Consider the following 57,671-nt stretch of genomic DNA (forward strand, 5'->3'; position numbering starts at 1 on the left):
ATGGTGTTCAGCGGCTTTCTTTTGCCTACTTTTCTTTGCCGCTGCAAAGAAAAGTAGGTGCCGCCCCGCACAGGGGCGACGCATGAAGTACAGATACCAAATCGCGGACGCCAGCGAAACCAAACCCCGCCGACGCATCAATCCTGCTCGCTAACAGCCTTAATCAAATTATTCCGCAACGCGACAATCCCCTTCTGCATCTTGGCAAACTCATCCGACGTCAACCCACAGGCCTCCGTCAAATCCATACCAAACGCTTTCTCCCGCAGCTTCCGACCAGCCCTGGTCAAACTAACCCGAACTTGCCGCTCATCTTCAGGATCGCGCTGGCGCTCCAGATACCCCATCGCTTCGAGCTTCTTTAGAATCGGCGTCAACGTATTCGACTCGAGGAACAGCTTCTCCCCAAGACTGCTGACCGTCTGATGATCTTCTTCCCACAGCGCAATCACCGTAATGTACTGCGTATAAGTCAGCCCCAATTCCTCGAGAATCGGCTTGTAAGCCTTGCCAAAAGCCAGATTCGCCGAATAAACGGCAAAGCACAGGAAGTCGGCGAGTTTCGGATTCGAGTCTTCTGCCTTGGCGGTGGTCTTCATTTGCGTCCTCGTCAACACGAGACGGATGTCTCTACAGGAACGCATTGTACATCGCGTGCGATTTAATCGCAAAAGCTTGACATGGCGCCAAGGTTTCAGATATGCAGCGTCGGCGCGCTCAATACACGTCCCGCACGTAGCGCCGCTCTTTCGACATCGCGCCGACGTATTCTTCCGCGCGCTCCGCGCTCATCCCGCCATGCTGTGCGACAACGTCTTTCAGCGCAGCGTCGACATCCTTCGCCATCCGGCTCGCGTCGCCGCATACATAGAAGTGCGCGCCCTCTTCGAGCCACGTCCACAGTTGCGCGCCCTGCTCGCGCATCCGGTCCTGCACGTAGACCTTGTCAGCCTGATCCCGCGAGAACGCCAGATCGAGCCGCGTCAGCAAGCCGCTTTGCTGCATGCCTTCGAGTTCGTCGCGATAGTAGAAATCCGTGGCCGCGTGCTGCTCGCCGAAGAACAACCAGTTGCGACCCGTCGCGCCACGCGCGCTGCGCTCGTGCAGGAAGCCGCGGAACGGCGCGACGCCCGTGCCCGGCCCAACCATGATCATCGGCGTGTCGCCGCTGCGCGGCGGACGGAAATGCGCGGACTTCTGCACGACCACCGGCACGCTGACATCGTGCGCGCGATCCGCCAGAAACGTCGACGACACACCTTTGCGGTTGCGTCGTCCGTTGTTGTAGCGCACCGCCGCGACCGTCAGATGCACTTCGCCTGCATGTGCCTTCGGACTCGATGCAATCGAATAGAGGCGCGGCTGCAGACGCTTGAGCACACCGAGCAATTCGTTTGCCGACAGATCGGCGGGAAACTCGTGCAGCACATCGGCAAGTTGCTGGCCCCACAGCCATTGCTTCAGATCAGACTTGCGCTCTTCGGATAGCAGTTTCGCGAGCGCATCGTTGCGGCTGCGCGAAGCGATCAGTTGCAGCGCATCCATGCTCGGCCGCGCGATTTCATAGTGGTGCGTCAAGGCATCGGCGATCCGCATGTCGCCCACACCCGCCACATGCACGGGCGCATCCGCCTTCACACCCGACAGATCGATCAGTTCGTCGATCAGTTCCGGGCAATTCTTCGGCCATACGCCGAGCGCATCGCCGGCTTCGTATTCGAGGCTCGAATCGCCGATTGCAAGCGAGAAGTAGCGCGTGTCCTTCGATCCATTACGGTTCAGACGCAGATTCTCGACCAGCCGCGATTGCGCCGGACTCGCTTTCGATGGCGTCGCGCCCGGCAGCACGGCGGGAATCACGCCTTGCGCGGGCACTTCATACAGCGACGCATCGTCGGCCTTGATCTTCGCAATCACAGCTTCGAGCCACTTGTCGGCGGCCAGTTGAAAATCGGTGTCGCAATCGACCCGCGCATGCATGCGCTTCGCGCCGAGTTCGGAGAAGCGCGCATCGAGCTTGCGCCCATGGCCACAGAACTGGTCGTAGCTCGGATCACCGAACGCCAGCACTGCATACTGCTGATCCGCGAGGCGCGGCGCGCTGTCCGCCTGTAATGCATTCCAGAAGCTCTGACCGTTGTCGGGCGCATCGCCGTCGCCGAATGTGCTCGACATCAGCAGCACGTAGCGATGTTGCGCGAGCGCGGCAATCGGAAAGTCCGCCATACACGACATGCGGATCTCGAAGCCGGACTCCATCAATTGCGTCGCATATTGCTCGGTCAACGCTTCGATGTTGCCCGTTTGCGAGGCCCACAACAGCGCAACCTTCGGCCGTGGATGCGCGATACGCACGGCGGATGCGCCGTCCGTTGCGGGTGTTGTCATCGCGACAGGCATGGCCGGTTGCGGCTCAGCGCGGCTGAACAGTCCCGCCAGTACACCATCGAACCACACACGCGCCTGCGCAGATAGCGGCGCGCTCGCGGGCAACGTGGGCACACCACGCGCCTCACCCTGCGACGAACGCAAGCCGCTCACAAAACCCGCCATATAGAGCCGCGCGGCATCGTCCAGTGTCGGCGCGGGCGTGTCGGTGATGCCGAGCAAGGCGGCAAGAGCGTCGATGCGGGACATATCCAGTTCCTGTGGCTGACGGACGACGGCAGCAGGCATCTCCGTCGCGATTGCATTGGGTGCTTCGGTATCGTGCGGCAGCGTCTCGACCAGTGCCGCTTCCACGCGCGTCAGCGACACCGCGCAGAATTTCAGCTCGGGCTGCTGCGAGATCGCGTCGACGGCATCGCTCGTCACCGCGTTGATGCACAGGTCGTCGCCATACACGTCGTTCCAGTGCATCGGCGCAAAGCAGTTGCCGGGACGCACGCGCTCCGTGACGACGGCGGGCAGCACCGCGCGTCCACGGCGCGAGCGGACTTCGACGCGGTCCTTGTCGCGTACGCCAAGCGACGCCGCATCTTCCGGATGCAACTCGACGAAGGGCGCAGGGTTCAGCTTGTTGAGCATCGGCACCTTGCCCGTCTTCGTCATCGTGTGCCATTGATGTTGCAGACGTCCCGTGTTCAGCACGATGGGAAATTCCGCGCCCGGCATCTCGGCAGGATCGACATGCGGACGCGCAAAGAACATCGCCTTGCCGCTCGTGGTCGGAAATGCGAGCGCAGGGCGCGTGCCGTCGGGCAGCGTCTTCAGCGACTGACTGACGCCGTCGTTGATATAGCGCAGCGGATTGCGATCCGACGCAGCATCGGGCGCACACGGCCATTGCAGTGATGTTTCGCGCAAGCGTGCATGGCTCGCGCCGCGCAGGTCGTAGCCTGTTTTCGGATTCGACATGCGCGTGATTTCGTCGAACACGTCCGCTGCCGATGCATACGTGAACGCGTCCGCAAACCCCATCTCGCACGCAACGCGCGCGATGATCTGCCAGTCGGCGAGCGCGGCGCCTGGCGGCTCGATCGCCTGTTGCATCAGCGTCATGTTGCGCTCGGAGTTGATCATCACGCCTTCCGCCTCGGCCCAGAGCGCGCCTGGCAGCAGCACGTCGGCGTAGCGGTTGGTTTCCGTGTCGAGAAACGCATCCTGCGCGATCACCAGTTCGGCGGCCTGCAAACCGGCAATCACCGTCTGCCGGTTCGCCACGCTTGCCACCGGATTCGTGCAGATGATCCAGCATGCCTTGATGTCGCCCGCTGCCATGCGCGAGAACATATCGATCGTGCCGCCGCCGAGCTTCGTCGTGAGCGTGCCGCGCGGCACTTCCCACAGATCCTCGATGAACGCGCGGTCTTCTTCGACCAGCACCGAGCGCTGGCCCGGCAAGCCCGGACCCATATAGCCCATCTCGCGTCCGCCCATCGCGTTTGGCTGACCTGTCAGCGAAAACGGACCGCTGCCCGGACGACAGATCTTGCCCGTCGCCAGATGCAGATTGCAGATCGCGTTGGTGTTCCACGTGCCGTGCGTGCTCTGGTTCAGGCCCATCGTCCAGCAACTGATCCACTCGGGCGCGTCACCGATCCATTGCGCGGCCTGGCGGATCTCGGCTTCAGGAATACCCGTGATCGCAGCAACTTTCTCGGGCGTGTAATCGTCGAGGAACGCGGGCATCGCGTCCCAGCCGTCCGTGAACTGTGCGATGAATTGCGGGTCCGTGTGCCCGTTTTTGTGCAGCAGATGCAGCAGGCCATTGAGCAGCGCAAGGTCGGTGCCCGGCTTGATCTGCATGAACAGATTGGCTTTGTCGGCCGTCGTATTGCGGCGCGGATCGACGACGATCAGCTTCGCGCCCGCTTTCACGCGATCCATCATGCGCAGAAAAAGGATCGGATGACAGTCGGCCATGTTTGCGCCGATCACGAAGAACAGATTGGCCTTGTCGAAATCCTGATACGAGCCGGGCGGGCCGTCCGCACCCAGCGACAACTTATAGCCGCTACCCGCGCTCGCCATGCACAGCCGCGAATTCGACTCGATGTTATTGGTGCCGACAAAGCCCTTCGCGAGCTTGTTGACGAGGTACTGCGCCTCGATCGACATCTGGCCCGACACGTAGAACGACAGTGCATCGGGACCGTGCTCATCGAGAATCGCGCGCAGACGGCGAGCGGTGTCGGGAATCGCGAGATCGACGGGAACGGGAATGGGATCGGCGTCGCGCGTGCGGCGCTCGAATGCGCTTTCGAGGCGGCCGGACTTACGCAGCGCCACGTGCGCCGATTGCCCCTTCGTGCACAAACGCCCGTAGTTGGTCGGATGATCCTTGTCGCCCGAAATCTTGATGACCTGTCCGTCCTCGACGTGCAGCACCATCCCGCAGCCGACGCCGCAGTAGGGGCAAACCGTCTTGATGTTCTCGCACGTCATCGTCGGGATCTATCCGTCGTTCAGGCCGAAATCCACACACGCCCGTCTTCGACGCGCGCGGCAAACGCGCTGACGGACCTCTCAGGCGCTTCGAGACACTCGCCCGTGCGCAGATCGAAGTGCTGCTTATAGATCGGCGAAGCGACCACGACGCGCTCGCCAAGGCTGCCGATCAAGCCGCGCGACAGCACGGCCGCTTGCGAGTTGGGATCGAAGTTATCGATGGCGAAGACGCCGCCGCGCTCGCCTTCCACGCGAAACACGGCGACCTGCTCGCCGTTGACGAGCGCGCAGACGCCTGTGTTCGGCACGATATCGTCGAGTGCGCAGATGGACGTCCAGGTAGTCGGCAGACGGTCGTTGTTCATGTCGTGCTCCGTTCTATCGATGTGTGAATGAGTGCTTCAATCAAACCGTTTCAGCCGAATCTGCCGTCTGCTCGACCACGACAGGAATGCGAACAGGACGTTGCCGTTCTTCAGGCGTAGCAGGACGAATCTGGCCGCGCGTGGCGACGAAGCTGACGTTGTCGTCGGCGCTGTCGCTGTTGACGAAGTGACGGAAGCGCTTGCGCGTTTCAGGGTCCGTGACGGCCTTCTTCCACTCGCATTCGTAGGTGTCGACCACATGCTGCATTTCCGCTTCGAGTTCAGCGGCAATGCCGAGCTTGTCGTTGATGACGACGTCTCGCAGATACTCGAGGCCACCTTCGAGGCTTTCGCGCCAGACGCTCGTGCGTTGCAGGCGGTCTGCCGTGCGCACGTAGAACATCAGGAAGCGATCGATATAGCGGATCAGCGTCTCGCGATCCAGGTCCGATGCGATCAGTTCGGCATGGCGCGGTTTCATCCCGCCGTTGCCGCACACGTACAGATTCCAGCCCTTATCGGTTGCGATGATGCCGACGTCCTTGCCTTGCGCTTCCGCGCACTCGCGCGTGCAGCCCGACACCGCGAATTTCAGCTTGTGCGGCGAACGCAGGCCCTTGTAGCGGTTTTCGATGTCGATAGCGAGGCCGACGGAATCGTCGACACCATAACGGCACCACGTCGAACCCACGCACGATTTCACCGTGCGCAGCGACTTGCCGTACGCGTGACCCGACTCGAATCCGGCGGCAATCAGCTCTTCCCAGATCGACGGCAACTGCTCGACACGCGCGCCGAACAGATCGACGCGTTGCCCGCCCGTGACCTTCGTATAAAGACCATACTTCTTTGCCACCTGGCCGACGGCGATCAGACCGTCCGGCGTCACCTCGCCGCCCGGCATGCGCGGCACGACGGAGTACGTGCCGTCGCGCTGGATATTCGCGAGGTAGTAGTCGTTCGTGTCCTGCAGGCTCGCGTGTTCCTTCTTCAGCACGAACTCGTTCCAGCACGACGCGAGAATGCCGGCGACAGCGGGCTTGCAGATATCGCAGCCAAGGCCGTGGCCATGTTTGTCGAGCAGCGCACCGAAGGTCTCGATACGTTCGACGCGAACGATGTGATACAACTCCTGGCGCGAGAACGGGAAGTGCTCGCACAGATGATTGTTGACGGCGAGACCCTGCTTCTTCATCTCGGCCTTCATCACCTGCGTGACGAGTGGCACGCAGCCGCCGCATGCCGTCCCTGCTTTCGTCGCGCTCTTCACATCGCCGATCGTCGTCGCGCCAGCGCATACCGATGCGCAGATCGCGCCCTTCGAGATGTTGTTGCACGAACAGATCTGCGCGCCGTCGGGCAACGCATCGACGCCGAGTGCCGGTTTGGCGTTGCCATCGGCTTGCGGCAGGATCAGAAATTCCGGCGATTCCGGCAACTGGATGCGGTTCAGCATCATCTGCAGCAGCGTGCCGTATTCGCTTGCGTCGCCAACCATCACGCCGCCGAGCAGATACTTGCCGCAATCGGACACAACCAGCTTCTTGTAGACCTGCTTGCGCTCGTCGCTGAACTGATACGTGCGGCTGCCTGCCGTCGCGCCGTGCGCATCGCCGAGACTTGCGACGTCCACGCCCATCAGCTTGAGCTTCGTGCTCATGTCCGCGCCTGCGAACGCGGCATCCGCATCGCCTAGCAACTGCTTCGCCGTCACGCGCGCCATGTCATAACCAGGCGCCACGAGACCGAAAATCTGCCCGTTCCACAGCGCGCATTCGCCGATCGCATAGATGTCGGCATCACTCGTGCGGCACTGGTTGTCGATCACGATCCCGCCGCGCGGGCCGACTTCCAGACCGCTCGACCGCGCGATGTCGTCGCGTGGACGGATACCGGCGGAGAACACGATCATGTCGGTGTCGAGATGGCTGCCGTCGGCGAACTGCATGCGGTGCGTGCCATCTTCACCATCGACGATCTCCAGCGTGTTCTTCTGCGTATGCACCGTCACGCCGAGTTCTTCGATCTTGCCGCGCAGCATCTTGCCGCCGCCATCGTCAACCTGTACGGCCATCAGGCGCGGTGCGAATTCGACCACGTGCGTATCGAGGCCGAGATCGCGCAACGCCTTCGCGCATTCGAGACCCAGCAAACCGCCCCCCACGACAACGCCCGTTTTCGAGCGCGCGCCGCACTCCTGCATCGCTTCGAGATCTTCGATGGTGCGATAGACGAAGCAGTCCTTCCGATCCTTGCCGGGCACGGGCGGCACGAATGCATACGCTCCGCTGGCGATCACGAGTTTGTCGTACGACAGTGTTTCACCCGTCGAGGTCGTCACCGTGTGTGCGTCGCGATCGATCGATACGGCTTTCGCATTCAGGCGCAACACCATGTCGTCGCGCTCGAAGAAGCCGGGCGCGACCAGCGAGAGATCGTCTGCCGACTTGCCCGAGAAGAACTCTGACAGATGCACGCGATCGTAGGCGGCGCGCGGCTCCTCGCACAGCACGGTGATATCGAGGCGTGCGGCGCTTTGTTCCGCGAGGCATTCGAGCAGTTTGTGGCCGACCATGCCGTGGCCGATAACGATGACTTTCATGTCGCCGATCCTGTCAGAGAGGGGATGCGTTGATTTAATTCGTTGCGCCGAACGCGGCTTCGCGCGCGCTGTGCTCGGCGGAAAAGCGCACGGCCACCGCGCAGATCGCCGATGCCAGCACGAGGCCGCCAAGCGTCATCAGCGTTTGATGCAGGTCGCCCATGCCTTTCGCGAGAAAGCCTGCCGCCACTGCACCGACATTGCCGCCCGCGCCGACGATGCCCGCCACGCCGCCGAGCGCCTTGCGGTCGATGAACGGCACCAGTGCGTAGGTCGCGCCACACGCCATATGCGTGAAGAGACCGAACACCAGCATCGCGAGCACGGCGAGCGCCGCGTGGCTCGCTTGCGAGAACAGCAACAGGCCCGCGCCTTCGCCGGCGATCAGCACGAACAGCAGCATCGAGCGCGCCGACAGACCGCGATGCTTCGCGCCCCAGTCCGACAGCAGGCCGCCAAGCGGACGCGCAACAATCGCGAGCAGGCCAAAACTGCCCGCAGCGAAACCGGCGTCGCGCAGCGAGAGCTGGAAGTGATCGACGTAGTAGATCGCCGCGACGTTGTGAATGAACACTTCGACGCCGAAGCACGCGGCATAGGTGACGAACAGCATCCACACGCGATAGTTGCGCGACGCCGTGAGCAGGCTCGCCCAGCCGCCTTTCTTGCCGCTATCGATGGTGATGCCGCGTGCACGCAGCGCACTGAAGTTACCTTGCGGGCAGTCTTGCGTGTAACGCCAGTAGAGCGACGCCATCACGGGCATCGCGAGGCCCGGCAGGACCAGCGTGAGCCGCCATGCATCGCCATTGCCTGCGCCGAGCGCGACGATGCCCGCGAGCATCAACGGCACGAAAATCTGCGCGGCGCCTGCGCCCGCGTTGCCCCAACCCGCGCTCGTTGCGTTCGCCGTGCCGACCACGTTCGGCGCGAACATCACCGACGTGTGGTACTGCGTGATCACGAAGCTCGCGCCGACTGCGCCGATGCCGAGCCGGCACAGCAGGAAGGTGGTGTAGTCGTGCGCGAGCGCGGCGCCGAGCACGGGTAGCGCGCCCAGCGTCATCAACGCAACGTAGACCTTGCGCGGACCGAAGCGGTCGCACATCGGTCCGACGATCAGACGCACCAGAATCGTGATGGCGACCGCTGCGATGTTGATGTTGGCCACCTGATCGGCGGTGAGATGAAACTCCTGCTTGATGAGCGGCATCAGCGGCGCGCACGCGAACCACGCGAAAAAGCAGACGAAGAACGCCATCCACGCGAAGTGGAAAGCGCGCATCGCGGGCGTGCGCCAGTTCAGCAGATCGATCGAGGTGGCTTTGTCGGTCATGTTTCCGGGCCTGTAAACGACTACGGCGTCCCGCGAATCGGGTGCGAGACCAGATTCAGGGGACGCCGTTGTCCAAAATTCGTCAGTGCTTGGGGATGCTGCTGTGCGGCTCGTCGTTGAGCCGCTGCGTGATGACTAAGGCAAGGTGTGTGCCATCTGTGTTGCGACGGGCGCAGAGGCTTGTGGGGAGCGGGTTTGCGGGGGTTCTGCCGCTAGCGCGGCGGTATGCGCCGCTGATTCACGATGAGGCTTCGTGGCACTTTACTGGTGCAGCGCAGCACTGTGGGCGCGCGCCCGCCACAGACTAGCTGTCGCTACCGGGCGCGCTGGTTTGAGTCCAGTTCAAAGGTGCTTCGGTCGCGATTTTCAGCCGTCCCAGCAATTCAGGGTGGGCTTTGCCGTGACATAGCAGCGCCATGCCGCCAAGTTTGCGTGCGTCCTCGTCCGTGATCGGGTCGACAGAGTGTTCAGATGCGTCGGGCGGTACGGTCATAACAAGGGCGTTATCGATTGCCCCTTGAACCGCCGAACGCGATACCAGACAAAACTTGATTTGAGCCGTTGTCTCATCATAGAAACTGACGAAAGCCACTTCGTTGTTCATCAATACCCCCGGCAAATCTGATAATTGGAGAACGCGCGCCGCGTGCACTCCGCGAAAGTACGCGGGTCGCGGTACATCGCACCGATCATGTCACACGCCATCATGTCGCGCTCGTATTGGCCAAAACACTCGCTTTCCTGCTCTTCGCTGACTCCGCGCGCTGCTATCGTTAAAACGTCTGCGTCTGTTGCTGTTGACCTGGACTCGACAGGGTGGAAGTCGAACGCCACTGCAGTGGCATCCCACGCAGCGCCGCTGCTGTTTGCGCTTGAGGCTGCCATCTCCGCACGCGCCGCCTTCAACTGCGCTTCCCACGTGGAGGGATCATACGGGCCGCGCAACACCGGTTCGCCGTTTAACGTCAGCAGACCCGGACCAGCCTTTTCAAAAGCCGCCCATTTCCCTCGCCCATATTCTCCAATGCCACTGAAGCCACCCGTACCAGACGAAGGCCATTTTTCAGGCGCCGGATTGGGCCGCATCACGCGCGGCAACGCGCGCCATTCCCTGTTGATGACCGGCACGAGTTGTCCGGAAGTCACCGCGCCAGTCAGCGCCCGCCGGATACCTTCGTTATCAACGGGCAAATGCCAATGCGCGACACTCAGAACTTCGGTCAGGAACGATCGCACCACGTCGAGTTCACGCACGCCAGTCACCGTGTGCAGATCCGAACGAGGCCGAAAATACCGCTCGAAATCGCGCTTGTCCCGTTCCCTTAGCCGACGCGCATCTTCTTCCCTATCGCGGCCTTCCGACCAACCGTTCGACTGCGCTCTCAGCCGGTCGCGCTCTACATCACGGTACTGCGCCGCACGGTACAACGTACATTGCCACCCGTTCTCCAGCGGCACATCGAGCGTATTCCATTGCATAGATATCCGAACCGATGTCGATAGAACAGGCGGATATATCTAGCATGGAGACCCGGCCAATCTGTAAAACTTCGTCGCACCACCGCAAGCCCACTACTGGCGCAACCAACCCTACGTTTCCCGCGCCGCCCTCAATTCCCCCGCAATAAAATCCACAAACGTCCGTATCCGCGCCGACATCTGATGCCGTTGCGAATACACCGCGAAAATATCGGCGCTCGGCGTCTCGTAAGCAGGCAGCACCTGCACCAGACGCCCATCAGCGAGATATTCGTTGATATCCCACTCCGCGCGCATCAGGATGCCGTGCCCTTCGAGCGCCCACTTCACGGCAATCTCGCCATCATTCGTGGTCAGATTGCCGTTGATGCGCACCGACTCCGTCTTGCGTGCCGCGCCGCGTCCCGTCGTCAGCCGCCACACGCCATACGCTTCATCGCCCTGGCGTATGCCGATGCAGTTGTGCCGCACGAGTTCATGCGGCGCGAGCGGCATCCCATACCCGGCCACATACGAAGGCGCCGCGCACAACAGTCGCCGGTTCGGCGCAAGCCGGCGCGCGATCACGCGGCTATCGGGCGGTTCGCCAAACCGGATGCAGACATCGAACGCATCGTCGGTCAGCGGCGGCGGCGTGACGGACAACTGCAACTGCACCGCAACCTGCGGATAGCGATTCACGAACCGCGAAATCGCCGGTGCAACATGACTGCGGCCGAAGCCAAGCGTCGCATTCACCCTCAGCAATCCCTTGGGGCTTTTCTTCGCGCTGCCCAGCAACTCCGACAACGCATCGATTTCATCCAGAATGCGCCGCGCGTGCTCCAGATACACCTCGCCTTCGGGCGTCAGCATCATGCGGCGCGTCGTGCGGTTGACGAGCGGCACGCCCGCGCGCTGCTCCATCTGCGTCAGACGCTTGCTGACGGCGGCGGGCGTCAGCCCGAGTTCGCGCGCCGCCGCGCTCAGGCTGCCGGACGCCGCCAGCGTCGAAAAAAAGCTCAGATCGGTCGGTTGAACGGTGTCGGTCACGGCTCGATTTGTGAACCGAAGTTAAAGATGCTTTGAGTCTAGCACCGGTTACGGCGTTCGCAGTTAGGTAAAGTCGGCTCCATTCCAAACAGATTGAAGGAGCGAGACATGAAGACCTACCGTATTGCGACGATCCCCGGCGACGGCATCGGCAAGGAAGTGGTGCCCGCAGGCAAGGAAGTGCTCGAAGCGCTGGCGCGCACCAGCAACGGCTTCCAGTTCGAATTCGAGAACTTCGACTGGGGCGCCGATTACTACCGCCAGCACGGCGTGATGATGCCCGCCGACGGCCTCGACGCGATCCGCAACAAGGACGCGATCCTGTTCGGCTCGGCAGGCGATCCCGACGTGCCCGATCACGTGACGCTGTGGGGTCTGCGCCTGAAAATCTGCCAGGGCTTCGATCAGTACGCGAACGTGCGGCCGACGCGCATCCTGCCCGGCATCGATGCGCCGCTCAAGCGTTGCACGCCCGAAGATCTGAACTGGGTGATCGTGCGAGAGAATTCCGAAGGCGAATATTCCGGTGTGGGCGGCCGCGTGCACCAGGGCCACCCGATCGAAGCGGCAACGGATGTCTCCATCCTCACGCGCGCCGGCGTCGAACGCATCATGCGCTTCGCGTTCCGTCTCGCGCAGTCGCGCCCTCGCAAATTGCTGACCGTCATCACGAAGAGCAACGCGCAGCGTCACGCCATGGTGATGTGGGACGAAGTCGCGCTGCAGGTTTCGAAGGAATTCCCCGACGTCAAATGGGACAAGGAACTCGTCGATGCATCGACGGCGCGCATGATCAATCGCCCTGCCTCGCTCGACACCATCGTCGCCACCAATCTGCACGCCGACATCCTCAGCGATCTCGCCGCCGCGCTCGCAGGCAGCCTCGGCATTGCGCCGACGGGCAACATCGACCCCGAGCGCCGCTATCCGTCGATGTTCGAACCGATCCACGGTTCTGCCTTCGACATCATGGGTAAAGGACTCGCGAATCCGATCGGCACGTTCTGGTCGGTGGTGATGCTGCTGGAACATCTCGGCGAATTCGACGCCGCGAAGCGCGTGATGAGCGCCATCGAAACCGTCACGGCAGCTGAGTCGCTGCATACGGGCGATCTCGGCGGCAAGGCGACGACAGCGCAAGTGACGGCGGCTGTCTGCGCGCTGGTCGAGAAGGTGGCGGTCGCGGCATAACGCTCCGCAAGTCCTTTGTCTCACGGCAAAGGCGACACCAGCGGGCGCGCGCTCATGCAACGCGCGCCCACACGGCTGCACGCACACAACTACAACTGACCCGCACACGACTGACGGGCAGACGACGCGTGCAGCCTGGATTGTCCGGCACAGCCCGGATCAACCTCCAAGGAGGAGACACATGCAACCGGAACTCGAAACGCGGGTATCGCGCAAGCTCATGTGGCGGATCATTCCGTTCGTGATGCTGCTCTACTTCGTCAGTTTTCTCGATCGCGTCAACGTCGGCTTCGCGGCGATGACGATGAACAAGGCCATCGGCTTGTCGCCGACTGCGTTCGGGCTGGGAGGCGGCCTGTTCTTCATCGGCTACTTCCTGTGCGAAGTGCCGTCCAATCTCATTCTTCATCGCGTCGGCGCAAGAATCTGGATTGCGCGCGTGATGGTGACGTGGGGTATCGTCTCCGCCATCTCCGCATTCGTGGTCGGGCCAACCAGTTTTTATGTGCTGCGCTTCTTGCTGGGCGTGGCGGAAGCGGGCTTCTTCCCCGGCATCATTCTCTATCTGAGCCTGTGGTTTCCGATGAAGCAGCGCGCCGTCGCGGCTGCGTGGTTCATGGCGGCCGCACCGATCTCGACGGCGATTGGTTCGCCGTTGTCGGGCGCGATCATGCAGTTGCCGCCGATGTTCGGACTCGCGGACTGGCAGATGCTGTACATCATCGAAGCCGTGCCTGCCGTACTGCTTGGCTTCGTCGTGCTCAGGTTCCTCACGGACAGCCCGTCGAAGGCTGCCTGGTTGAACGCGGAAGAGCGCGACTGGCTCATCGCGAAACTCAAGTCGGAAGCCGATGCCCGCAAGTCGCATGCAGGCCACACGGCGGGCGCATTGAGTGCGTTGCGCGACCCGCGTGTGCTGGCGCTGGCGCTGATCTACTTCGGCACGTCGGCGGGTCTGTATACGCTTGGGCTGTGGGCGCCGCTCATTATTCGCCAGTTCGGCTTCACCGCGTTCGAAACGGGCTTGCTCAACGGTATTCCGAGCATCCTCGCCGTCGTTGCGATGATTCTGTGGGCGAAGCATTCGGACCGCAGCGAGGAACGCACCTGGCACGTCGTGATTCCGTGTGCGCTTGCATGCGCCGGCTTCATCTTCGCGGGACAGGCCGGTACGGCGCTGTTCGTGGTGCTGGCCCTCGTGGTGGTCAATGTCGGCATCAGCGCAGCCAAGGCACCGTTGTGGGCCATGCCGAGCATGTTCCTCTCGGGAGCCGGCGCAGCCGCAGGCATCGCGATGATCAACTCGCTGGGCAACCTTGGAGGATTCGTCGGGCCGTTCGTGATTGGCTGGCTGAAGAACGTCACGGGTGGCTATGCGGCGGGTCTGTACGTCGTGGCGGCAACGCTTGCCCTGTCGGCTGTCGTGACGCTGCTGCTAAGCCGCAAAGCGGCTCAGCCGGTGGCAACGCAGATGACGCATGATCACTGAGGATCGCTGACACGACAACACCAAGACGGGGGATCATACGGTCCCCCGTCACAAACGCGAATCCCGAACCCGTTTCATCCGTTGCTTGTCTGGCCAGATCAACGGCCCAGTTTTCTGATTTTTGCCTTCCCATCACCGAATGCCTTGCGCGCCGTTCCGGCCGCCTGCTGCAAATCGCCCTTCAGTTGTTGCGTGCGATTGCCCGTCGCCTTGCCGACGACCTCATTGAGCTTACCCTTCATCTGCTGCGCGACACCCTTGACCTGATCGCGGTTCATGTCCGTCTCCCTGTTGATCGGCGCCAGCGCGCCATCGGAGACGTTGATACGCAATTCACGCGCCAGCACGTGTCGCAGCACGCAACAGCACGTCAGCAGCGCCAGACGCACGCATCTTCGTGACAACACGCGGGTAACTTATACCCACGCGTGTCCACTTAGATCCGCGCCTTGCACCGCATCATTCGACACCGGCTTCAACCTGCTGCGCCGCCCAGGTCTGCAGTTCTTCAGCAGAAACGGCTGGCGAATACAGAAAGCCTTGCAATTCATCGCAACCGATACTGCGCAAGGTGTGAGCTTCATCTTCGCTTTCGACGCCTTCCGCCACCACGCGCAAGCCCAGTTCATGTCCAAGCTCGATGATCGCCTTGATCACAGCGAGATCGGCGGGCGCATCGAGCATGTCGCTCACGAACGCACGATCGATCTTCAAACGATCGAGCGGGAAACGGTTCAGATAACTGAGGCTCGAATAGCCGGTGCCGAAATCGTCGAGCGAGAGTTTCACGCCCAGCGCGCGTATCGCGCGTATCGCGTCGAGATAGTTCTCCGCGCTGTCCATCAGCACGGTCTCGGTGATCTCGAGTTCCAGCCGCTGCGGCGCGACACCATGCGTCGTGAGCGCGCGCCGCAACGTATCGACGATATCCGCATCGCGCAACTGGATCGCCGAGAGGTTGATCGACATGCGCAGTTCGCCCATCTCATCATCGCGCCAACGCGCGAGTTGCCGGCATGCTTCATTGATCACCCATGCGCCGATGGGAATGATCAGCCGCGTTTCTTCTGCAATGGGGATGAACTGCGCCGGACTCACCACGCCGAGTTGAGGATGGGTCCAGCGCAACAGCCCTTCGACACTCACCAGCGCTCCCGTTTGCGCATCGAGACACGGCTGATACGCGAGCCGCAATTCGTGCCGCTCGATAGCCGTGCGCAGGCACGCTTCGAGCGCGAGCCGTTGACGCGCGCGCTCGGCCATATCCGGCGAGAAGAACTTGGCGAGATTGCGCCCCGCTGCTTTCGCCTGATACATCGCGGCGTCGGCGTTCTGCATCAGCGTTTCGATGTCCGTGCCGTCGTCGGGATACAGCGCCACGCCCGCGCTGCACGCCACCTGCAAGGTGACGCCGCCAATCGCATGCGGCTCGCGTACCAGCGGCAGCAGACGTTCGTCGATGGTGCGCGCGACATCGGCGGCGCTGCCCACGTCCGTGAGTATCATCGTGAACTCGTCGCCGCCCAGGCGGCTCACGGTATCGCCGCTGCGTACGGCCTGCACGAGTCGCCGCGACACCGAACGCAGCAGGCCATCGCCGATATGATGACCAAGCGAATCATTGATGTCCTTGAAGCGGTCGAGATCGATGAACAGCACGGCGACGCGCTGCTGCGCATGCTTCGCCTGTTCCAGCGCAACACCCAGCCGCCTGGTGAACAGCGCACGGTTCGGCAGTTCCGTCAGCACGTCGTGCTCGGCGAGAAACTCGATGCGCGCTTCGCTCTTCTTGCGGTCGGTGATGTCAATCAGCGTGCAGATGTAGTGCGACACGCTGCCGCGCTTGTCGCGCACCGCGCTGATCATCAGCCACGCCGGATAATCACCGCCCTGACGGCGGCGAATCTGCGCTTCGCCATTCCATGAGCTCGAACGGTCGACCAGTGTGGCGAGCGCCGTGATCATGGCGCCGCCATTCGCGCCCGCCACGATGAACGCAGGCGGCTTGCCGGCGATATCTTCCATGCGATAGCCCGTCGCACGATAGAACGACGCGTTGGCCGTCAGCAGACGCCTTTCCTGATCGAGATTCAGGATCGCCTCCGACGACGCCTCGAACACCTTCGCCCACAGTTCGAGCCGCTGCTCCATCAGCTTGATCTGGTTGATCGGCGTGAAGGCCGTCAGCACCGCGTCGCGGCCCTGGAAATTCAGCCGCCGCGCGGACAGCATCGCCCAGGTCGGCTCGGTGCTGGCCTTCCAGCGCACTTCGAATTCATCGACGGCATCGCGGTCCGACAACTGCTGGAAGAAGCGCGCGCGCACCGCCGAATCGAGGCCGTAGGCCCATGGGTCGGTGGTGCAGCCATTGAGCCAGTACAGCGCGGGCTGGTTCGCGTGCAGCACTTCGTGACCGGGCACGGCTGTCACCATCATCGGCACCGGCGTCGATTCGACCAGCGCATGCTGTGCCGCCGCTGCACGGGCCGTCGCGGCGAGTTCCTTTTGTACGTCGCGCTCGCGATCGAGCTGTTCCAGCATTTCGTTGAAGCCGCGCACCAGCTGGCCGATTTCATCCTGGCTGTGCCAGTCCGCGCGCACGGTGTGATCGCCCGTTCTGCGCACGGTGTCCATCACGCGCGCAAGCTGGCGCAGCGGTCGCGAGATCTGCTGCGCAACGAAGTAGACCATGCACAGAATGCTGCACAACAGAAACAGCGCCGTGCCCAGATGCAGCCACATGCGCGAAAAAAGGCCGCGCACGCGCGCATGCAACAGGCCATCGAGCTGGTCCCCCGTGCTGCGCCACGTGTCGCGCACACTGGCGACCAGCGTTTGCTGTTGCACGTCGACAATCGACAGCAGCGCCGGATCGACCTCGCCATTGCTGTCGATCACGATACGCGCCGCGTGCCGGTACGATTCGACCGCCGTGAGCATGCGCGACATCGCGGGCCCGAGCGCCGAGTCGAGCGCGTGGTTGGCGGCACCCGCTTCCGAGAAGTCGGAACGCAAACCTTGCAGCACGGCATCGAGCTGGCCTTCGAGCACGAGATAACGCGTGCGCAGTTCGTCATGCGAGCGTACCGTGTGCACGCCTTCGTGCAACTGCCGGCCAATGCGGTTCACGGACTCGAGCAATGCCGGATAGCGCAAGATCGACAGCGACATCGCGTAGTAGCTGTCGAGATCGGGATCGAGAATCAGGTTCGACTGGTTGCCGACGCGCGTCACCAGTTCGCGGCAGGCTTCGAGCGCTTCGTTGATCTGCGCAGCCGTGGGCTGCGCTTCGCGGGTCAACACGTCGAGCGCGGCACGCACGCGGGTGTTCAATGCCGCGCTTTCCAGATGGGCGCCGTAGCGCGCCTCCGTGCTGGCAAGGTCCGTCTGCGCGTTTTTCAGGCGCGCCACGGATGGCCGCTGTCCCGCGCCTGCCATCGCGACATCGATCAGCGCATCGCTGACAGTCGCGATGTAGGCGTTGCCCACGATCTCCTTGTTAGAGAAATCGATCGAAATGTACTTCTCGTGAATCAGAATGCCGCTGATATACACCACTGCCGTCAGATCGAGCAGATAGATCAGCAGCAGTTTGCGTCCCACACGCAGACGCGCAAGCAGGCGGAAGAATGGATTGCGCTTCATGGCAGGCGCGCCGCCGCGCACGACATCGAACGAGTCACACCGCACTCCCGGTCAGTAGAAGGAGAAGATCTGGTTTGCGCGCCCTGATGAAGCCGCTCGCCACTACGGCATATCGGCGCGTTGTTTCGCGACTTTAGCGTTTGCTGAATAATCCCCGCGACGGTGCGCCGATGCATTGCGCAGGTGCAGAAAACACGGGCTTTTGCAGCGTTTCGCACCAAGCCATGTCACGCGTCGGGTGGTTTGGCGAAGCAGCAGCGAGCCTACGCAAGACGTGGTCCGAGCATTCGTCGACAGCGGCGCGAAACCGGTTTTGGCGGCATGATATGCATTCAGTCGATATAGCCTCGGCAAGGAGACGCGATGATCGGAACGTCCGACACGGCGCATGGTTTCATCGTCCGCACGATGAACGCCGATGAAGTGAATCTGACGATCGAATGGGCGGCGCGCGAAGGCTGGAATCCGGGCCTGCACGACGCGAACTGCTTTCGCGCTGGGGATCCCGATGGCTTTTTTATCGGCGAATTGCACGGTGAACCGGTCGGTTCGATTTCGGCAGTTGCGTACGACGGGCAATTCGGCTTTATCGGCTTGTATATCGTCAGGCCGGAGTTTCGCGGACAGGGACTCGGCTTGCGCATCTGGCAGCACGGCATCGCGTATCTCGGCCAGCGCAACATCGGACTCGATGGCGTGGTCGCGCAACAGGCGAACTACAGGAAGTCGGGTTTTGAGCTTGCGTACAGGAACATACGCTTTCAGGGCATCGCAGAAGCGGGCGCGACGAATGGGCCGTCGCTAGTCGATGCGCGTAGTGTGCCTTTCGATCGACTCGCCGCATATGACTCGCAGTTCTTCCCCGCGCCGCGTGAAGCGTTTTTGCACGCGTGGTTCAATCAACCAGAAGCCGTTGCGCTCGCAAGCGTCGTGGACGGCCAGCTACGCGGCTATGGCGCGCTGCGCCGCTGCCGTGAGGGGCGCAAGATCGGCCCGCTGTTCGCCGACGACGCACAAACAGCCGAAACACTCTTCACCGCGCTCGCCGCGCATTGCCCCGGCGAAACAGTCGCGCTCGATGTGCCTGAACTCAACAGTGCAGCCGTTGCGCTCGCCGAACGGCATCGATTGACGAGCGTGTTCGAAACGGCGCGCATGTACACGAAGCGCGCGCCGGATATACCGCTCGCGCGGCTTTATGGCGTGACGTCGTTCGAACTGGGCTGACGCATCAATGCTTCGGATCGTAGCGATACACGCCGTGCCCCGTCTTGCGGCCCAGACGTCCCGCTGCCACCAGTTCGCGCAACAGCGGACAGGCGCGATACTTCGAGTCGCCGAAATCCTTCAGGAATACGTCCATCACCGACAGGCACACGTCCAGACCGATCAGGTCCGCGAGCGCGAGCGGCCCGATCGGATGATTCGCGCCGAGACGCATGCCCGCATCGATCTCTTCCGCTGAAGCAATGCCTTCCGCCAGCACGAAGAAGGCTTCATTGATCATCGGCACGAGAATGCGGTTCACCACGAAGCCGGGCGCGTTCTTCACGCTCACCGGCGTTTTGCCGAGACGCCCGGTCAGTTCGCGCACCGCGCTGGCCGTGTCGTCGCTGGTCTGCACGCCGCGAATCACTTCGACCAGCGGCAGCAACGGCACCGGGTTGAAGAAGTGCATGCCGACGAAACGTTCCGGCTTGCCGATCGTCGCGGCCAGCGCCGTGATCGAAATGGATGACGTGTTCGACGCGATGATCGTCTCGCCGCTCACGACCGATTCGATCTGCCGCAAGATGCGGATCTTGAGTTCTGCGTTTTCCGTCGCCGCCTCGACAACGAGATCGACGCCCGCGAGGCGCTGGTAGTCCGTCGACGTTTCGATGCGCGTCAGCGCGGCATCGCGCGCCGCCGCTTCGATCTTGCCCTTCTCGACGAGCTTCGCGAGGCTCGACGTCAGCGTCGCCACGCCCTTTTCGAGCGCCGCGTCCGTCACGTCGATCAGCACGACCTTCAACCCCGCCACAGCCGATACCTGCGCGATGCCATTGCCCATCGTGCCCGCGCCGATGATGCCGATGGTTTCGATCTTCGTTGCCATTGCTGCTCCTTTCTCCTGAATGATGTCGAGTTATCCGGTGCGCTGCAGTGCACCATGAACGATACGATACCTGTTTCTTGTGCCACGCCGTGTGAAATCCGGGTGGCAACCTGTCGCACGGTCCGCACGGCGCGCGGCGGGCGGATATATCATCGGAGACCTGTCATTGAAGGCTCTGCCATGCAGCCCGTCGATCTGAACCCCAAGCGCAAACGCGAGAACCCGCTCGTGTGGATTTTCGAGCCGCTCGAACGCGATCCCGAGTACGCGCGCGAACGGTTTTTCAACTTCCAGGCGGCGTATCTGGATGGGCTGCTGTATCTCGCCGTGGCCACCGGCAAGGAACCATGGAACGGGCTGGCCGTCTGCACGTCGCACGACCGGCAAGCGGGTCTGCTCGATGAGTATCCCGTGCTCGCGCCGCATCCCGTGCTGGGCAAGTGGCTGTATGTGTCGCAGACGCATCCCGAGTTCGAGACGGTTGCGCATGCGATGGTCGAACTCGCGCGCCAACGCGATCCACGCATGGGTGTGCTGCCGGGCAAGCAAAAGCGTTCGCCTGATGTGATCGATATGAAGTCTTCGTCGCGGAAGAAAAAGACCTCTTAGCGCTCGCGGTAACCTGGACGGGCGTTATGCTCGGCGCCTACCTGCTTTGCTGAATTTGCCGCCGAAGGCGTTCGCGGTGACGCAGAAACGGCAGACCGGTAGTTGCGTTTTTGATCGAACGAAAAGGCGCTCTGAGCACCGCCTCGCTTACTTCCACCCTTCCAGCCTCAGCGTCGCGCGCACCAGCCGCTGCTCTTCCTGCTCGATTTCCTGCAAGCTCTCGCGTACGCCATTGATGTGCTCCGCCGCTGCGCGAAACGCCTGCTCGGGTAGCTTCCCCGTCACCGCGTTGTACAGGCGCGCATGCTGCCGGTCGATCCGCTTGCGATGCGGCTGCCGGTGATAAAGATTGTTCACGGACGCAAACACCGAACTCAGCAGCAGTTCCGTCAGCGAGCGCAGCGTGTGCACGAGCACGGGGTTGTGCGACGCCTCGCAGATCGCGAGATGAAACGCGTGATCGAGACGCGCGTGTGTGGCCGGATCGGTTTCAGCATCGTGCGCGGCGAGCATTTCCTCGTAGCGGCGCGTGATCATCATGTAATCGGCGGGTGTGCCGCGCAGTGCAGCCAGACGCGCCGATTCCGCCTCGAGCATGCCGCGCACTTCGAACAGGTCGTAGAGCGTGCGCGGTTGCGAAGCGAGCAGATGCATCAACGGCGATTGCGGCGGCTGCGCTGTGAGATTCGCGACGAATGAACCCTTGCCGTGCGCCGTGTCGATGATGCCCCGCGCGCGCAGCAGCTTCAGCCCCTCGCGCAGTGCCGTTCTGGACACGCCGAGCTTGTCGGTCAGGCGGCGCTCCGATGGCAACGCTTGCCCCGATCTCAGCACGCCGTCGACGATCAGCCTTTCTATACGCTCGGCCACCACATCGGCGATCTTGCGATCGGACTGTTGGGCCGCGCTTTCGGTATCGGAAATCACTGGTATGACCACTTGAATAACGGGTTCTGGATAAGGCCGATAATAGCGCGGATTCCCTTCCTGTGCGGGGTAGAACTGGATTTTCCTCATCTTCTGCCAGCTAAAAAACTGGTACGACCACTTACCTGATCCATCGACATCGCCATACGAAACGGGAACAATCGGCGGCTATACGGATAAGCGATGCGCGCGGCCACATCCGCGCGCCTACGGAGACGCCCCATGAGCTATTCCTACGATGAACGGATCGACGGCCCGCTTCCTTCGCACGATAAGGCCGCGCTGGTAGCCGAGCTACGGCGTCTCGTGCCCTCCCTGCAACTGCTGCACGACAAGGAAGATCTGCGCCCATTCGAATGCGACGGCCTGGCCGCCTATCGCACGACGCCGATGATGGTCGCGCTGCCCGACTCGATCGAACAGATAGAGGCGCTGCTGAAGTTCGCCGCGGCGCGCAAGGTGCCCGTGGTCGCGCGTGGTGCGGGGACGGGTTTGTCGGGCGGCGCGCTGCCGCTCGAACAGGGCATCCTGCTCGTGATGGCGCGCTTCAACCGCATCCTGCACATCGACCCTGAGGCATCGATTGCACGCGTGCAGCCTGGCGTGCGCAATCTCGCGATCTCACAAGCGGCTGCAGTACACGGTCTCTACTATGCGCCCGATCCGTCGTCGCAGATTGCCTGCTCGATTGGCGGCAATGTCGCTGAAAATTCGGGCGGCGTGCATTGCCTGAAATACGGCCTGACCGTGCACAACATCCTGAAGCTCGACGTGCTGACCATCGAAGGCGAACGGCTGACGATCGGCTCCGAAGCGCTCGACTCGCCCGGCTTCGATCTGCTCGCACTGCTCACGGGTTCCGAAGGCATGCTCGGCATCGTCACGGAAATCACGGTGAAACTGCTGACAAAACCGCAAAGCGCCAAGGTGCTGCTCGCGAGCTTCGACGACGTCGAAAAAGCGGGCGCGGCCGTCGCGCAGATCATCGGTGCGGGCGTGATTCCGGGCGGCCTCGAAATGATGGACAACCTCGCCATCCGTGCCGCCGAAGACTTCATCCACGCGGGCTATCCCGTCGATGCCGAAGCGATCCTGCTATGCGAACTCGATGGCGCCGAAGCCGATGTGCAGGAAGATTGCGATCGAGTCGGCGCGTTGCTGCGCGAAGCGGGCGCGACCGAGATCCGCATCGCGAGGGACGAAGCCGAGCGCCAGCGCTTCTGGGCCGGCCGCAAGAACGCGTTCCCCGCCGTGGGCCGCATCTCGCCCGACTACTATTGCATGGACGGCACGATTCCCCGCCGCGAACTCGCACGCGTGTTGCGCGGCATTGCGGATCTGTCGAACGAATATGGCTTGCGCGTGGCCAACGTCTTTCATGCGGGCGACGGCAACATGCATCCGCTGATTCTGTTCGACGCCAACACGCCCGGCGAAACGGAGCGCGCCGAAACACTCGGCGCGAAGATACTCGAACTGTGCGTTGAAGTGGGCGGCAGCATCACCGGCGAGCACGGCGTCGGACGCGAGAAGATCAATCAGATGTGCGTGCAGTTCAGCAGCGAGGAACTCACGCTGTTCCATTCGCTGAAGGCTGCGTTCGATCCCGACGGCCTGCTCAATCCCGGCAAGAGCGTCCCCACGCTGCATCGTTGCGCGGAGCACGGTGTCATGCACATTCATCGCGGCAAGCTGCCGTTTCCCGAACTGGAGCGCTTCTGATGCGACGCGAATTCGATTCGATGGACGACAGCGCGCGTCTCATCGCACAAGTGCAGCACGCAATTGCACAGCACACGCCATTGCGCATTCGCGGCAGCGACAGCAAGCGCAATCTCGGGCGCGAGGTCGAAGGCGAAGAACTCGACACGCGCTCGCATCGCGGCATCGTCGCGTATGACCCGACGGAACTCGTGATCACCGCGCGCGCGGGCACGCCGCTCGCCGAACTGCACACCGCACTCGACGATGCCGGCCAGATGCTGCCCTGCGAGCCGCCGCTGTTCGCCGGCAAGGGCACGCTCGGCGGTGCCGTCGCAAGCGGACTGTCGGGTCCGCGCCGCCCGTGGGCGGGGTCGATGCGCGACTTCGTGCTCGGCTGCCGCGTGATTACCGGCGACGGCGATCATCTGCGTTTTGGTGGGCAGGTGATGAAGAACGTCGCGGGCTATGACATGTCGCGTCTGCTTGCGGGCAGCTTCGGCACGCTTGGCGTCTTGACGGAAGTGTCGTTGAAGGTGCTGCCGAAGCCGCGCGAGCGCCGCACCTTCGCACTCGAACTCGGCTGCGACGATGCAATGCGCGAACTGTCGGCGTGGCGCAAGGCCGCGCTGCCCGTGAGCGGCGCCTGTTATGTCGATGGCCATTTGCATGTGCGGCTCGAAGGCGGGAGTGGATCGGTGAAGTCGGCTGTGGAGCGGATCGGCGGAGAGGAGCTCGACTGCGCGTTCTGGGACACGTTGCGCGATCACCGGCTGCCGTTCTTCGCGGATACACGTCCGCTGTGGCGCCTGTCGTTGCCGAACGCCACGCCGCTACTGCCCTTGCCCGGCGAGACGCTGATCGACTGGGCGGGCGCGCAACGCTGGCTCAAGAGCGATGCAGCGGCGGCCGACATCCGTCAGCTTGCGCACGCGGCAGGCGGTCATGCGACCTGCTTCACGCCGTCGCCCGAACGCGAGCCGTTCCAGCCGCTCGCGGCGCCGCTGCTGCGCTATCAGCAACAACTGAAACGCCGCCTCGACCCGAATGGCGTGCTCAACCCTGGCCGCCTGTACGCCACTATCTGACGCGAGCGCGATCATGCAAACCAATCTCGACTCTCACGCGAAAGCCCTGCCCGATGCCGAGGAAGCGGAAAGCATTCTGCGCTCGTGCGTGCATTGCGGCTTTTGCAATGCGACGTGCCCGACCTATCAGTTGCTCGGCAATGAACTCGACGGGCCGCGCGGGCGCATCTATCTGATCAAGCAATTGCTCGAAGGCGAGCCTGTCACCGGGAAGACGCAGTTGCATCTGGATCGCTGCCTGACGTGCCGCAACTGTGAAACGACGTGTCCGTCGGGGGTGACGTATCACCGTTTGCTCGATATCGGACGCGCAGAACTCGAACGGCGTGTGGAACGGCCAGTTGCCGAGCGACTGACGCGGAAAGGTTTGCGCACGGTGATTCCGCGTCCTGCCGTGTTCAATGCATTGCTCAAGACAGGGCGTGCAGTGCGGCCTTGGTTGCCTTCGGGTGTGCAAAACAAGATTCCGGCGCGTGCTGCTGTACCTGCGAAGGCGCGGCCTGCTGTGCGTCACGCGCGGCGCGTGCTGATGCTCGAAGGTTGTGTGCAGCCGTCGCTGTCGCCGAATACGAATGCGGCGGCGGCACGCGTGCTCGACCGGCTTGGCATTAGCGTGATGCCTGTCAGCGAGGCCGGCTGCTGCGGCGCGACCGACTATCACCTGAATGCGCAAGAGGCAGGACTGGATCGCGCGCGCCGCAATATCGATGCATGGTGGCCTGCTGTCGACGCTGGCGCAGAAGCGATCGTTCAAACGGCGAGCGGTTGTGGCGCGTTCGTCAAGGAATATGGCCATCTGCTGCGGAACGATCCGCTTTATGCGGAGAAGGCCGCGCGGGTGAGTGCGCTGGCGCGGGATCTCGTCGAAGTGCTCTCGAATGAGCCGCTCGATGCGTTGCAGCCCGCCGATGATCCTGTCGCAACGCGCGTCGCGTTTCATTGCCCTTGCACGCTGCAGCATGCGCAAAAGCTTGGCGGGGCCGTTGAAGGTTTGCTGAATAGGCTTGGGTTCGATCTGTCGGCTGTGCCGGATGCGCATCTGTGCTGCGGGTCTGCCGGGACTTATTCGATTACCCAACCGGAACTGGCGATGCGGCTGCGGGACAACAAGATAGCGGCGCTCGAGAGTGGACGGCCCGATGTCATCGCGACCGCTAACGTGGGGTGTCAGATGCATCTCGATGGTGCGGGCAAGACGCGGGTGAGGCACTGGATTGAACTGGTGGAAGATGCCTGCGTCAGTACTCGCCCATAGCGCGAAACCTTCGGGTGCCGGAACTGCGCCACCCGAAACTCAGCTATCCTCGACAGGATCATTGCATTGCCGGCACGAACCGGTCTTCAGCAGCCCTGCAGTGGCGCAGTGAACCCGCGGCGAATCCCGCCGCGACAACAATAACCACAACGGTTCGCAACGGACGCAAGCGCGCCGGACACACCCACCGCCTTTTTTCGGCGCAGCCTGTCCATCAGCATGCGGCCCACGCGTCATTGTGATGGCGGCTCGATGTCATCGTCCGCCTCAACCCTATGACGGAGGCTCACATGCAATACCTGTTGATGATCTACACGGAAGAATCGGGCTGGAACCGGATGACGGACAGCGAGCGGCAGCAAGGCGTCGCTGCGTATCACGCGTACACGGAATAGCTGAAGAATGCCGAAGTGCTGACCGGCGCCAACCGTCTCCAGCACTCGAACACAGCCACCACAGTGCGCCTTCTCGACGGCAAGCCGCAGGTTCTGGACGGACCGTTTTCCGATTCGAAGGAACAGCTCGCGGGCTACTACCTGATCGACGTGTCCAACCTGGACGCGGCGATTGCGTGGGCGTCGCGGTGCCCCGGCGCGGTGCACGGCGTCATGGAAGTGCGCCCTGTCTGGACCGCTCCTTACGATGCGCCGTCCGCGCCATGACGCTCCCCGGCGGCGACCGTGACGCAGACGGCGCCGCGCGCTCGATCGCCGAGGCCGTTGCGCGCCGCAGCTACGGCAAGCTCGTCGCGCTGCTGTCGATGCGCACGCGCGACGTCGCCGCCGCCGAGGATGCACTGGCCGACGCGTTTGCAGCCGCGCTCGCCGACTGGCCGGTGCGTGGTTGTCCCACGAATCCCGAAGCCTGGTTGATGACAGTCGCGCGCCGCCGTGCCCTCGACGGCGCGCGCCATCGCCGCATCGGCGACGAGGTCCCGAACCAGCTTGTGATGCTCGCCGTCGAAATCGACGAGCACGAACCCGGCGCGCTGCCGGACCGGCGGCTGGCGGTGCTGTTCGCCTGCACGCACCCTGCCCTCGATGCCGCGATCCGCACGCCGCTGATGCTGCAGGTGGTGCTCGGTCTCGAAGCGAAGACGATTGCCTCCGCCTTCCTGATGTCGCCCACGGCGATGAGCAAGCGTCTGGTCCGCGCGAAGCACAAGATCCGCGAAGCGGGCATTCCGTTCAGCGTGCCCGAGCGCGACGCGTTGCGGGAGCGGCTCGACGCCGTGCTGGAAGCCGTCTACGCGGCGTACGCGGAGGGCTGGACCGATCCCGTTGGCGGCGATACCGAGCGGCGCGATCTGACGGGCGAAGCGCTGTTCCTTGCGCAACTGCTCGTCGAACTGTTGCCCGAAGAACCGGAAACGCTGGGGCTGCTCGCGCTGATGCTGTATGCACAGTCGCGTTGCGACGCGCGGCGTGACGCGGCGGGCAACTACGTGCCGCTGTCGGCGCAAGATCCCGCGACGTGGAACACATCGATGCTCGACGCCGCCGACGCGCTGCTGCGGCGCGCCAACGCGCTCAACGTAATCGGACGGTTTCAGCTGGAGGCCGCACTGCAGTCGGCGCACGTGCACCGCTGCCGCACGCACTGCCCGAACTGGCATGAGATCGTGCAACTTTATGATGCGTTGTTCGCCATTGCGGCGTCGCCGGTGGTCGCGGTGAACCGGGCGCTCGCGCTGGCCGAACGGGATGGTCCGCAGGCTGCGCTCGACGCGCTCGCTCCCTACGAAAACGATCCGCGACTGAACGATTACCAGCCTTACTGGGCCGCACGCGCCGATCTGCTCGCGCGCGTCGGCGCGACAGCCGAAGCACTCAATGCGTACGGTCTTGCTATCGGCCTGGAACGCGATCCCGCCGTGCGCAGGTTTTTGCAGAAACGGCGCGCAGCCCTGTCAGCGACGTCGTGATCGAAGTCGGGTTAGCCCGATGCAATCAGCCTCGCGCACCGCTCACGTCCCCACGGCCGCGTGTTCGCCACCGAACATCCTATACTGGCTTGGTCTGCCTGTTGTCTGCAATGCGCTCGAGGTCTGTGTTCGCACAACCGTTCGAGCGATATCCGCGCGCTCCGCGACGGAGGACTCACGGCGGTTGTGCCCTCCTCGCATCGAATGTCGCATCGCTGAGCGTCACCTCTTTTGCCCTGTCTGGACGAAAACCATGCTCACAATCGACGACATCCGGGCGATCCCCCTGTTCTCGACGCTCTCCGACAATGAACTGGAGAATCTCGCGCACACGTCTGCGGATCTGCAGTTGTGCGCGGGAGAATTCGCCGTCCATGAAGGTGGAGAGCGGGCGCTGTATGCCGTGCTCGCCGGGAAGATGGAAGTCATCAAGACGTTCGACGGGATCGAGCGCACGCTCGGCTGGCGTCTGCCTGGGACCATCTTCGGCGAAGTGCCGCTGGCGCTGAGTTCGCCGTTTCCGGGTGCTTACCGGGCCGCCGAGCCGTCTCGCGTGATGCGCGTGGACGCCCAACGCTACTACATGCTCGCCGCCGCGTCGCCGGACATCGCGTTGAAAATGGGCGCCCTTGCCCGCGAGCGCATCGGTGGGCTGCAAGGTCTTTCCGCCGAGCCGCCGAAGCCGCGCGTGACACTCGTCGGCAACCGGTGGGATATTGCGTGCACAGCATTGCGCCAGTTTCTCGCCCGCAACCAGATCAGTTCCGACTGGATGACACCCGACGCGCCCGAACTCACTGCACGCTGGCCGGGTGATCGCCCGTCAGAAGACGACTGCCCGGCATTGCGGCTCGCCGACGGAACGGTGCTCCGCCGGCCCGCAACACGCGAACTCGCCGACATGCTCGGCCTGCAGACGCAACCTCGCGTCGCCGCATACGACACATTGATCATCGGCGGCGGACCGGCGGGACTCGCGGCCGCCGTGTATGGCGCGTCGGAAGGTTTGCGCACGATGGTGGTGGAACGCGAGGCGCCCGGCGGGCAAGCGGGCACGTCGTCGCGCATCGAGAATTACCTCGGCTTCCCCAACGGCGTATCAGGCGATGAACTCGCGAGCCGCGCGTTGCAGCAGGCAAGGCGGCTGGGCGCAGAGATTCTGGTGACGCGGTCGGTCGCGCGCATCGATGTGCATGAACGCAACGTGTATCTCGATGGCGACGATGTGATCCACGCGCGCACCATCATTCTTGCGACGGGCGTCACATGGCGGCGGCTCGCCATCGAAGGCTTCGACCGCTTTATCGGCAAAGGTATCTACTATGGCGCGTCACGCAGCGAAGCCAACGCGACGCATGGACTCGATGTCTATCTGATCGGCGGTGGCAACTCGGCGGGCCAGGCGGCTTTGTATTTCGCCAATCATGCGCGCAAGGTCACGCTCATCCTGCGCGGCGACTCGCTGGAAAAGAGCATGTCGCGCTATCTGATCGAGCAGCTTCACAGCAAATTGAACGTGGCCGTGCAGTTGCGATCGGAAGTCGTCGGTGCACACGGCGATACCCATCTGACAGCCATCGATATACGCGATGCTACGAGCGCGACGGTAACCCGGCACGACTGCGGCGGACTGTTTGTGTTCATCGGCGCCGATGCCGAAACGGGCTGGTTGCCGCCGGAAATCGCGCGTGACGAACGCGGCTATGTGCTTACCGGCGACGATGTCGTCAAGGCAGGACAGTGGTCGCATAGCCGGGATCCGTTTCTGCTCGAATCGAGTGTTCCCGGCGTGTTTGCGTGTGGGGATGTGAGGTTGAGTCCCGTCAAGCGCGTAGCGTCGGCTGTCGGCGAAGGCAGCATGGCCATCGCGTTCGCGCATAAGTATTTGCAGTACGACGCCCGCTAGCCGCGCGCGCGGCAAGACAGCATCGGACCGGCGCTATCGCGCCTCGATAGCGCCCGAAGTCATTTACGCGAGCAAGAATAAAACTCGCTGGATTGCCGGCGTGCGACTGCGCTCACGCCACGCCTCACATCTTCCTTTCACTACACCTCGCGAATAAAAAATCGCGACGGCTGTAACCGCCATTCCTCCTGCTGCGAATTAGCTCATGTATCCGCCACGGATACCTACCATCTCAACCACTGGAGAACATCCATGTCCGCAAAGACCACCGTCAGCACCGCCCTGATCGCAGGCGCAGTTGCAAGCCTGCTCGCATCGGTTGCTCATGCTGCACCCCTCACGAAGGCTGAAATGGACGCTGCTGTCGGCGCTCACAAGGAGAAGTGCTACGGCGTCGCGCTGAAGGGGCAAAACGATTGTGCAGCAGGTCCGGGCACGACCTGTCAGGGCACATCGACTGTCGACTTCCAGGGCAACTCGTGGAAGTTCGTCCAGGGCGGCACGTGCACGAGCATCCAGGTGCCGGGCGGTTCGCACGGCTCGCTCGCGCCGACCAAATCCTGATCGCAGGCATCAACACGACGCACGAAACACAGAGGGCGTGTCATGAACGATTCCACCAGAACAGCGGCGGCATACGCAATTGGCCGGCCTCATTGCACGGCGCCGGCCATGGTCGGCACGAGCTTCAAGCACGCGCATCTCGACGCCATTCTCGCCGATGGCCTGAAGGACGGATTCTTCGAAGTCCACGCCGAGAACTACATGGGCGCGGGCGGCCCGCCGCATCGCATGCTGAGCGCGATCCGCGAGTCGTATCCGCTGTCGCTGCACGGTGTATGCATGTCGATTGGCGGGCCGCAGCCGCTCGATCTTCAGCATCTCGCGCGCTTTCGCGATCTCGTGCATCGCTATGAGCCGGCGTTCGTATCGGAGCATCTGGCGTGGTCGACGCATGGCGGTGCATTCTTCAACGACCTGCTGCCCCTGCCGTACACCAGCGACACGCTCGACAGCGTGTGCGCGCACATCGATCAGCTTCAGGATGCAATCCAGCGTCGCATCCTGCTCGAAAACCCATCCACGTATATCGCGTTCACGTCGTCGACGATGAGCGAGCCTGAGTTCATTCGCGCCGTCGCGCAACGCACCGGCTGCGGCTTGCTGCTCGATGTCAACAACGTGTTTGTCTCTGCTGTCAATCACGGCTATTCGGCGCAGGCGTATCTCGCAGCATTTCCGCTCGAACACGTGGGTGAGATTCATCTGGCCGGCCATAGTGAACAAGTCGACGACGAAAACGCGTTACTGCTCATCGACAGCCACGACCGCGCAATCGCCGATTCTGTCTGGGATCTCTACGCACAGGTCATTTCACGCATCGGTCCTGTTCCGACGCTGATCGAATGGGACAGCAATCTGCCTGAATGGTCAGGGTTACGCGCACAGGCGGACAAGGCACGACGCGTTGTCGAAGAAAGCACAGTAGACCTGATCGAGGCTACCGATCATGCAGCTTGAGCGCTCACACTGCGACTATGCTGCGGCGTTTGCGTCGGGTTTGACGAATCCGGCAGTCTCACCACCTTCCGGTATCGTCGCCACGGCAACCACAACCTCCGCGGCAACTAAAGGCGTGATCAGCCGCTACAACGTGTATCGCAACAACGTCACGGTGAGCCTGATCGACGCATTGGCTGCCGTCTATCCCGCCGTTCAGCGCATCACGGGTGTCGAGTTCTTCCGCGCGATGGCGCGCTTCCATATTCGCGCAACGCCGCCTGCGTCGCCGCTGCTGTTCGAGTATGGGCGCGATTTTCCCGCGTTCATCGAAACGTACGAGTACGCGCGCGAGATGCCCTGGCTCGCGGATACCGCACGTATCGAACGCGCGTGGCTCGACGCGTATCACGCGGCAGACGCAGCGCCGCTGCGCCCCGAAGCGCTGGCCGCCATCGATCCCACGTTGCTCGCGCACCTCCGTTTCGCGCCGCATCCCGCGACGCGCATTGTCACGTCGCGCTATCCCGCCGTCGCCATCTTCGCGATGAATCGCTCGAACCAGCCCGTCACGCCGCTCTGTTCGAGCGACGCGGAAGACGCGCTCATCACACGTCCGGAACAGGACGTCGTGGTGTCGCGCCTGCCGCCAGGCGGTGCGGCTTTCCTGATTGCACTCATCGACGGCGCGACGCTCGGCACGGCAGCCGCAGCCGCTTTCGATGCAACCGATTCATTCGATCTGCCCGCCAACCTGGCGGCCATGATGTCAGCCGGGGTGTTTTCCGGCCTTCAATCTGGAGCGTAAAAGGAATGTCGACCCAACCATCACCATCGAAAACCTTCGTCCCCGCCGTGATCGCGGCGCCGATTGCACGCGCGCGCCAACTCGTGGAACGGCTCGCGCAACCGTGGCTCGTGCAACTGGTTTTGCGGATTGCGCTCGCAGTGCCGTTCTGGCGATCGGGCATCCTCAAGTGGCATGGCTTCCTGCAACTCAACGACACGGCCATCGACCTCTTCACCGACGAGTTCAAGCTGCATCTGCCGGGCGGCCCCTATCCGTTTCCCGCCCCTGCCGTCTTCGCGTTTCTTTCCGCCTGCGGCGAGGTCGGATTTCCCGTGCTGCTGGTGCTCGGCTTCGGCACGCGGTTCGCAGCCGTGGGGCTGCTGCTGATGACCTGCATCATCGAATTGACCGTTCCCGATGGCTGGCCCATCCACATCACCTGGGCTGCCATGGCGCTCGCGATTGCCGCATGGGGCCCCGGCCTGATCTCGATCGACTATCTGCTCGGAGACCGGTCGAGCCGCACATGAATACGCGAGACCTCGTCGCCCGGCTCGCACACGACGCGTCGCCCGTCGACCGCAACGCCGTGTCGCGGCGGCTCAACCGTGCGCTGCTGCTCGGTCTCGCGGGCGATACGGCATTGCTGATCGCGCTGTATGGCATCCGATACGACATGCCTCAGCTGATCCTTACGTCGATGTTCTGGGCGCGCCTGGCGTTTCCGCTCGCCACCGTCGCCGCAGCCATGACGCTCGCGGACCGGCTCGGCCGCCCGGGCGCACCGCTCGGGCTGGCGTGGATCGCCGCTGGGTTGCCTGTCGTCACCATGCTGCTCGTGGCGGGCAGCATTCTTCTGGCTACGCCGCCCGGCTATCGGCTGCAACTGATGCTCGGCACGACCTGGCGCACGACGACCGCGAGCGTGATCCTGCTGTCGCTGCCTTCGCTCGCCGTCATGATGCACGCGATGAAAGGTCTCGCGCCGACCCGTCTGCCGCTTGCTGGCGCAGGCGCCGGATTGCTGGCGGGCGCGCAGGGGCTGATCGTGTACTCGTTGTACTGCTCGGAGATGGCCGCGCCGTTCTGGGGTGTGTGGTACGTGCTCGCCGTCGTCGTGACGGCTGCTATTGGCGCTGTTGCCGCGCCGCGTTATATGCGCTGGTGACGAGCCCTCGCAACCGCCGTTATCAACCCGTGTCTTTCTCGCCGAGTTCGATCAACGCATCGAGCGCGCGTTCGAACGCGCCTGTATCGCCCGTCGCAGCCTGCATGATGAGTGCGCCCTGCAAACGCGCGACCCAGTCTTCGGCAAAGGTCCCCGCCCGCCGCGCCGGCATGCCGCTTTCTTCGGCCAGTGACGCAATCGCGCCGATCCACAGATCGAACGCGACACGCAAGCCGTCCAGCGTGTCCGACCTCACCGACGATGTCGCGATCCGGCCCAGAACGCACTGCGTGCGTCCGCCCGAATAAATCTGGTTCAGCAGCGCCACGATCTTCCGGATGCGCACCTTGAGCGGCAAGGCCGATTTCGCCACGCCGGCGATTTCGCTATCGATCACGGCCGTGGCCCGCTCGAGCACGGCCTGCGCCATCTGCAGCTTGCCGTCCGGGAAATGGTGATAGAGGCTGGACTTGCCCAGCCCCGTTGCGCGCGAGACGTCGCTGAGCGAGGCGCCGTCAAATCCCTGCTCCTGAAACACAGCAAACAGGCGATCGACGATCTCGTCTTTCGAAATCGAGGCGGCGGCCATTTCTATCCTCCTACAGTATGAACCGACCGTTCGGTTCAATTCATGTGAAGGCAGTATAACACCCAAATAAAAACTTGACCGAATTCGAATCGTGAACTACTGTACCGATCGTTCGGTACAGTTTGAGTGTGGACGTACCGGCTCATCTCACCCTCTGGAGGTTGTCATGTCTGTAGCGCCCGCTTACCAAACTGTCTCCGTCGCTGACCGTCGCACGGGTTCCGCCCTCAACATCTTCTATCGCGATGCCGGACACAAGGACGCGCCCGCCGTGCTGTTGCTGCATGGCTTCCCGACTTCGAGCCACCAGTATCGTGGGCTGATCAGCCGACTCGCCGACAAGTACCGCGTGGTGGCGCCCGACCTGCCGGGTTTTGGTTTCTCCGACGCGCCCGAAGCCGGCGCCTTCGGCTACACGTTCGATCATCTTGCCGAGGTCATCGAAAACTTTACTGACGCGATCGGCCTGAACCGTTACGCGTTGTATGTGTTCGATTACGGCGCACCCGTGGGTTTCCGCCTCGCTGCGTCGCGCCCCGAACGCGTGAGCGCGCTCATTTCGCAAAACGGCAATGCGTACGAAGAAGGTCTCAGCGACGGCTGGAATCCCATCCGCGCCTACTGGCAAGCGCCGACGGAAGACAACCGCAACAACCTGCGCGCTTTCCTGAAGTCGGAAACGACGCAGTTCCAGTACACGCACGGCGAATCGGATACCGCGCGGATCGCGCCCGAGTCGTACACGCTCGACCAGCATTTCCTCGATCGCGCGGGCAATGCGGACATCCAGCTGGATCTGTTCGGCGACTACAAGTCGAACGTGGCGGCGTATCCGCGTTTTCACGAATACTTCCGCACGCATCGTCCGCCGACGCTGGCCGTGTGGGGCAAGAACGATCCGTTCTTTCTGCCGGCGGGTGCTGAAGCCTTCCGCCGCGATCTGCCCGATGCTGAAGTGCACTTCGTCGACGGGGGTCACTTCCCACTGGAATCGCACCTGGACGAAGTGGCAGGCATCATCCGTTCGTTCCTTGCCAAGACGCTCGATGTCGCGCAAGGGAAGGCGCTGTTCGGTGAATTGACGGAAGCCTCCGCGCCGCCGGCTGCGCAAGAGTTGTTCGAAGTCATGCGTGGCGTGTTCGGATTCGTGCCGACGCTGGGCTATGCGGTTGCGGCGGAACCGTCGGTGCTGGGCGCGTACATCACGATGCTGCAGTCGTTGGGTGCGACTTCGCTCGATCCCATTGCGCAACAAGTGGCACTGGTCTCGGCAAGCCGCGCGAACTCGGCCGATTACGGCATTGCCGTGCACGCGACGTTTGCCGCCAAGCTCGGCGCCTCCGCCGATGTCGTCGAAGCGCTGCGCAACGGTGGTCCGATTGCGGACGCGAAGCTCGAAGCCGTGCGCCGCTTCGCAGCCGCGATCGCAACGAACCGCACGCAGGTATCGGATAGCGACGTCAACGCGCTGAAGGCAGCGGGCTACGATCATCGCGCGATGGTGGCGATTGCACTGGCAGCGTCCGCGAAGACGTTGGTGAACACGATTGCGCACCTGTCGCATGCAGAGATCGATGCGGGTTTTCGCGCGCAGTAATCATCACTGCGTCGGACCCGGCCTGCGCCTGAACGCGCTCGGGTCCGTTCCATGCATCGCGTGAAATGCCTGCGAGAAATTGCTCCGGCTCGAAAAGCCAACCATCCTCGCGACTTCGGCAACCGGAAGCGCTGTCGTCGCCAGCAATTCCGCTGCTTTCCGTAAGCGCACGAGCTTAAGCATGCTCATCGGCGGCTGACCAAATGCTTTCATGAACTGCGCTGCGAAAGCGGAACGGCTCATACCCGCAATATCGGCCAGCCGCTCCACTGACAACGGCGAAGCCGGCCGTTCGAAAATCGCCTCCAGCGCCGCCGCCAGCCGTTTGTCGGCAAAGCCCGCGGCCCAAGGCAGTTCAGTGCCCGCGTGCTCGACCTGCCGACGCATCACCATGATCAGACATTGCTTGAGCAGCGCCTCGACCAGTGCGCGCGAACCGAGCCCTGGCCGCGCGCATTCCGCGAGCAGCAGGACGAACTGATTCTTCAGGCCCGACTGCCCGTCGAATTGCGCGATAAGTGGCCGACGCAGCGCCCTGAATGGATCGCTGGCGTGATTCGTATCGAGTTGCAATTCACCGCATGCCGTGGCGACGCCCGTCACGCCGTACCCTGCCTGCACGGTCGGTATGGTTTCGCGCGCGGGCCAATCGGTGAGACGCGCATGGTTCGTCTCGTTAGCGGGCATCGAACGGCTGCTTTCGATCCGGTAAGCCACACCGGGCGGCAACAGCACGAAGCTGTGCGATGTCAGCGCGATGCGCTCGCCGCCTTGCGTCACCAGTGCGCCCGTGCCTTCCATGCAGTAGTGAAGGCTGGCCGTGGTGCAGGCATCGAAACGCGCACTCCAGCCATCGCGTATATCGCACAGCGTGAAATTCGCCACGCCGATGTCCAGCGCCGCCAGAAAACGTTCGAGGACAGGAAGCTCAAAGATAGCGCCGTTAGCCATGGACGGATTCGCACCAGGTCGAGACCAATTGGAACATGGACCTCTCTACTATAAGCATGCAGGTCATTGATTACTGGAGAATCTCATGTTCGATATGAAGCATCTTAGCCGTCTGAAGAAACTGGACGAAAACGCACCGGAAGCCATGAAAAGTTTCTGGGCCTTCGACAAGGCCGTGTTTGCAGAAGGCGCATTGAGCGCGCAGCAGAAGCAGTTGATCGCCGTCGCCGTCGCGTTGACGACGCAGTGCCCTTACTGCATCGAGTTGCACACCAAGGCGGCGCGCGACGAAGGCGCAAGCGAAGCGCAACTGTCCGAAGCCGCCCTCGTGGCAGCAGCGATTCGTGCAGGCGGCGCCATCACGCACGCTACGCATCTGTTCCGTGGCTAAGCCCGTCTCATAGGAATAGGCAATAAACACAGAGTTTGTGATCTGATTTGCGGGCCCGCGGAAGAATACTATGCATTCGTCCATTTCATTTGCGAGGTTCACATGTCAGGCAACAAGACTTTGCTCATCACCGGCGTCAGCAGCGGATTCGGCCGTGCTCTGGCTGGCGAAGCGCTGGCGTCCGGTCATCGCGTGATCGGCACGGTGCGCAGCGAACAGGCGAAAGCGGAGTTCGAAGCACTGAAACCGGGCAGCGCCATCGCGCGCGTGCTCGACGTCACGGATTTTGAAGCGATCGATCGCGTGGTCGCCGACATCGAAGCGTCGGCGGGACCGATCGATGTGCTCGTCAACAACGCCGGATACGGCCATGAAGGCGTGATGGAAGAATCGCCGCTCGCCGACATGCGCCGGCAATTCGACGTCAATGTGTTCGGCGCCGTCGCGATGATGAAGGCCGTGTTGCCCGCGATGCGCGCACGCCGGCGCGGCCACATTCTCAACATCACGTCGATGGGCGGCTTCATCACGATGCCCGGCATCACGTACTACTGCGGCAGCAAGTTCGCGCTGGAAGGCATCTCGGAAGCGCTCGGCAAGGAAGTGAAGCCGTTCGGCATCCACGTCACCGCCGTCGCGCCTGGCTCGTTTCGCACCGACTGGGCAGGCCGCTCGATGGTCCGCTCGCCGCGCTCCATTCCCGACTACGACGCGCTTTTCGATCCCATCCGGACGGCGCGCGAAGAAAAGAGCGGCAAGCAGCTGGGCGATCCCGTGAAGGCCGCGCGTGCGATGCTGGCCGTGATCGACAGCGATCATCCTCCGGCGCATCTGTTGCTTGGCAGCGATGCCCTCGCGCTCGTGCGTGCGAAGCTGTCGGCCATCGAGGAGGAAATCGGCGCCTGGGAAACGCTGACGACATCGACGGACGGCTGACCTGGCGTGTGAACGCCCGGCTTGCCTGTGCACGGAATCCGAACGCCGATCGATGTCTTGTGTATCGTTACGCACATGACATCGATTGAAGATTGAAAAATGAACCATCCCATGAAGCGTTCGACGATCTGGGCAGCATGGCCGGTGCTGGTGCTCGCGCTCTCAGGCTGTGCCGCAGGCGGTTCAGGCGGCTCAGGCAGCACGACGCATCTGAGCGCCGTACAATGCCGCGACCTGACCGAGCTTCGCAACCACGCGCCCCTCGACCATCAGCGCAACATGAGCGAACTCGCGGCGTTGAGGTCCGCAGGTTATGACCCGTCGCGATGGTATGACCCGTACTATCCGGACGATCTCGAAGCCGCGCAGCGTCAGGTCGATCGGTGGTATCAGGCGGAATGCCAGCAGGCGAACGTGCAGTGAGCGGAAAGCGCATCCCGCACGGTCTTTTTGCAGCCGTGCTCATCGGCGATAATTGCGCGCATCTGACCAACCGGAACCGAACCCGGCCTCCGACTTCCCTACGTCCACGGATGCGCCGGACACCCCGCACAGCATGAGCAAAACCGCAATACAGCAGCGCCGGATCGACGCGATGCTTCACGATGCCGTGACGATGCAGCAAAACGGCGCGCAGGCCGAAGCCGAGGAGATCTATCGCGAGATCCTCGCCTTGCGGCCTCTGCACTTCGACGCGATCCAGTTGCTTGGCGCCCTGTTGCTGCAGACTGGGCGTATCGAAGACGGCATCCCGCTGTTGCAGAAAGCCGTTTCGATCAACGCGAAGCAGGCACCGCTGCATTCGAATCTCGCTTACGCGTATAACGTGCAGCGCCGCTTCAGCGAAGGCCTTGCCAGCGCAAACCGCGCGCTCGCATTGCAAGCCGGTTTTCCTGATGCGTTGAACAATCAGGGCAATGCACTCGCCGGACTCGACAGGCCAGCTGAAGCGCTGGCGAGCTTCGACAAGGCGCTCGCCTCGCAGCCGGGTCTCGCGCAGGCATGGAACAATCGCGCCTGCGTGCTGCGAGATCTCGACCGTCCCGCCGATGCGCTCGCAAGTTGCGATCAGGCTATCGCGCTGCAGTCCCGCTATGCCGACGCATGGAGCAATCGCGCGAATGCGCTGAGCGACATGAACCGTCCAACGGATGCCCAGGCGAGCTATCAGCGCGCGCTCGAACTGGCGCCCGCCTTCGTCGATGCATGGAACAATCTTGGCCTGACCTTCGTCGATATGAAACTGCACGACGAAGCGCTGCGTGCCTATGAAAAGGCGCTCGCGTTGGACCCGAACTCCGCCGAATCTCACTGGAACTACGCGCTATGCCTGCTGCAGACTGGGCGGCTCGACGAGGGCTGGCGCGAATACGAATGGCGTTGGCAACGCCATCGCATCAAGGCCTCTCAACGTGGCTTCACGCAGCCCTTGTGGCTGGGCGACTTCTCACTGGAAGGCAAGACCATTCTGCTGCACGCCGAGCAGGGACTCGGCGACACGCTGCAGTTTTGCCGCTACGCGCCGCTCGTCGCTGCGATGGGTGCGCGCGTGATTCTGGAGGCGCCCAAAGAACTGATGCGGCTGATCGCAACGCTCGACGGCGTTGCCGAACTCGTCGAGCAAGGTCAGGCGTTACCCGATTTCGATTGCCACGCACCGTTGCTCAGTTTGCCGCTCGCGTTCAGGACGGATGTCGCGAAGATCCCTTGCAACGTGCCGTATCTGTTCGCGGATAAAGCGGCCTCGCAGCGCTGGTCGCTGCGTCTCGCGGACGACGGCGCGTCTGCATTGAAAGTCGGGCTTGTGGGGGCTGGCGGAAACCGTCCGCATGTCGCTGAACTGCGGAAGACCGACGCGCGCCGCTCGATGACGCTGGACATGCTCAGTTCGATTCTCGACGTGCCTCAAGTGCGTTTCTACAGCCTGCAGAAAGGACCAGCCGCACAGCAACTGCGTGATGCTGACAAGCTGGCCGCACAGGTCATCGACTACACCGATGAACTCGAAGATTTCGCCGACACTGCTGCGTTAGTAGACAACCTGGATCTCATCATCACAGTCGATACCGCCGTCGCGCATCTCGCTGGCGCGATGAACAAGCCGGTGTGGATCATGAACCGTTTCGATACGTGCTGGCGCTGGCTGCTCGATCGCACCGACAGTCCGTGGTATCCGCGTGCACGACTCTTCAGGCAGCCGGCACTAGGCGACTGGCAGAGCGTTGTGCATGCAGTGCGCGACGCGCTGGCTGCAGGGGATGCGTCTGCCGTTTAAGACCTCGGATCAGACACACCGAGTTATAAATCAATCGGAGTCCATAGGGTGAGACGTGAAGACATTCACGCTCACCCTTTTTATTGCATTTCACACGCACTCCAAACTGTTCTCTTCAGTAGCCTTTCCATATCCCAGGTTTTCCCAACACCCCTTTTTAAAGGCAGATTTACAAGCTCGTTTGTCTCGCACTGCTTGAAAATGCTGTTGTGCAGCAAGCTGCGGGGACATTTAGCGAATCCGCATACGTCAGGGATTTCACCAAGTATTCTCGAATTGTCTGCTGTGCGACGCTATGTCACATGCCCTTCCTAATGGAGACAGGCATGCAAACTGAGAAACAAAAGAAAGCAGCAGTCGGAGCTTTTCTTAATCGGTCGGCTCTGTTCCTGCTGATGTTGCCAGTTGCCTGCTTTTTCTGGGCGCTCCACGCCTACCCTCCTCACGACGCATATTGGCTCGGCTTTGCCGCAGTCGTTTATGTGTGGCCCATAGCCGGGATTCTGTTTGTGATCGCGGCGGGCTTTCATGTCAGCCGCGCGCAACGGCGAATGGAAGCATCCAGCGAGCACCAGCTCCTGCGACGCATTTTTCATCCGTCGCGGTAACACCTGAACGCAATCTCGCCAGCGTCGCGCAGTGTTGCGGCGCAGCGAGACAGGTTGCTCATCGCCTGGTCGATGCTGTGCGTGAAGCGTTCTTTCGCACAGTCGCGATTGCCGATGACAGGTGTGCTTGCGAGTCGCCAGGCTCGACCTTGTGTTGCCCTCTGACCGGCGCAGTGTTATAAAGCCGTGTCGGAAAAGGCAGACTTGGTTTGGTAAGCCCAAGTCCTTTCGGTAACGAAAGCTCTGGTCTTTGGCCTCGCGCATGAGATCCCCACGACGAACATCTGACGCTGCACAAGCGTCCTGACGTTCGTCCGTGTGGCGCTCAACTGAGGAACGCTCCGGTCGAACATCGACAATGGAGCCGTTCATGCACGAGCAACACTCATCTATTTACGACGTCATCATTGCGGGAGCCGGTCCTGTCGGCCTGTTTCTCGCCTGCGAGCTGCGCCTGTCCGGGTTATCCGTGCTGGTGCTGGAGCGCGCCGACCATCCCCACTCTGCGTTCAAACGCCTTCCGTTCGGAATGCGCGGCCTGTCTGCCTCGACGATCGAAGCCCTGGACCGTCGCGGCCTGCTCGACGAACTGGTGTCGGCTGAACGCGCCACCGACGGTACGGCAAAAATCGCAGCCAGCGCGCACTGGATACAACAGCCGCGCCGCGCTGCCGGCCATTTCGCCGGCATTCCGTTCTATCACGACGATGTCGACGTTTCGCAGTGGCCGTACCGCCTGCCAGACTCCGCCGACGTCAGCATGGCAGTCTCCCTGGAAACGCTCGAATCGGTGCTGGCCGAACGGGCCGTCACGATGGGTGCCGAAATACGACGCGGCGTCGGTGTCGACGACATGCACTCGTCCGACCACGATGTCACCGTCCATGCAAATGGCGAGACATTTCGCGGACGCTGGCTGGTCGGCTGCGACGGTGGCCGCAGTGCGGTCCGCAAGGCAGGCGGCTTCAAATTCACCGGCACCGAGCCGGAGTTCACCGGCTATTCCGTTGACGTCGAGATGCGCGATCCCGATGCGTTGCGCCCCGGCCGGCACTACACGGCCACGGGCATGTACACCTACGCGCGACCCGGCACCATCGCGATGGTGGAATTCGACGGCGGCGCCTGTCACCGGATGCAACCGATCACGCAAGACCATGTGCAGGCCGTGCTGCGACGCGTGTCCGGCGTACCCGTCGATCTGACCGCGCTCAAACTCGCGACGACCTGGACGGATCGTGCGTTTCAGGCAACCACTTATCGCAAAGGACGGGTGCTGCTCGCAGGCGACGCTGCGCACATCCATTCGCCGCTTGGCGGTCAGGGACTCAATCTCGGCCTTGGTGACGCGATGAACCTGGGCTGGAAGCTGGCGCTCACGATCCGTGGCAACGCGCCCGACGGTCTGCTCGACAGCTATCAACAGGAGCGGCACGCCGTGGGCGCGAGTGTGCTCGACTGGTCGCGCGCGCAAGTCGCGCTGATGCGGCCTACCCAAAGCACGCGCGCGCTCGAAGCCATCATGCGCGATCTCATCGGGACGCGTGACGGCGCAACCTATTTTGCCGAACGCGTGTGGGGCACATCGCTGCGCTATGCGTGCGTCGGCAGTCATCCACTCGCGGGCCGCAGCATGCCGGATTTCGAACTGCTCGACGGAACGAAAGCGGGTGACCTGCTACGCGCAGGAAAAGCCCTGTTTCTCGACTTCGATGCAAACGCCGCCTTGCAAACACTGACTACCCGATGGCAACGGCAGGTCACGTATATCGCAGGCGATGTCAAAAACCGGCTGGGCGTGAGCGCCGTGCTGGTACGTCCGGACGGGATCGTCGCGTGGGCCAGCGAAGACGCCACCGAGCACGACGAACTGGTTCAAGCCCTCTTGCGCTGGTTTGCCGAACCCGAGCATGTGGACTGCGCGCCTCGCTGACCGTCCTATCGGAGACATCACGCCCAAAACGAAGCGCGCATTTTCCGGCCCTTCATCACCCGGCCTCACCGCTTTGCGCTAATCTGAAGATCATCTGCACCGGACAGCGAGCGCTTCCTATGCCATCGGCCGATCGCGATCCTGACGCTATGTCATCCGTTGAAAATGACTAGGCACGATCCCGCCCGACGTGACGTCGATCCTCCCCGGTTTCGCCACGCGGCGTATTTCGTCGTCATCTCGTGGCTCGATCTGGCTGTGTCGCTCGGCGTGATGGCAATGATCGCGGGCGCGCTGATCTGGGTGGCCTTTCGCGTCATCCAACCCGCGCCGCCCACCTCGCTGACCATCACTGCCGGTCCCGAGCACAGCGGCTTCTGGTACGAGGCGCAAAAGTACAAATCGATTCTCGCGCGCAACGGCGTCACGCTGAATGTGCTGACATCGTCAGGTACGCTGGAAAATCTCGAGCGGCTCGCCGATCCCGCCGTGCACGTCGATCTCGGCTTCGTGCAGTCCGGCCTCACTACCGTAACGCGTGTCGTCTCGTCCGATACGCACCACGCACGCCTGATGTCGCTCGGCAGCGTCACCAACTGGCCGCTGTTCGTGTTCTATCGCGGCCCCGAACTCACGCGGCTATCGGAGCTCAAGGGCAAGCGGCTCGCCATTGGCCGCGAAGGCAGCGGCACGCGGCAGATCGTGCTGCTGCTCCTGAAGGCCAACGGCGTCGAGCCGGATAGCGGTGCGCAGATGCTGCCGCTGGTCGGCGAGGATGCCGTGAACGCATTGCTGTCAGGCGCGGTCGACGCCGCCTTTCTGAACGCGGATTCCGCGCGCCCCGCGCTGATGCAGAAAATGATCCGCACGCCCGACATCCGGCTTCTCAACTTCACGCAGGCGAAAGCCTATATGCGCACTTTTCGGTTCCTGAGTGAATTCGAAGTGCCGATGGGCGCGTTCGATCTTGCCGACAATCTGCCGCCCGAGCCCACGACCACCATCGAAACCACCATGGAGCTGATCGCGCGCGATACGCTGCATCCCGCGTTGTCGGATCTGATCGTCGAAGCCGCCGGCGAGGTGCATGGCGGCGCCAGTCTGTTGCAAGCGGCAGGTGAATTCCCCGCGCCCATCGCCCATGATTTTCCACTCAGCCCGGATGCGGCGCGCTACTACAAATCCGGCAAGAGCTTCGTCTACCGGACCATGCCGTTCTGGCTCGCGAGTCTTGTCGATCGCATGTGGGTACTGGTGGTGCCCATCGTCGTGCTGCTGATACCCGTGCTGCACTATGTGCCGCCGCTGTACGCGTGGCGGGTCAAGTCGCGCTTCTACCGGCGTTATGGCGAACTGATCGCGCTGGAGCGCAGCGTGCTCGATGATCCGTCGGAAGCGAAATACGCCGAATTCACGCGGAAACTGAATGCGATCGAGAAAGGACTCAACAAGCTGAAAATGCCGCTCGCTTACGCCGACAACTACTACGCACTGCGCGAGCACATCACGTATGTGCGTGCGCAGATCGCGGCGCTACGGCAGACCGACGGGTAGTCTTTTCAGAGCGTCAGCGAACCGTCGACACAGGTGACGCAAGCGCCACCGACGCGCACGTTTCCCTTCGCATCCACATTCACTTCGATGCGCCCGTCCCGGCCTACGCAACGGCCCTGGGTCGCGAGATAGCAGCCGCCGTCGGCTGGCAACAATCCACGCTGAAACTGGAATGCAGCGACGCTGCCGTTGCCGCTGCCACACACCGGGTCTTCATTCACACCACACGATGGCGCAAAGGTGCGCACCTCGATTGCCGCATCGCCGCGCTCGTGAGCGCCGAATACGGTCACGCCCGTGACGCCGAGACGGCGCTCGAAGCTCGCCAGGCTCGCGAGATCGGGTTGCAGTTCAAGCCCGGCAGCGGCACTCGTGATCTGCGCGACCACCCAGACAGGTCCGACGTTCACCACGGCAGGCGGCGACTGACGACTCACCTTGCAGCCCAGCACACGTTCGAGTTCTGCCGTATCCGTTTCGTGCAGCGTTTCGATCTTTGCACGCGGAAGATCGAAGGCCAGTTGCCGGTCATCACTCGCTCCCTGCACCGTCAACGCAATCAGACCGGCGCCGCATTGCTGGATCACACGACCATCGGGCCGCGGCGCGATACGTCCCGCCTCCAGCAATGCGTGCGCACTGCCAAGCGTGGGATGTCCCGCGAACGGTAGCTCGCTGCCCGGCGTGAAGATCCGCAAGCGGTAATCGGCCTCGGCAGTTTCAGGCGGAAGAACGAACGTCGTTTCGGACAGGTTGGTCCAGCGCGCGATAGCCTGCATCTCGTCCGAAGACAGCCCCTGCGCGTCGAGTACAACGGCCACGGGATTACCCAGAAGCGGCCGATGGGTGAACACGTCGACTACCTTATACGCTCGCTTCATGCAGCCCTCTATCAAACTGAAAAAAAGAAACACATTGACGTAGTCACTCGCCCGCTGTCGCCACACTGTCGATTTCAGCAGCCGTCAGGCCGTATTTCGCCATGCGTGCGCGATGATCCGCCGAACCGAGATACTTGCGCAACTGCTCGTTCACTGCCTGCAATAGGGCGTGATTGCTCTTGCTGAACGAAAAGGCGCCGACGGGCACCGCTGCCCCTTTGCCCATTTCATGCGTGACGGCTTGCAATGCGCTGTCCGCGCCCGCAACGACACGATTGCCGACTGCCGTTCCGGCGAATGCGTCTATTTTGCCTGCAAGCAGTGCCGCCACGGACTCAGGCTGATCCTTGAACATGACGATCTGGCTATCGTGTACGCCTGCCGCTTTTGCCGATTCGAGTTGAACCTGCCCGTTGATAAACCCGATACGCGCATCGTCTCGCTGGGCGACATCGGCATAGCTCATCAGCGCTTTCGGATTACCGGCATGCACGACAAAACCATCCACCAGCGCCCAGACGGGCACGCTGAACGCAACGTGCGCGGCACGCGCTGGCGTCGCGAAGATCGGCACGTTCATATCCCAGCGACCTTCCTGCACGCCCGGAAGCAGTTCTTCGAACGTAGTGAGACGATGCTCGATGGACGTCACGCCGATGGCACGAAGCACCACATCGGCCAGTTCGATGTCCGAGCCTGTGACGACACCGTCCGCTTGCGTCCAGTAAAACGGCGGTTCTTCGATAAAGGCGATGCTGACTTTCATGGTGTTATCCAATATGTGCAGAAGACGAATGTTCAGCGAGCGCGGACGAAAGCGCATCCAGCGCCGGTCCAAGCCGTGCAGGCGGCAGATAGCCAAAACCCAGTCGAAACACGCGCGCGCTCTCGCCAAACCAGCTTCCGCACGCCAGTTGCAGGTCATGGCCAGGCAACGCATCCCAGAAGCGCGACACGGCGCTATCGTCGAAAGCATCGTGACGCAGACGCACGCAGCACAGTGCACCGGCATCCGGCCGCACCCACTCGACGTGCCCGCGTTCGCGCTCGCACCACGCCGCCAGTTTGTCGAGTGCGCCAGCGAGCAATCGACGCCGGCTCGCAAGCACCTGTTCCCGATTGCGCAACAAGGCAGCGGCGAGCGCCTCGTCGAGCACCGAACCCGAGATGACCGTATTCATCTTCGCGACCGTCAGGCGCGCGCGAAGATCGGCGTCCGCGACCGTGAGCCAGCCGGTGCGCAGCCCCGGCGCGCCGAGTGCTTTCGATACCGATGCACCCGTCACGATACGCGAATCGAGTGAAGCAAAACTTTCACTCGCGATCTGCTCGCCATACGTGGCTTCACGATAGGTCTCGTCGATGAAAAGGATGGCTTCCGGCGCATGCTGCGCCATCAATGCAAGCAGCTTCTCGATCTCGGCGCGTGACGTTTGCACGCCGCCCGGATTTTGCGGCGAGGCAAGGCTGACAAGTTTCGTCTTCGCAGACAGCGCGGCTTCAACGCTCTCCAGATCCAGCCGATATCCGCGCTCGAACGCCAGCTTCACTTCGCGCACGGCAACGCCCGCTCCATGCAGGCAGTCGCGGACGGGCGGAAAACAGGGCGTCACGAGGACAGCTTCATCGCCCGGACGGCAGACTTCGAATGCGAGCAGAAACAGGCCGAGCGCCGTGCCTTGCGTGGTGATGATCGTGTCGGCACCCACATGACACGCCTGCGCGATGACTTCACGAAGCGCGTACGCGCCTGCCGATTTGCCATAACCCAGCTTCAGATCGCGAATGCTATCGATACCCGCCATATCCAGCACCTCGCCAACCGTGAGGTCTTGCGACGTGCTCTCCGCCAGATTGAACGGTAGGTTCACATCCAGCAGCGAAATGATTTCGTTGTAGGGAAAGCGGCCACGCCACGCATCCGGGTGCGCTTCCACGACATCGCTTTGCAGAGCATTCATTGATAGCGCCTGGTATCGACGGGAATCCATGCATCGTAGCGCTCCCGGGCGAACCATAACAGTCACAATTTTCTTCCATATGGACCAGCACAATTTTATCTGGCGATCCGCGCGCGCCGGGTGAATAATCGTGGCAATCCTCCGCTCCCCGCTTCTCATGGATACACAAGCATCGTTCCGCTACGAGCAACTGGCCGAACTCATCATCGGCATGATCGACAATGGCACGCTCGCACCCGGTACGCGCCTGCCGTCGGTGCGTGCCGTGAGCGAGCAGCACAACATCAGCATCTCCACGGCACTTCAGGCTTACCGGCTACTCGAAGATCGTGGCGTGCTCGTCGCGCGTCCACAGTCGGGCTTTTATGTGTCCACGCCGCAGCGTGGCACGCTCGCATTGCCGTCCACCTCGCGCGCGCGATCAAAAGCATCCACCGTGTCGATCAGCGGCGCTGTCGCCATGCTGCTCGACCATGCATCGAACACGGCACTCGTTCCGCTCGGCTGCGCCGTGCCTGACGCAGCGCTGCTGCAATCCAACCGGCTCGACGCCGCGCTTGCGCGTGCCGCACGCCAGCATGGCGCACAGTACAACGTCTATAGCGCCGCGCAAGGCGAAGCCGACCTGCGCCGCGAAATCGCGAAACGTGCGATGCGTATCGGACACGCCCTCTCCCCCGACGACATCCTAATCACCTCGGGTTGCACCGAGGCGATCACGCTCGCGCTCACGTCCGTTGCCACCCGTGGCGATACGATTGCAATCGAATCGCCCACATATGTCGGGTTGCTGCATACGCTCGAAGTGCTTGGGCTGAAGGCTGTCGAACTGCCCACCGATCCCTCGCGCGGCATCGACATCGGTGCGCTGGCCCATCTGCTCGAGACGGAGCGCGTGGCCGCGTGCGTGCTGTCATCGAGTTTCAACAATCCGCTCGGCTCAACCATGGCCGATGCCGACAAGCATGAACTGCTCGCCGTACTCGCACAACATGGCGTGCCGCTGATCGAAGACGATGTGTACGGCGATATCTACTTCGGCCGCGAGCGACCGAAGCCCTTCATCGCGCTCGACGGCGGCGCGAACACGATCTATTGCAGTTCGTTCTCGAAGAGCCTCGCGCCTGGCTACCGGATCGGCTGGATAGTTGCGGGTGCATGGATGCAGCAGGTGAAGGATCGCAAGCTTGCGTTCAGTCTGTGCAGTCCGACGTTGCCGCAAGTCGCGCTCGCCGCATTCCTTGCGAGCGGAAACTACGATGCGCACTTGCGCAGCCTTCGCCGTCAGTTCCAGCAAAACCTGGCGCAGATGACACGCACCATCGAAGCAAGCTTTCCAGCCGAGACCAAAGTGAGCCGGCCCGCCGGCGGCATCTTTCTGTGGATCGAACTGCCCAGACGCTTCGATTCGCGCGAACTGTTCGACAAGGCACTCGATCTCGGCATCTGCTTCGCACCCGGCGATGTCTTCTCCGCGAGCCGCCGCTTTCGCAATTGCCTGCGCCTGAGTGCGGGACACAGCTGGAATGACAGTATCGAAGCAGGCGTGCGTCGACTCGGTCAACTCGCAAAGACAATGCTCGCGCGCTGAGCGCATTCACCTTGATTCGACGACAAGGAAAGTATTGCCTGCAACGTCAAAGCATCAGTCGCTTTTGCGCACCATGTCCAACAGGCGTTCGAAATAATATTCAATACAGCTAAATCAAACTCACGCTGCATCAAAACACGCATTACGACAGAAGTTCATTTCTTATTTGAAATCGGATCTGCAAAGACCTTTGTAAAAAACAAATGGCTTCTCCGGAAAGTCTCTTCATACAATTAATTCAATCGCCGTACGCGTGGTTCAAGACAGCAACGAGCAAATGAATTTCGCAGTCCGGCGACATCCGGAAAGCATTCAGAGACTTCGGAGCAGACATATGGACCGTAGCAACGAAGTGATCGAACAGATCCGCGAAATCAATCTGTCGTACATCATGCTTGCGCAGCGCCTGCTGCGCGAGGATAGAGCGGTCGGCATGTTCCGCATGGGACTGTCTGCGGAAGTGGCCGATATTCTGTCGCGGCTCTCGCTCGCGCAGATCGTCAAGCTGGCCAGTTCCGAGCAGTTGCTATGCTCGTTCCGCTTCAACGATCACGCGCTATTGTCGGCCCTGACGCATACCTCGAAGCACGCCGAGGTATCCGCCACGCACGCCGCCATCCTGCTGGCGGGCCAACCCGCTACGCAGTCCGGCTAACAGCGGGGAACGTCATGTCGAAGAAAAGCCTCACGGAAGACGCGCAGGAAGTGTTTCGCGCCATTGCGCTGATCGAACTGGGCGCGCGCATGCAGGTACTCGAAAGCGAATTGACGCTCTCGCGCGACCGCATGATCCGTCTGTATCGCGAAGTCAAAGGCGCGTCGCCGCCCAAAGGCATGCTGCCTTTTTCCGCCGACTGGTACACGACGTGGCTGGCGAACATTCATGCTTCGTTGTTCTACAACACCTACCGCTTCCTGCGGGACGAAGCGCATTGCTCGCATCTCGACGCACTGACCAAGGGTTATCGGCTCTATCTGGAGCATTGCCATCACAGCCAGTCGGAACCCGTGCTCGACCTGACACGCGCGTGGACACTGGTGCGCTTCTTCGATGCCAACATCCTGCAACTGACGCCTTGCTGCCGTTGCAGCGGCAAGTTCATCGGCCACAAGCATGACCTGCAGCACAACGTCGTGTGCGACGCATGCCAGCCGCCGTCGCGTGCAGGCAAAACGAAGAAGGCAGGCGCCGCGAAGCTTGCCGCGCAACAGCCGCCCGTGGTCGAAGTGCGTCACGCGGCCAACGAGGTCGAGACGACTGAGATCGTGGCGCCCGGCGTATTCGAGGAAGCGGTGCTGGCAGCGTGACGCCGCCTTCAAACGATTACACCGACTGCCGCAACTGCGCGAGGATCGCGGCGGCCGCACGCGCGGCCACGTCGCAACCGCGCACGATATCCGCTTCGGCGGTGTCTTCGATAAAGTCGTGACTGACGCCGCCGATGCTCGGCACGAACAGCATGCACGCCGGGATGTGATGCCCGATCACCTGCGCATCGTGCGACGCGCCGCTCGGCATCGATACCCATTGCCCCGGCGCGACGGCTTCGGCCGCTTGCGCAAGATGCTGCTGCAATGATGCATCCATGACGACAGGTTCCTCTGGACCATCGCACGCGATCAGTTCGACTTGCACGGCATGCTGCGCATTCCACTCATCGGCAAGTGCTGCGAGTGCGCTTTCCATCGCATGCAGACGCCCGGCGTTGCCGTCGCGGAACTGCAGGTACAGGTCGGCTTTGCCCGGCACCACACTGAACGAACCCGGATCGAGATCGATCCGCCCAACGGTCCACACCGTATCCGCGTCTGCAAGTTGCTGAAACGCTGCGTCGATGCGCGTGATAAACGCGACGAGTGCCGCGCCCGCGTCCCGGCGTATCGCCATCGGCGTCGTGCCCGCGTGATTGCGCTGCCCGGTGAAGCGCAACTGAAACTCGCGGATACCGACGATCGTCGTCACCACGCCAATCGCCTTCCCTGCGGCTTCGAGCCTGCCGCCCTGCTCGATGTGCGGTTCGAGATACGCGCGCTGTCGCGCACGATCGAGCATCACGCGCGGCGCATCGGCGAGCCCGGCCTGGGCCAGCGCGTCGCCAAGCGACAGGCCGTCACGGTTGCGCGCCTGCTGCAACGACGCGTCGATGTCATCGCCAACGAAACTGCGGCTGCCAAGAAAGCTCGAAAACGTGCCTTCTTCGTCGATCCACGATGCGACGTCGACGGCGAAGTCGCGCGTCGCCGCGCATTCGGCCAGTGCGTGCGCGATTTCGAGCCCGTAGATCACACCGAGCGCGCCGTCCAGCCATCCACCCGTCGGCTGCGTGTCGGTATGCGAGCCGATCACCAGCGCCGGACCGGCCTGACGCGAGCGTCCGAACACGGTGCCGACACGGTCGATGGTGGCATCGAGTCCCGCCTCCGTCATGCGCGCCGCGCGCCAGCGGCGCGCTTCCAGATCAACGGGTGACAGCGACAGGCGCACCACCCCGCTTCCATGGGCGCCGAAGCTGCGCAGCGTCCTGAGATCGTCGAGCAGGCGAACGGGATTGATGCGTGGAAAGTCGTGCACGCGGATTCTCCAAAACATGAGCGATGATGAAGGCGCGATTTTCGCACCTGGCGAACCAAACCGCGCTGACTCGCGCGACCCGGCGCACCTGCGCAACCGATGCAGCCATGCGGCAAAAACTGCCATCAGCGACTCGCCAATCAGACAGCCGATATAAAACCGTGCTTCGGACGTTTATCGCACGGGATTTCCACGATTCAAACGTTTGCGGTTATTTACCGATTGCCGCTCAAACATCGGCTTGCATTTTCCCGATTAAATCAGGCGCGTCGAATACCTATTTAAAAGTGATTCATTTCTAAATCAGATTCTGCTCGAATGTACCGTCCTGTCTGGCTTTCAGCCGTTTCGTCAAGCGCACTGCACAAATTAAAACCTACCGCTCCTTACACGATTTTATCCCTTAAGAATCTCTTTAATTGTGCCGATAGACCATTTACGCTGTCACCCGCTGAAGGTCAGAAAACGCGTGCTGCTGGAACCCTGAAATTCGCCGGTTTTCATCCGGCAATATTTACACGAGATAATGATGGTTGATTCTCCCGTTCATCGCCAGAACGATCCCGTACTGCTCGGTATTTCCCGAACGGGCGATGTCGTGATGTACGCGACCACCTTTGTCTCCTGTCTGGCGGCGCTCGTGATCGGCGAATACTACGGATCACTCGCGCTCGCGCTGCCTGTCGTTGCCATCGCGCTGGCCGCCGCGTCGATCGCGTTCTTCGCGTTGCGCGGCACGCTCGCATCGCGCGTCATGCTGACGGTCTGCAACGTGTGTCTGGTCGCACTGCATATCCAGCTGGGGCGCGGCACGGTGGAGTTCCATTTCGGCGTGTTCGTGCTGCTTGGCCTGCTGCTGGTCTACCGCGATTACCGGGTGCTGATCCTGTGCGCGGCGCTGTTCGTCGTGCATCACTTCGCGTTCGACCGGCTGCAGGCGCTGAGCTACAACTTCTATTGCACGGCCAAACCGAGCCTGTGGATGATGGTCGTGCACGCAGCGTATGTCGCCGCCCAGACGGGCACCGAAATCTATATGGCGCTGCGGCTCCGGCAGGCCGCCATCGAGGCATCGGACCTGCTCTCCATCGTCAGAAACATGGATCGCAACGGCGTCATTTGCCTCGACGTCAGCGATCTGCCCGTCACGGCGCCGACTGCCCTCGCGCTCAAGCAGGCCGTGCTCAAGACAGCCTCGGCGATGGAGGAAGTCCGCGCCGTGGCCACGTCCATTGCAAGCGCTTCGGCGGAAATCGCGCTGGGCAACGGCTATCTGAGCCAGCGCACCGAGCAACAGGCGACGAGCCTGCAGCAGACGGCATCGTCGATTGCGCAGATCACCGATTCCGTGCGCGACACCTCGCATACGGCCGAGCAGGCCACGCATCTGGCGCACCTCGCCTCGACAGTCGCCGCCGATAGCGGCAATGCCGTCGGCCGCGTGGTCGAAACGATCAAGGATATTTCGCAGGCCTCGGAGCGGATCGCCATCATCAGTTCGGTGGTCGACAACATTGCGTTCCAGACCAATCTGCTCGCGCTGAATGCAGCCGTCGAAGCGGCGCGCGCGGGAGAACAGGGTCGCGGCTTCGCGGTGGTCGCGACGGAAGTGCGGTTGCTCGCGCAACGTTCCGCCAACGCTGCCAAGGAAATCGAAAAGCTGATCCAGGACAGCGCGGGACGCGTCGATGCCGGTGTGAATCTCGTAGGCGACACCAAGAACAGCATCGAGCAGGTCGTCACGCGGGCGCAGCAGGTCAGCGATCTGATCGCCACGATCTCGCTCGCCAGCGGCGAGCAGACGGGCGGCATCTCGCAGGTCTGTGCAGCCGTGCAGCAACTCGACGAAGTCACGCAGCAGAACGCCGCGCTGGTCGAGCAAAGCGCCGCCGCGACGGATAGCCTGAAAGATCAGCCGATGCGCCTCAAGAATGTGGTGGATCGCTTCATCCTCGCATAGCCCGCGCAAGCCGAGATCTCGACATGGACTTGCGCGCCAAGGAACGCGAACCGATGGTAAAGGACATCGTGCACACGCCCGAACCGGACATTCTGCTGGCCCGGCAACCCATCATGAATCGTGATGGCGAACGCATCGGCCATGAACTGCTGTTCCGCCCTGCTCCCGTTGCAGGCGGCGCGGCAGGCGATCGCGGTTTCATGTGGACGGCCTCCGTGGTGCAACGCACGCTGGGCGCAATCGGGCTGGACAATGTGCTGGAAGGCCTGGATGGCTATCTGAACTGCACCGCTTCATTTCTCGACAGCGACCTGATCGAAATATTGCCCGCAACGCAGATCGTGCTCGAGCTATCAGCCGACACGCCGCTGACCGAGGCGCTCCGCAGCCGCTGCGACACGTTGCGTCAACGTGGCTTTCACATCGCGCTGACGGAACTGCACGTGACCCCGTCATCCGTCGATGGTTTCCTGCCGCACGTCGATATCGTCAAGCTCGACTGGCGCGCGCTGACGTCGGGTGAACGCGGCAAGTTCGTGGCCGGTTTCAGGCGAGCCGGCAAGATCGTGGTGGCCGAGAAGATAGAAACCGTCGATAGCTTCAACGAAGCGCACACAGCGGGCTGCCATCTCTTCCAGGGCTTCTATTTCCTGCGTCCCGAACCGATGCTGGGGCGGCAACTCTGCGCACCCACGGCCGTCATCATCAGGCTGCTGGACCTGGCGATGCGGGATAGCAGGATCGACGAGATCGAGCAGGAACTGCGCGCCTCGCCTGCGCTGACCGTGCAGATTCTCAGGCTCGCCAATGCAGCCGCGCATCAGCCGCGCGCGCGGCGCGACGGCATCGCGTCCATCAGGCACGCACTCGCGCTCGTCGGCCTCAAGCAGTTGACGCGCTGGTGCTGCCTGCTGCTATACGGCGGCGCGACGCTCGCCAGCATGGAAAGCGATCCGCTCATCCAGATGGTGCTGGCCCGCGCCCGCTTTGCCGAAACGCTCGCACAAGAGATCGATCCCGGCGACCGGGAGTTTCAGCAACATGCGTATCTGACGGCCTTGCTATCGCTGGTGCACGTTCCGCATGGTGTCGAAGCCCGCGACTTCATCGATCAGTTGCCGTTGAACGCGAACATGCGGGCCGCCATTCTGGATTGCGGCGGACGCCTCGGCGCGTTGCTCTGCGTCGCGCAAAGCCTCGAGTCCGCGCAGACGGGGCCGGGCGGGTGGCTTGCCGAGATCGGCGAGCGGCTCGGCTGCACGCTGGACTGGCCAAGCCTGCAATCCATGTTCTATCGCGCGCAAGCGTGATCGGCATTCAACCCGAAACCTCATTCGCGAAGCATCGCCGTCAGACTGCAAGGTTAAACAGATGATCTCCCTTCTTGGATGCATTGCATTCGAACACAACCCGTGGCTGGTCGCGCTGGCCGTGCTCATCTGTGTGGCCGGATCGTGGATCACCATCCGTCTCTATCTGCGCGCGGCCAGCGAAGCCATGCCGCTGCAACGCGTCGGCTGGCAGTTCCTGACGGCCGTCTGTGCGAGCGCGGCTATCTGGTGCACGCATTTCGTCGCGATGCTGGGCTTCCGGCCGCATGTGCCCGTCGATTTCGACCCTGTGAAGACCATCGCTTCGCTGCTGATCGCGCTGATCGGCAGCCTCGCGGCGTTCCATCTGGCAGGCTACAGGCGGCTGTGGAAGGCGCCGCTATGGGGCGGCGCGCTGCTCGGCATGACGATCACCGCGATGCACTACACGGGCATGGCCGCTTACGAAGTGCGCGGCATCGCCTTCTGGAACATGTCGTACGTGATCGTGTCGGCGATCTGTGCCGTGGCGCTGTCGGTCGCCACGCTGCATGTCTCGAACCTCGCCAGCCCGCGCGCGAAGCTCGGCGGCTCGGCGCTGCTGGTGCTCGCCATCGCGTCGCTGCATTTCATCGGCATGACCGCGTTCCGGGTCGAGCCGCTGCAAAGCCCTGTCGGCACCGTCGATGCAGCGCATCTAAACGCACTCGCCCTCGCGGTGAGTTGCATGGCCTTCGTGATCGTCGGCACGGGCGTCGTCAGCTATATGATCGAAGACCGCACGCGTAACGATTCCGTCGAACGGCTGCGCCAGATGGCCTTGAGCGATGTGCTGACGGGCTTGCCGAACCGCGCGAGGCTGATCGACTTCCTGCAGATCGAAGTCACGCAACTCCAGGCGGATAAAGAGCGGCTCGCGCTCGTCGCCATCGATCTGAACCGCTTCAAGGAAATCAACGATTCGAAAGGACATCAGGCCGGCGACGAAGTACTGCGGATCATTGCGGCCAGAATGACCAAGTCACTGCGCGCCGGCGAATTCGTCGCGCGCGTGGGCGGCGATGAGTTCGTCGCGGTGCGCCGCTATACGGAAGCGGCGCAACTGACCGATTTTCTGACGCGCATGGAAAACGCGACCAGCCGCGCCGTGCAGTACGACGACTGGGAAGTGACGCCGGGTGCGAGCATCGGCGTCGCCATGTATCCCGATGACGCGCAGAATCTCGATACGCTGCAGAACAACGCCGATCTCGCGATGTACCGCTCGAAGGCCGACCCGCATCATGCCATCTGTTTTTACGAGCCGGCCATGGACGAAACGGTGCGGGCCCGCCGCGCGCTCGTGGCGGCGCTGCGTGAAGCGGTGACGAACAGACAACTGCAAATCTACTATCAGGTGCAGACTTCGCTGCTGTCGGGCGAGATCGTCGGCTACGAAGCGTTGCTGCGATGGCAGCATCCGGAGCGCGGCTTCATCCCGCCTTCCGAGTTCATTCCGCTTGCCGAAGAACACGGCCTGATCAACACGATCGGCGAATGGGTGCTGTTCGAAGCCTGCAAGCATGCTGCGACGTGGGACCCGCCCTATCGGATCGCCGTGAATCTCTCGGCTGCCCAGTTGTCGAGCGGCGATCTGCCGAGGATCGTCGCCAGTGCGTTGCAAGAATCGGGGCTGACTGCCGACCGGCTCGAACTCGAACTGACGGAGTCGATCATTTTCGCGGACCGCGAGCGTGCGCTCGAAACGCTCGGCGAAATCAAGGCGCTCGGCGTGAGCATTGCACTCGACGATTTCGGCACCGGCTATTCGTCGTTGGGCACCTTGCAGTCGTTTGCGTTCGACCGCATCAAGCTCGACCGCAGCTTCGTCTGCGAACTGGCCCGAAGCAATCAGGCGAAGGCCATTATTCGCGCGGTGCTTGCGCTTGGCAAAAGTCTCAGTGTTCCCGTGCTTGCCGAGGGAATCGAAACACACGATCAGCTGCTGCCGCTGATCGAAGAACGTTGCGACGAAGTGCAAGGATTTCTGTTCGGCAGACCTGTGCCGCTCGATCAGATTGTCGCGAGCGGGCAGATACGGATTGCCGATCCGGCGGAATCTGCGCAGCCCGCCGACAAGCAGACGGATGAAGGACTGCTCTCGCCGTCGTGAGGGATGGCGCAGCAGTGGCAAGGTGGCGCTTGCGATTGATCGCGAAGTGCGCGGCAACTGCGCCGCCACTTCGCGACCGGGCCTGTCAGTCATCCATCGCTTTCTCGCTCCCAGAAACCCTCACTAACCGCTGGCCATCCTTGCCGTCTTCCACGTGCCAGCCGTGTTTCAGCAACGTGCTGCGAAGGTCGTCGGCCTTTGTCCAGTCACGGTTTGATCGCGCTTGCGCGCGTTCATCGAGCAATACCTGGATGTCATCTGGAATGGCTGTTTGCGCGGGCGTCCAGTTTCGCAAGCCGAGTCCCAACACCGCGTCGAAACTGTCGAGCGTCGCTCGCAGCGTCGCAGGCGGCAGATCGCTTTTCACGAGTTCCCACAGCACGGCGAGCGCCTTGGGCAGGTTCAGATCCTCGTTCACCTCGACGTCGAACCGCTCGACAAATCGTGCGTCGAGGGTGCCGCCTTCGGGCCAGCGCGCGTAGAGTTGCCGCAGCCGGTTCAGCGCGGTGTGCGCCGCTTCGAGCGAGTCCCACGTGAAATGCAACGTGCCGCGATAGTGCGCGGTGAGGCACAGGTAACGATAGGCGACGGGATCGATATGCCGGTCGCGCAGGCTCTGCAGACGAATGAAATCGCCACCCGATTTGGACATCTTCGTGGTGGCGTCCAGCGTCAGGAAATGCCCGTGCAGCCAGAAGTTCGCGAGCCGCGAACCGTGCGCCGCTTCCGTCTGCGCGATCTCATTGCTGTGATGCACGGCGATATGATCTTCGCCGCCGCAATGAATATCGAACCACGTGCCGAGGTACTTCGCCGACATCGCCGAGCACTCGATATGCCAGCCCGGAAAACCGCGCCCCCATGGACTATCCCATTCCATCTGCCGCTGCACGCCGACGGGGCTGAACTTCCATAGCGCGAAGTCCGTCGCGTTCTTCTTCGCACCGAGCGCAACCCGCTTGCCCGCCTGCAAGCCCGCGCGATCGAGCCGCGCGAGATAGCCGTAGCTGTCCTGTCTGCTGGTGTCGAAGTAGAGGCCATCGTCCGTCCGATACACATAGCCCGCCCGTTCGATCTCGGCGATAAACGCGATCTGCTCGGCGATGTGATCCGTCGCGCGGCACCACACTGCGGGTTCCAGCAGATTGAGCGCACGCCAGTCCGACACGAATGCTTCCGTATAGCGTTGCGCGATGGCCCATGCCGATTCACCCGTGCGGCGGCTGCCCTTCTCCATCTTGTCTTCGCCTTCGTCGGCATCGGACGTCAGATGGCCGACATCGGTGATATTCACGACGTGCCGCACGTCGTAGCCGTTGCGCATCAGCACGCGGCGCAGGACGTCTTCGAACACGTAAGTGCGCAGATTGCCGATATGCGCGTGATCGTAGACCGTCGGCCCGCAGCAATACATG

47 protein-coding genes and 1 pseudogene (1 of these 48 running past the window's edge) are annotated in these 57,671 nt (G+C 62.4%); 29 read left to right on the forward strand and 19 right to left on the reverse strand.

Going from position 1 to position 57,671, the window contains the following annotated elements; all coding sequences use genetic code 11:
* Window positions 1–137: 137 nt before the first annotated feature.
* The 8 genes from DK391_RS25770 to DK391_RS25805 form a co-directional block, all read right to left on the reverse strand.
* The gene (locus DK391_RS25770) at window positions 138–599 is read right to left on the reverse strand and encodes a MarR family transcriptional regulator (protein WP_109480833.1); all 462 of its coding nucleotides are present in this window, start codon (window positions 597–599) and stop codon (window positions 138–140) included.
* 118 nt (window positions 600–717) lie between these two features.
* The gene (locus DK391_RS25775; protein ID WP_109480834.1) at window positions 718–4,887 is read right to left on the reverse strand and encodes a bifunctional nitrate reductase/sulfite reductase flavoprotein subunit alpha; all 4,170 of its coding nucleotides are present in this window, start codon (window positions 4,885–4,887) and stop codon (window positions 718–720) included.
* A 20-nt stretch (window positions 4,888–4,907) separates the two neighbouring features.
* A complete protein-coding gene (nirD, locus tag DK391_RS25780) occupies window positions 4,908–5,255 on the reverse strand; it encodes a nitrite reductase small subunit NirD (RefSeq protein WP_109480835.1) in 348 nt (115 codons plus the stop codon).
* Window positions 5,256–5,295: 40 nt separating this feature from the next.
* Window positions 5,296–7,857, reverse strand: coding sequence for a nitrite reductase large subunit NirB (gene nirB, locus DK391_RS25785; RefSeq protein ID WP_109480836.1), 2,562 nt, complete (start codon window positions 7,855–7,857; stop codon window positions 5,296–5,298).
* 34 nt (window positions 7,858–7,891) lie between these two features.
* Entirely contained in the window at window positions 7,892–9,193 is a 1,302-nt protein-coding gene (locus DK391_RS25790) for an MFS transporter (protein ID WP_109480837.1), read from the reverse strand.
* 304 nt (window positions 9,194–9,497) lie between these two features.
* Entirely contained in the window at window positions 9,498–9,797 is a 300-nt protein-coding gene (locus tag DK391_RS25795) for a hypothetical protein (RefSeq protein ID WP_239482951.1), read from the reverse strand.
* Window positions 9,797–10,447 (reverse strand): hypothetical protein, encoded by a 651-nt coding sequence (locus DK391_RS25800; protein WP_204117436.1) that lies wholly within the window; start codon window positions 10,445–10,447, stop codon window positions 9,797–9,799. The genes DK391_RS25795 and DK391_RS25800 overlap by 1 nt, the downstream gene beginning before the upstream one ends.
* 336 nt (window positions 10,448–10,783) lie before the next feature.
* A complete protein-coding gene (locus DK391_RS25805) occupies window positions 10,784–11,704 on the reverse strand; it encodes a LysR substrate-binding domain-containing protein (RefSeq protein WP_109480839.1) in 921 nt (306 codons plus the stop codon).
* Window positions 11,705–11,812: 108 nt separating this feature from the next.
* Between DK391_RS25805 and DK391_RS25810 the strand changes: the two genes are divergently transcribed.
* Together DK391_RS25810 and DK391_RS25815 are read left to right on the forward strand one after the other, a co-directional pair.
* Window positions 11,813–12,895, forward strand: a complete 1,083-nt coding sequence (locus tag DK391_RS25810; protein ID WP_109480840.1) for a tartrate dehydrogenase — start codon at window positions 11,813–11,815, stop codon at window positions 12,893–12,895.
* Between the two features lie 181 nt (window positions 12,896–13,076).
* Window positions 13,077–14,384 carry an MFS transporter gene (locus tag DK391_RS25815; RefSeq protein WP_109480841.1) on the forward strand — a complete coding sequence of 436 codons (1,308 nt, stop codon included), beginning with the start codon at window positions 13,077–13,079 and terminating at the stop codon, window positions 14,382–14,384.
* A 98-nt stretch (window positions 14,385–14,482) separates the two neighbouring features.
* Here the strand turns inward: DK391_RS25815 and DK391_RS25820 are convergent, their stop codons facing one another.
* Window positions 14,483–14,662: a CsbD family protein gene (locus tag DK391_RS25820; RefSeq protein WP_109480876.1), complete on the reverse strand. Its 180-nt coding sequence runs from the start codon at window positions 14,660–14,662 to the stop codon at window positions 14,483–14,485.
* A gap of 181 nt (window positions 14,663–14,843) precedes the next feature.
* Window positions 14,844–18,029: an EAL domain-containing protein gene (locus tag DK391_RS25825; protein WP_109480877.1), complete on the reverse strand. Its 3,186-nt coding sequence runs from the start codon at window positions 18,027–18,029 to the stop codon at window positions 14,844–14,846.
* Between the two features lie 363 nt (window positions 18,030–18,392).
* Here DK391_RS25825 and DK391_RS25830 point away from each other — a divergent pair, with 363 nt between their 5' ends.
* A complete protein-coding gene (locus DK391_RS25830) occupies window positions 18,393–19,256 on the forward strand; it encodes a GNAT family N-acetyltransferase (protein WP_109480842.1) in 864 nt (287 codons plus the stop codon).
* 4 nt (window positions 19,257–19,260) lie between these two features.
* Here the strand turns inward: DK391_RS25830 and DK391_RS25835 are convergent, their stop codons facing one another.
* Window positions 19,261–20,127: a 3-hydroxybutyryl-CoA dehydrogenase gene (locus tag DK391_RS25835; protein WP_109480843.1), complete on the reverse strand. Its 867-nt coding sequence runs from the start codon at window positions 20,125–20,127 to the stop codon at window positions 19,261–19,263.
* Between the two features lie 180 nt (window positions 20,128–20,307).
* On the opposite strand from DK391_RS25835, the gene DK391_RS25840 reads away from it, so the two are divergent.
* Complete coding sequence (locus DK391_RS25840) at window positions 20,308–20,736, forward strand: hypothetical protein (RefSeq protein WP_109480844.1); 429 nt, start codon at window positions 20,308–20,310, stop codon at window positions 20,734–20,736.
* A gap of 147 nt (window positions 20,737–20,883) precedes the next feature.
* Here the strand turns inward: DK391_RS25840 and glcC are convergent, their stop codons facing one another.
* Entirely contained in the window at window positions 20,884–21,675 is a 792-nt protein-coding gene (gene glcC, locus DK391_RS25845) for a transcriptional regulator GlcC (protein WP_109480878.1), read from the reverse strand.
* A gap of 210 nt (window positions 21,676–21,885) precedes the next feature.
* Between glcC and glcD the strand changes: the two genes are divergently transcribed.
* The 11 genes and pseudogenes from glcD to DK391_RS25900 all read left to right on the forward strand — a co-directional run bounded on the left by glcD (window position 21,886) and on the right by DK391_RS25900 (window position 32,995).
* Window positions 21,886–23,385: a glycolate oxidase subunit GlcD gene (gene glcD / locus DK391_RS25850; protein ID WP_109480845.1), complete on the forward strand. Its 1,500-nt coding sequence runs from the start codon at window positions 21,886–21,888 to the stop codon at window positions 23,383–23,385.
* Window positions 23,385–24,452, forward strand: a complete 1,068-nt coding sequence (glcE, locus tag DK391_RS25855) for a glycolate oxidase subunit GlcE (RefSeq protein ID WP_109480846.1) — start codon at window positions 23,385–23,387, stop codon at window positions 24,450–24,452. The genes glcD and glcE overlap by 1 nt, the downstream gene beginning before the upstream one ends.
* Window positions 24,453–24,465: 13 nt before the next feature.
* Entirely contained in the window at window positions 24,466–25,707 is a 1,242-nt protein-coding gene (gene glcF / locus DK391_RS25860; protein WP_109480847.1) for a glycolate oxidase subunit GlcF, read from the forward strand.
* Between the two features lie 290 nt (window positions 25,708–25,997).
* Window positions 25,998–26,369 (forward strand): annotated as a pseudogene (locus DK391_RS25865) (YciI family protein).
* A complete protein-coding gene (locus DK391_RS25870; protein WP_109480848.1) occupies window positions 26,366–27,631 on the forward strand; it encodes a DUF6596 domain-containing protein in 1,266 nt (421 codons plus the stop codon). The pseudogene DK391_RS25865 and the gene DK391_RS25870 overlap by 4 nt, the downstream one beginning before the upstream one ends.
* Before the next feature lie 253 nt (window positions 27,632–27,884).
* Window positions 27,885–29,537 (forward strand): cyclic nucleotide-binding domain-containing thioredoxin-disulfide reductase, encoded by a 1,653-nt coding sequence (locus tag DK391_RS25875; RefSeq protein ID WP_109480849.1) that lies wholly within the window; start codon window positions 27,885–27,887, stop codon window positions 29,535–29,537.
* Between the two features lie 252 nt (window positions 29,538–29,789).
* Window positions 29,790–30,101 carry a DUF2282 domain-containing protein gene (locus DK391_RS25880; protein ID WP_109480850.1) on the forward strand — a complete coding sequence of 104 codons (312 nt, stop codon included), beginning with the start codon at window positions 29,790–29,792 and terminating at the stop codon, window positions 30,099–30,101.
* 42 nt (window positions 30,102–30,143) lie between these two features.
* Complete coding sequence (locus DK391_RS25885) at window positions 30,144–31,058, forward strand: DUF692 domain-containing protein (protein WP_109480851.1); 915 nt, start codon at window positions 30,144–30,146, stop codon at window positions 31,056–31,058.
* Window positions 31,048–31,845, forward strand: coding sequence for a DNA-binding domain-containing protein (locus tag DK391_RS25890; RefSeq protein ID WP_109480852.1), 798 nt, complete (start codon window positions 31,048–31,050; stop codon window positions 31,843–31,845). Before DK391_RS25885 ends, DK391_RS25890 begins: the two co-directional genes overlap by 11 nt.
* Window positions 31,846–31,850: 5 nt before the next feature.
* Window positions 31,851–32,357 (forward strand): DoxX family protein, encoded by a 507-nt coding sequence (locus DK391_RS25895; RefSeq protein ID WP_109480853.1) that lies wholly within the window; start codon window positions 31,851–31,853, stop codon window positions 32,355–32,357.
* The gene (locus DK391_RS25900; protein ID WP_109480854.1) at window positions 32,354–32,995 is read left to right on the forward strand and encodes a DUF1109 domain-containing protein; all 642 of its coding nucleotides are present in this window, start codon (window positions 32,354–32,356) and stop codon (window positions 32,993–32,995) included. The genes DK391_RS25895 and DK391_RS25900 overlap by 4 nt, the downstream gene beginning before the upstream one ends.
* 22 nt (window positions 32,996–33,017) lie before the next feature.
* Here the strand turns inward: DK391_RS25900 and DK391_RS25905 are convergent, their stop codons facing one another.
* Complete coding sequence (locus DK391_RS25905; RefSeq protein ID WP_109480855.1) at window positions 33,018–33,584, reverse strand: TetR/AcrR family transcriptional regulator; 567 nt, start codon at window positions 33,582–33,584, stop codon at window positions 33,018–33,020.
* 166 nt (window positions 33,585–33,750) lie between these two features.
* On the opposite strand from DK391_RS25905, the gene DK391_RS45725 reads away from it, so the two are divergent.
* Window positions 33,751–35,181 (forward strand): alpha/beta fold hydrolase, encoded by a 1,431-nt coding sequence (locus DK391_RS45725; protein WP_109480856.1) that lies wholly within the window; start codon window positions 33,751–33,753, stop codon window positions 35,179–35,181.
* Between the two features lie 3 nt (window positions 35,182–35,184).
* Here the strand turns inward: DK391_RS45725 and DK391_RS25915 are convergent, their stop codons facing one another.
* Window positions 35,185–36,132, reverse strand: a complete 948-nt coding sequence (locus DK391_RS25915; protein WP_109480857.1) for an AraC family transcriptional regulator — start codon at window positions 36,130–36,132, stop codon at window positions 35,185–35,187.
* 85 nt (window positions 36,133–36,217) lie between these two features.
* On the opposite strand from DK391_RS25915, the gene DK391_RS25920 reads away from it, so the two are divergent.
* From DK391_RS25920 to DK391_RS25950, 7 genes are all read left to right on the forward strand, one after another.
* Window positions 36,218–36,523 (forward strand): carboxymuconolactone decarboxylase family protein, encoded by a 306-nt coding sequence (locus tag DK391_RS25920; protein ID WP_109480858.1) that lies wholly within the window; start codon window positions 36,218–36,220, stop codon window positions 36,521–36,523.
* A 102-nt stretch (window positions 36,524–36,625) separates the two neighbouring features.
* Window positions 36,626–37,459 (forward strand): oxidoreductase, encoded by an 834-nt coding sequence (locus DK391_RS25925; protein ID WP_109480859.1) that lies wholly within the window; start codon window positions 36,626–36,628, stop codon window positions 37,457–37,459.
* 111 nt (window positions 37,460–37,570) lie between these two features.
* Entirely contained in the window at window positions 37,571–37,882 is a 312-nt protein-coding gene (locus DK391_RS25930) for a hypothetical protein (protein WP_109480860.1), read from the forward strand.
* Window positions 37,883–38,015: 133 nt separating this feature from the next.
* A complete protein-coding gene (locus DK391_RS25935; protein WP_109480861.1) occupies window positions 38,016–39,734 on the forward strand; it encodes a tetratricopeptide repeat protein in 1,719 nt (572 codons plus the stop codon).
* 326 nt (window positions 39,735–40,060) lie between these two features.
* Window positions 40,061–40,342 carry a hypothetical protein gene (locus DK391_RS25940; protein ID WP_239482952.1) on the forward strand — a complete coding sequence of 94 codons (282 nt, stop codon included), beginning with the start codon at window positions 40,061–40,063 and terminating at the stop codon, window positions 40,340–40,342.
* A gap of 370 nt (window positions 40,343–40,712) precedes the next feature.
* Complete coding sequence (locus tag DK391_RS25945; protein WP_109480862.1) at window positions 40,713–42,275, forward strand: FAD-dependent monooxygenase; 1,563 nt, start codon at window positions 40,713–40,715, stop codon at window positions 42,273–42,275.
* A 165-nt stretch (window positions 42,276–42,440) separates the two neighbouring features.
* Window positions 42,441–43,829 (forward strand): TAXI family TRAP transporter solute-binding subunit, encoded by a 1,389-nt coding sequence (locus DK391_RS25950; protein ID WP_109480863.1) that lies wholly within the window; start codon window positions 42,441–42,443, stop codon window positions 43,827–43,829.
* A 5-nt stretch (window positions 43,830–43,834) separates the two neighbouring features.
* Here the strand turns inward: DK391_RS25950 and DK391_RS25955 are convergent, their stop codons facing one another.
* Genes DK391_RS25955 through DK391_RS25965 form a run of 3 tightly spaced genes read right to left on the reverse strand, consistent with a single transcriptional unit; the run spans window position 43,835 to window position 46,671 of the window.
* Entirely contained in the window at window positions 43,835–44,710 is an 876-nt protein-coding gene (locus DK391_RS25955) for a PhzF family phenazine biosynthesis protein (RefSeq protein ID WP_109480864.1), read from the reverse strand.
* 43 nt (window positions 44,711–44,753) lie between these two features.
* Window positions 44,754–45,476, reverse strand: a complete 723-nt coding sequence (locus DK391_RS25960) for a transporter substrate-binding domain-containing protein (RefSeq protein ID WP_109480865.1) — start codon at window positions 45,474–45,476, stop codon at window positions 44,754–44,756.
* Between the two features lie 4 nt (window positions 45,477–45,480).
* On the reverse strand, window positions 45,481–46,671 hold the full coding sequence (locus DK391_RS25965; RefSeq protein ID WP_109480866.1) for a pyridoxal phosphate-dependent aminotransferase: 1,191 nt from the start codon (window positions 46,669–46,671) through the stop codon (window positions 45,481–45,483).
* A 157-nt stretch (window positions 46,672–46,828) separates the two neighbouring features.
* Between DK391_RS25965 and DK391_RS25970 the strand changes: the two genes are divergently transcribed.
* The 3 genes from DK391_RS25970 to flhC all read left to right on the forward strand — a co-directional run bounded on the left by DK391_RS25970 (window position 46,829) and on the right by flhC (window position 49,570).
* Window positions 46,829–48,262, forward strand: a complete 1,434-nt coding sequence (locus DK391_RS25970) for a PLP-dependent aminotransferase family protein (RefSeq protein WP_109480867.1) — start codon at window positions 46,829–46,831, stop codon at window positions 48,260–48,262.
* Between the two features lie 334 nt (window positions 48,263–48,596).
* Window positions 48,597–48,917, forward strand: a complete 321-nt coding sequence (gene flhD, locus DK391_RS25975) for a flagellar transcriptional regulator FlhD (protein WP_109480868.1) — start codon at window positions 48,597–48,599, stop codon at window positions 48,915–48,917.
* Between the two features lie 14 nt (window positions 48,918–48,931).
* Window positions 48,932–49,570 carry a flagellar transcriptional regulator FlhC gene (flhC, locus tag DK391_RS25980; protein WP_109480869.1) on the forward strand — a complete coding sequence of 213 codons (639 nt, stop codon included), beginning with the start codon at window positions 48,932–48,934 and terminating at the stop codon, window positions 49,568–49,570.
* Between the two features lie 16 nt (window positions 49,571–49,586).
* On the opposite strand, the gene DK391_RS25985 is transcribed toward flhC, so the two are convergent.
* A complete protein-coding gene (locus tag DK391_RS25985; RefSeq protein WP_239482953.1) occupies window positions 49,587–50,834 on the reverse strand; it encodes a Zn-dependent hydrolase in 1,248 nt (415 codons plus the stop codon).
* 529 nt (window positions 50,835–51,363) lie between these two features.
* Between DK391_RS25985 and DK391_RS25990 the strand changes: the two genes are divergently transcribed.
* From DK391_RS25990 to DK391_RS26000, 3 genes are all read left to right on the forward strand, one after another.
* Window positions 51,364–52,794, forward strand: coding sequence for a methyl-accepting chemotaxis protein (locus tag DK391_RS25990; RefSeq protein ID WP_162600910.1), 1,431 nt, complete (start codon window positions 51,364–51,366; stop codon window positions 52,792–52,794).
* 23 nt (window positions 52,795–52,817) lie between these two features.
* Complete coding sequence (locus DK391_RS25995) at window positions 52,818–54,104, forward strand: EAL domain-containing protein (protein ID WP_109480871.1); 1,287 nt, start codon at window positions 52,818–52,820, stop codon at window positions 54,102–54,104.
* Between the two features lie 61 nt (window positions 54,105–54,165).
* The gene (locus tag DK391_RS26000) at window positions 54,166–56,256 is read left to right on the forward strand and encodes a bifunctional diguanylate cyclase/phosphodiesterase (RefSeq protein ID WP_109480872.1); all 2,091 of its coding nucleotides are present in this window, start codon (window positions 54,166–54,168) and stop codon (window positions 56,254–56,256) included.
* An 85-nt stretch (window positions 56,257–56,341) separates the two neighbouring features.
* Here the strand turns inward: DK391_RS26000 and cysS are convergent, their stop codons facing one another.
* Window positions 56,342–57,671, reverse strand: partial view of a cysteine--tRNA ligase gene (gene cysS, locus DK391_RS26005; protein WP_109480873.1) — the 3' portion only. It continues 74 nt past the right edge of the window; only the last 1,330 of its 1,404 coding nucleotides appear in the window; its start codon lies off the right edge, out of view — the gene reads right to left on this strand; the stop codon is at window positions 56,342–56,344.

It is taken from the genome of Paraburkholderia sp. C35, from assembly GCF_003121405.1.
Classification (GTDB): domain Bacteria; phylum Pseudomonadota; class Gammaproteobacteria; order Burkholderiales; family Burkholderiaceae; genus Paraburkholderia.

Coding starts and splice junctions, on each gene's coding strand:
- DK391_RS25770 (WP_109480833.1), bottom strand. CDS start 599: ATGAAGACCACCGCCAAGGCAGAAGACTCGAATCCGAAACTCGCCGAC.
- DK391_RS25775 (WP_109480834.1), bottom strand. CDS start 4,887: ATGACGTGCGAGAACATCAAGACGGTTTGCCCCTACTGCGGCGTCGGC.
- nirD (WP_109480835.1), bottom strand. CDS start 5,255: ATGAACAACGACCGTCTGCCGACTACCTGGACGTCCATCTGCGCACTC.
- nirB (WP_109480836.1), bottom strand. CDS start 7,857: ATGAAAGTCATCGTTATCGGCCACGGCATGGTCGGCCACAAACTGCTC.
- DK391_RS25790 (WP_109480837.1), bottom strand. CDS start 9,193: ATGACCGACAAAGCCACCTCGATCGATCTGCTGAACTGGCGCACGCCC.
- DK391_RS25795 (WP_239482951.1), bottom strand. CDS start 9,797: ATGAACAACGAAGTGGCTTTCGTCAGTTTCTATGATGAGACAACGGCT.
- DK391_RS25810 (WP_109480840.1), top strand. CDS start 11,813: ATGAAGACCTACCGTATTGCGACGATCCCCGGCGACGGCATCGGCAAG.
- DK391_RS25815 (WP_109480841.1), top strand. CDS start 13,077: ATGCAACCGGAACTCGAAACGCGGGTATCGCGCAAGCTCATGTGGCGG.
- DK391_RS25820 (WP_109480876.1), bottom strand. CDS start 14,662: ATGAACCGCGATCAGGTCAAGGGTGTCGCGCAGCAGATGAAGGGTAAG.
- DK391_RS25825 (WP_109480877.1), bottom strand. CDS start 18,029: ATGAAGCGCAATCCATTCTTCCGCCTGCTTGCGCGTCTGCGTGTGGGA.
- DK391_RS25830 (WP_109480842.1), top strand. CDS start 18,393: ATGATCGGAACGTCCGACACGGCGCATGGTTTCATCGTCCGCACGATG.
- DK391_RS25835 (WP_109480843.1), bottom strand. CDS start 20,127: ATGGCAACGAAGATCGAAACCATCGGCATCATCGGCGCGGGCACGATG.
- DK391_RS25840 (WP_109480844.1), top strand. CDS start 20,308: ATGCAGCCCGTCGATCTGAACCCCAAGCGCAAACGCGAGAACCCGCTC.
- glcD (WP_109480845.1), top strand. CDS start 21,886: ATGAGCTATTCCTACGATGAACGGATCGACGGCCCGCTTCCTTCGCAC.
- glcE (WP_109480846.1), top strand. CDS start 23,385: ATGCGACGCGAATTCGATTCGATGGACGACAGCGCGCGTCTCATCGCA.
- glcF (WP_109480847.1), top strand. CDS start 24,466: ATGCAAACCAATCTCGACTCTCACGCGAAAGCCCTGCCCGATGCCGAG.
- DK391_RS25870 (WP_109480848.1), top strand. CDS start 26,366: ATGACGCTCCCCGGCGGCGACCGTGACGCAGACGGCGCCGCGCGCTCG.
- DK391_RS25875 (WP_109480849.1), top strand. CDS start 27,885: ATGCTCACAATCGACGACATCCGGGCGATCCCCCTGTTCTCGACGCTC.
- DK391_RS25880 (WP_109480850.1), top strand. CDS start 29,790: ATGTCCGCAAAGACCACCGTCAGCACCGCCCTGATCGCAGGCGCAGTT.
- DK391_RS25885 (WP_109480851.1), top strand. CDS start 30,144: ATGAACGATTCCACCAGAACAGCGGCGGCATACGCAATTGGCCGGCCT.
- DK391_RS25890 (WP_109480852.1), top strand. CDS start 31,048: ATGCAGCTTGAGCGCTCACACTGCGACTATGCTGCGGCGTTTGCGTCG.
- DK391_RS25895 (WP_109480853.1), top strand. CDS start 31,851: ATGTCGACCCAACCATCACCATCGAAAACCTTCGTCCCCGCCGTGATC.
- DK391_RS25900 (WP_109480854.1), top strand. CDS start 32,354: ATGAATACGCGAGACCTCGTCGCCCGGCTCGCACACGACGCGTCGCCC.
- DK391_RS25905 (WP_109480855.1), bottom strand. CDS start 33,584: ATGGCCGCCGCCTCGATTTCGAAAGACGAGATCGTCGATCGCCTGTTT.
- DK391_RS45725 (WP_109480856.1), top strand. CDS start 33,751: ATGTCTGTAGCGCCCGCTTACCAAACTGTCTCCGTCGCTGACCGTCGC.
- DK391_RS25915 (WP_109480857.1), bottom strand. CDS start 36,132: ATGGCTAACGGCGCTATCTTTGAGCTTCCTGTCCTCGAACGTTTTCTG.
- DK391_RS25920 (WP_109480858.1), top strand. CDS start 36,218: ATGTTCGATATGAAGCATCTTAGCCGTCTGAAGAAACTGGACGAAAAC.
- DK391_RS25925 (WP_109480859.1), top strand. CDS start 36,626: ATGTCAGGCAACAAGACTTTGCTCATCACCGGCGTCAGCAGCGGATTC.
- DK391_RS25930 (WP_109480860.1), top strand. CDS start 37,571: ATGAAGCGTTCGACGATCTGGGCAGCATGGCCGGTGCTGGTGCTCGCG.
- DK391_RS25935 (WP_109480861.1), top strand. CDS start 38,016: ATGAGCAAAACCGCAATACAGCAGCGCCGGATCGACGCGATGCTTCAC.
- DK391_RS25940 (WP_239482952.1), top strand. CDS start 40,061: ATGCAAACTGAGAAACAAAAGAAAGCAGCAGTCGGAGCTTTTCTTAAT.
- DK391_RS25945 (WP_109480862.1), top strand. CDS start 40,713: ATGCACGAGCAACACTCATCTATTTACGACGTCATCATTGCGGGAGCC.
- DK391_RS25950 (WP_109480863.1), top strand. CDS start 42,441: ATGACTAGGCACGATCCCGCCCGACGTGACGTCGATCCTCCCCGGTTT.
- DK391_RS25955 (WP_109480864.1), bottom strand. CDS start 44,710: ATGAAGCGAGCGTATAAGGTAGTCGACGTGTTCACCCATCGGCCGCTT.
- DK391_RS25960 (WP_109480865.1), bottom strand. CDS start 45,476: ATGAAAGTCAGCATCGCCTTTATCGAAGAACCGCCGTTTTACTGGACG.
- DK391_RS25965 (WP_109480866.1), bottom strand. CDS start 46,671: ATGAATGCTCTGCAAAGCGATGTCGTGGAAGCGCACCCGGATGCGTGG.
- DK391_RS25970 (WP_109480867.1), top strand. CDS start 46,829: ATGGATACACAAGCATCGTTCCGCTACGAGCAACTGGCCGAACTCATC.
- flhD (WP_109480868.1), top strand. CDS start 48,597: ATGGACCGTAGCAACGAAGTGATCGAACAGATCCGCGAAATCAATCTG.
- flhC (WP_109480869.1), top strand. CDS start 48,932: ATGTCGAAGAAAAGCCTCACGGAAGACGCGCAGGAAGTGTTTCGCGCC.
- DK391_RS25990 (WP_162600910.1), top strand. CDS start 51,364: ATGGTTGATTCTCCCGTTCATCGCCAGAACGATCCCGTACTGCTCGGT.
- DK391_RS25995 (WP_109480871.1), top strand. CDS start 52,818: ATGGACTTGCGCGCCAAGGAACGCGAACCGATGGTAAAGGACATCGTG.
- DK391_RS26000 (WP_109480872.1), top strand. CDS start 54,166: ATGATCTCCCTTCTTGGATGCATTGCATTCGAACACAACCCGTGGCTG.